Raw genomic sequence first — 55,358 nt, forward strand, 5'->3', positions numbered from 1 at the left:
TCGGCGAATTCCGGGCTTTCGGACAGAAGCCCGTAGCCCGGGTGGATGGCATCGGCGCCCGAAAGCCTGGCGACGCGGATCACCTCCTCGATCGACAGATAACTCTCGATCGGCCCCATATCCTTGGCCAGATGCGGGCCGCGCCCGACCTGGTAGCTTTCGTCGGCCTTGAAGCGGTGCAGCGAGTATTTGTCCTCCTCGGCCCAGATCGCCACGGTTTTGAGGCCCAGCTCGTTGGCCGCGCGAAAGACGCGGATGGCGATTTCTGACCGGTTGGCGACGAGGATCTTCGTGATGGCCAAGGACTGGGCTCCAGCAGCGGAAGGAACGGGAAATCGGAGCAATGATTAGCGTGAAAATGCTGCAGCGCAAACAAAATTGACAGATGATTCAATCGATTTAAATCGAATCTTTGCGACAAAGCCGGTCGCATTCATTCGAACGCGCATAAAAGCGCCGGAGCTGTCGTTCAAGGCGCGATCATTTTCCGGCTAAGCCGCATATCGTCCGGCCTAAAACCGGGGCCGCTTTTGGACGACATGCCGTGAAACGAAAAATGCCCGGCGCGAAGCGCCGGGCATTTCATAGTGATCGATGTCGACAGGCTTACATCTTCTGGATGTAGGTGTACTTGCCGTCGGCGCCCTTCTTCCACTCGTACATGACGTAGCCGGGCAGCGTCGGATCGCCCTTGGCGTCATAGGACAGGTCGCCGAGCACGGTCTTGAACGGGCCGTTCGCATGCAGCGCCTTGGCAACGGCCTGCGGATCGTTCGACTTGGCAGCAGTTGCTGCTTCCGCAAGCGCCTGCACGGCAGCGTAGGCGTAGAGCGTGTAAGCTTCCGGTTCGAAGCCCTGCGCACGGAACTTCTCGACGAGTTCCTTGTTGGCGGGGATCAGGCGCGGATCCGGGCCGAACGTGTTGAGCGTGCCCGCAACCGCGTCGCCCGCGATCGAAGCCAGTTCGTTCGACACGATGCCGTCGCCGGAAATCAGCGTCGCCTTGAGGCCCTGGTCAGCCGCCTGGCGGATGATCAGGCCGGCTTCGGTGTGCAAACCGCCCCAATAGATGATGGTAACGCCGGCTTCCTTCATCTTGGCGATCAGCGCCGAAAAGTCCTTGTCGCCGACATTGATGCCTTCATACATCACTTCCGTGACGCCGGCGGCGTTCATCGCCTTCTTGGTTTCGTCGGCAAGGCCCTGGCCGTAGGTGGTCTTGTCGTGCACGACGGCGATCTTGGCGTCCTTGAAGTTCGCGGCGAGATAGGCGCCGGCAATGCTGCCCTGCTGGTCATCGCGTCCGCAGGTGCGGAACACGTTCCACAGGCCACGCTCGGTGAACTTCGGGTTGGTCGCGGCCGGCGTGATCTCGACGATGTTGTTTTCAGCGTAGACTTCCGAGGCCGGGATCGACACGCCCGAGTTGAAGTGGCCGACCACGAACTTGACGCCGTCGCCGACGAACTTGTTGGCAACCGAGATACCTTGCTTCGGGTCGGAGACGTCGTCGCCGATTTCGAGCTTGATCTGCTCGCCGTTGATGCCGCCCTTGGCATTGATCTCGGCGACGGCCGCTTCGGCGCCCTTCTGCAGCTGTGCGCCGAAGGCCGCATTCGGACCGGTGATCGGACCGGCAACGCCGAACATTACATCAGCCCACGCGCTGCCACCGAACGCGACCAGCGCGGTCAGGGCGACGGCGGACAAAAGTGTCTTTTTCATTTAAACGCTCCCATTAACGGAGTGGGCGTGGATGAAGCTTTCATGCGATGCCCACCCTTATCGCAGAAAGCATAGTTTGCCGATTTTCAGGCACTTGTCACGCCGATTCATCCCTGACGCGGCGTTAATGATGAACGTCAACCCTTTGGTTTCCAGCTCAAGATTGAAGCTCTTTCGTAGAGCCAATTATACTGTGTGACCATCTGGTTTGTTCGTGTGTATTGATAGCCGACGAAGCCCAATATCATCAGCACGATGGTGTCGACGATATAGTAGTGCAGCGAAAACATCGTGCCGCCGAACAGGGCGTGATGGATGAAGCGGATGCCGATGCCGAGACCCAGCAGATAGGCGAACAGCTGGATGAAGCTGCGCCACGTCTGGGCGCTGGCCTTGCCGGTCATCCAGGCCGCCCAGCCGCCGAGCAGGCAGGTGACGAACAAGAACTGCCAGATCGAGGGTTCCTCATAGAGAATGCCCTGCATGATGAAGTCTCCCTAGCATGATCCCGAAAAGGTGCAGACTTTTCGGACAAAGGTCATGCGACAAACAAACAACTTGGAGCGGAATACCGGATGCACACATTCCGCTCCAAACTCAGTGGTGTCCGCCTTCGAGATAGGCGGCGCGCACTTCCGGATTGGCGAGCAGCTCCTTGCCGGTGCCGCTCATCGTCACATTGCCGTTGACCATGACATAACCGCGCGTGGCGAGCTTCAGCGCGCCGAACGCGTTCTGCTCGACCAGGAACACGGTCAGCCCTTGGGTGCGGTTCAACTCGCGGATGGCATCGAATATCTGCTTGACGATCAGTGGCGCAAGGCCCAGCGATGGTTCGTCGAGCAGAAGCAGCTTCGGCCGCGCCATCAGTGCGCGTCCGATCGACAGCATCTGCTGCTCGCCGCCCGACAGCGTGCCGCCGCGCTGGGCGATGCGCTCCTTGAGCCGCGGGAACAGCGCGAACACCTTCTCGACGTCCTCGTCATAGTGCTTGAGGTTGTCCAGGCTGGCGCCCATCTGCAGGTTTTCCATCACCGTCATGCGCGGGAAGATACGGCGACCTTCCGGCGACTGGGCGATGCGCATGCGTGCGATCTCGTGCGTCGGCAACTGGGTAATGTCGGTGCCGGCGAAGGTGATGGTGCCCGCGCGGGCGCGCGGTGCCCCGAAAATGGTCATCATCAGCGTCGATTTGCCGGCGCCGTTGGCGCCGATCAGCGCCACGATCTCACCCTCCTTGACGGTGACATCGACTCCGTTCAGCGCCCGGATGTTGCCGTAGTAGGTTTGCACGCCCTTGATGTCGAGCAGCGTTGTCCCGGCCATTATTTACGCCCTCCACGCGGCTTGGCTGTCGAGGCTTTTCCGGTCGGCTTGGCCGTGGCCCGCTCGGAGGGCTTTCTTGGCAAGTTGGCCTTTGCATCGACCTGCGCCGCCTTCGAAGCACCCTTCGACACGGTGACACGCTCGCCCTCGCTGTGCCCGACGGTGTCGCTCACCGGTCCGGCCAGGTATGACGACGATGTCCCCGGGCCATGCGCGGCATCCGGCCCTATGTCGAGCTGCTCGATGACGTCTTCGTCGCCGACTTCGGTCAGCACGGTCTCGACCTCCTCGTCGTCGACGCCGAGATAGGCGGCGATGACGCGCGGATCGGTGCGCACCGACTGCGGGCTGCCGTCGGAGATCTTGCGGCCATATTCCAGAACCACGACATGGTCGGAAATCTGCATGACCACGGACATGTCGTGCTCGATCAGCAGGATTGAGGTGCCCGATGTCTTCTTGATGTCGATCAGCAGTTCATTGAGCGCCGCTGATTCCTTCGGATTGAGGCCGGCTGCCGGCTCGTCGAGGCACAGAAGCTCTGGCCCGGTGCACATTGCGCGTGCGATTTCGAGACGCCGCTGTGCGCCATAGGGCAGGTCGCCGGCCGGATCGTCGGCGCGATCGATAAGATCGGCCTTCTCCAGCCAGTGCCTGGCAAGCTCGATCGATTCGGCCGAAGCCTTGCGGTAGCCGCTGAAGCCGAACAGGCCCAGGATCGTATAGCCCGATGCCTTCATCAGCTTGTTGTGTTGAGCGACCAGCAGGTTCTCCAGCAGCGTCATGCCGGAGAACAGGCGGATGTTCTGGAAGGTGCGCGCCACCTTGGCACGCGCCGGGATCTCATGGTTGGGCAACCGCTCGAGCAGGTAGCTCGTGCCATCGTTCCGGTTGAGCGTGATCATGCCTTCCGACGGCTTGTAGAAGCCGGTGATGCAGTTGAACACGGTGGTCTTGCCGGCGCCATTGGGGCCGATCAGCGCCGTGATCTCACCGCGCTTGGCGGCGAAGGACAGATCGCCGATGGCGACCAGGCCGCCGAACTTCATCGACAGATGTTGGACCTGGAGGATGGCGTCGTTCATGCCCGGATTGGCTTTCTGAATCGAGTTCGCATTCATCAGCCGTGTCCTTCCTTGGTAAAGGAACCGGAGACGGCCCTTCGCTCTTTCAGGAAAGCGGTCGGTTCGCGACTGCCGACGAAGCCACGCGGCTTCCACAGCATGACGATGACCATGGCCATGCCGAAGAGAAGCATGCGGTAGAGTTCTGGCGTGAAGTCCGGCCCGAAGATCTCCTTGAGGAAGTCGAGTTCGCGCAGCGCCTCGGTGCCGCCGATCATCACCATCGCGGCAACTGCAATGCCGACCAGCGAGCCCATGCCGCCAAGAACGACGATCGCCAGGATGATGGCCGATTCCAGGAAGACGAAGGATTCCGGACTGACGAAGCCTTGCCGCGCGGCGAAGAACGAGCCGGCGAAGCCACCGAACATGGCGCCGGTGGCAAAGGCGGTCAGTTTGGTGGTGGTGGTGTTGATGCCGAGCGAGCGACAGGCGATCTCGTCCTCGCGTAAGGCTTCCCATGCACGGCCGACCGGCAGACGGCGCAGCCTGATGGTGACGAAGGCGGTGAGCAGGCACAGGCCCAGGATCAGGTAGTAGAGGAAGATCTTGTAGTAGGCGCCCGACTGGGCGATGCCCAGCACCTTAGCGATGTAGTTGGGGTCCGACACGTTGAACGACATCAGGCCGAAGAAGCTGACCTTGGGAATGCCGGAAATGCCGGCCGAGCCGTTGGTGACCTCACGCCAGTTGATCAACACCAGGCGGATGATCTCGCCGAAAGCCAGTGTCACGATCGCCAGATAGTCGCCGCGCAGGCGTAGCACGGGGAAGCCGAGCAGCACGCCCCAGAGAGCAGCCATGGCGCCGGCGGCCGGCAACAGGATCCAGAACGACAGGCCGTATTGCGTGGCAAGAAGCGCATAGGCATAGGCGCCAAGCGCATAGAAGGCGACATAGCCGAGGTCGAGCAGGCCGGCGAGGCCGACGACGATGTTCAGGCCCCAGGCCAGCATCACATAGATCAGGATCTGGATGCCGAAATTGTCGACCCATTTCAGCGACCCCTGGAGCCCGCCGGTGATGGACCAGGCGTTCAGCGACAGCACCGCGACCACGAGGATCGGGTACAGCACAAGCGCCGTTATGCCCAATCTGGTGAAGTTGGCATGGATGAAGGCGCGGAAGTAGTAAATCACGCAAGCCAGCAGATAGATGATCGCCAGGGCGCGCAGGAATTGCAGATAGCCGGCCGGTTCTGCTCCCACCCATCCGGCGAGCGAGCTGTTGAACACGAACAGCAGCACCGCTACGACAACGGCCGCGACGAACCACGGCAACTGGAAGAATCGTGACGCGACGCTGGCCGGCAACAGGCCGGTGGCAACATTGGTTATCTTCTGGCTGGCCATGAAGGGCTGGCCATAGGCGACATAGAGGAAGCGCCCGACGGCCGTGGCGATCACCACGGCGGCGAGCAGGCCCCAGCGCGTCGTCACGACCAGTTCATTGGACATGTTCTGACCGGTCTTCAGACCGATGAACAGCACGAACAGGCCAAGCGAGATGGCGCCGGCATAGAGCCCTTCCTTGAGGGCGCGTTGGACAGGGGTGGCGACGGTGTCGCGCTCGGGAGATACGGTGACGGCCATGATCTCAGACCTTTTCGACTTCTGGCCGGCCCAGAATGCCGGAAGGCAGGAAGATCAGCACGATCGCCAGGATCGAGAACGCCGCGACGTCCTTGTAGTCGATCGAGAAATACGCCGACCACATGCTCTCGATGAAGCCGATCATCAGCCCGCCGAGCACGGCACCCGGCAGTGAGCCGATGCCGCCGAGCACCGCCGCCGTGAAGGCTTTCACACCAGGTGTGAAGCCGTCGGAGAAGGCAACGACGCCGTAATACATCAGGAACAGCGTGCCGGCGACGGCGGCAAGGGCGGCGCCCATGATGAAGGTGATCGAGATGGTGCGGTCGACATCGATGCCGAGCAGCGCCGCCATCTTGCGGTCCTGTTCGCAGGCGCGCTGGGCGCGGCCAAGCGAGGTCCTGTTGACCAGGTACCAGAACAGCGCCAGGAGCAGCGCGGTGACGATGACGATGATGATCTGCTTCAGCGACACGCTGACGCCGTTGATGCTGTAGACTTGGCTGACCATTGGCGGGATCGGCTTGTTACGCGGGCCTTGCGTCACCTGGACGAAATTCGACAGCGCGATCGACATGCCGATGGCGGTGATCAGCGGCGCCAGCCGGAACGAACCGCGCAGCGGCCGGTAGGCCACCTTCTCGATCGTCCAATTGTAGAGGCTGGTCAGCAGCATCGCCACGATCATCATGATCAGCAGCGCGATGACCACGGGCACCGAATAAAACAGCGCCGTAAGGATGAGGAAAACGATCAGCGCCGAGAAGGCGCCCACCATAAAGATATCGCCATGGGCGAAGTTGATCATGCCGATGATGCCGTAGACCATCGTGTAGCCGATTGCGATCAGCCCATAGATCGATCCCAGCGTCAGCCCATTGATAAGCTGCTGGACAAAGTACTGCATGTGTACATGGCTCCCCTGGAATGTCGCCCATGCAGACGCATTCCTTTTCGTATTTCCCCTAGTCGTAAAGTTTCGAGCCCGGATTGCAACGTGATTTTTTTGACCGCCCCGCGTGTTTCCGATTCACGTCGTTTCGACCGCCCGTTTTTTGCACCCGACCCCTGGACTATCGCGGACCCTATCATTGGCATAACGCAATGTCTTTGACGATTCGGCCGTATCATGCGCCGCGTTTCGAAGAAATCGCCGTCAAAATTAGGTGATAAGAAGAATCGTTGCGTTCCTGACGCGGTTCGTTTTTTCGCCACACTCCTTTCCCCAAGGTCAGGATTCCTCCTGACCGACCTCAAAGCCATGCTCGAATGGATCGCGGTCGTCGGCGCGCATCGCATTCAAGCGACTGTGCCTGCCTGGCCGCCGATCAAGGAAAATTGCCCTCTCCGGATCAGTACGCCGATCCCCCGTCCTCGCTCAGCGCATGCCGTTCCGTGCCCTGAAGGGGAGGATTGAAGACACTCACCAGGATCATGTCGCCGGAGGCGTCGGCACGCAGATAGTGGTCGTCATGTTCGTCGAGCACATAGATCGTGCCAGGCTCGATACGATGCACCGCACCGGACATGTCTTCGACCTCACCAGCGCCGGCGATGCAGTAGCAGGCCTCGAAATGCCGCCGATACTGCAGTCGCGATTCGCTGCCGGCGCGCACGACCGTGTGGCAGACGGTGAAGCCCATGCCGTCCCGCTGCGTCAGCAGGCGGTGGCTGGTGCCATTGCCCCAATCCACGAAGAAGTCAGATTTTTCTACATCAGCCAATTGTCTGGTGAACATGCTTTCTTTCCCTGCAGATCGTGGCCCGGACCAGGAATGCCAACAGGCCGTTGAATGGATGCAGGAGTGCCGCAATGTGCATGGATATTCAAATGATTGCTTCTCACCCGATGTGTTAGTAAATTTTACAGATGGACTATATCCCGCTGAATGCCATCCGCGCTTTCGAGGCCGCCGCCCGCCGCTTGAGCTTTTCGGCGGCCGCCGAAGAGCTTCACGTCACGCATCCGGCCATCAGCCACCAGATAAGGCGGCTGGAGGCGTGGCTGGGCGTGCCTCTGTTCCATCGGGACGCGCGCAAGGTACGGCTGACGGATGCCGGCGTGATCCTGCAGGCGTCGGCGAGCGGCGCCCTTGCCGAACTCGGCGCCACATGCCGGCGCATCCGCCGCAATGCGGGGTCGGCGACACTGTCCGTAGGTTGCATACCGTCTATCGCCAGCCGCTGGTTGGTGCCCCGCCTGCCGGACTTTACCGCCAGCCATCCCGACATCGGCATGCGGGTCGCTTATGCCAAGGCCGAGGACAGGCTCGGAGATGACGAGAACGATGTGCTGATCACGCTCGGAGCCGATCCGACGCCTGGCGTCACCAGCCTCAAGCTGTTTTCACGCCTCAACCGACCGGTGTGCAGTCCGCATTACCTCGCTGGCAGGCAGCAGCTGCGAACAGCTTCGGGTATCGCTGCCGCGGACCTTTTGCATGACGAGAACCGCCAGGGCTGGCGCGAATGGTTCTCCGAGGCCGGCCTTCCCGATGTCGATGTCGGCAACGGCCCCGTCTTCGCCGACTTCAACATTCTCGCAACGGCGGTCATTGCCGGCCACGGCGTCGCGCTTTGTCCGGTCGACGTCTTTCGTGACGAACTGAAGCGCGGCGACCTGGTGGTTCTGTCCGATGTCTCGACCAACCGCGACAAGAGCTATTTTCTGACGATGTCGGTGGATGCCTCATCAGCCGCGCGCACCTTCGCCGACTGGTTTCGCCGGGCGGTCTCGGTCGATGCTGATGATCAGCAGCCTGCCAGGATCACTTGACCACGAAACCATGCGCGAACGGATCGCGGTCGTCGATGAAGATCGTGTTCAGTCCGGTCATGCGCGCCCAGCCGCCGATCGAGGGGATGATCGCCGGTTTGTCAGCCACCGTGACCTCTTTTTCGACCTTGCCCTTGAACAGCGAACCGATGATCGATTCATGCACGAAGGCGTCGCCGGCCTTGAGCTTGCCCTTGGCGTGAAGCTGAGCCATGCGCGCCGAGGTGCCGGTGCCGCACGGTGAGCGGTCGATGGCCTTGTCGCCGTAGAAGACGGCATTGCGGGCGTCGGCTCCTTCCACCGTCGGCTTGCCGGTCCACAGCATGTGCGACAGCTTGTTGATGCCGGGATTTTCCGGATGCACGAAGGAATATTTCTCGTTGAGCCGCTGCCGCACCACCGGGCTCCAGGCGATGAAATCTCCGGCGGAATGGTCAGCCATGTCGCGATAGTTCTTCTGCGGCTCGACGATGGCGTAGAAATTGCCGCCATAGGCGACATCGACGGTGATCTGGCCGAGCCCGGGGCATTCGACCGTCAGACCTTCTGCATAGAGGAAGGACGGCACGTTGGTGATGCGCACCTCCTCGACATAGTCGCCGACCTGTTTGTACTCGGCGATGACCAGGCCGGCCGGCGTGTCGAGCCTCAGCACACCTGGCGTCTTCGGCTTGATCAGCCCGTGCTCGATGGCCATCGTCACCGTGCCGATAGTGCCGTGGCCGCACATCGGCAGGCAGCCCGAGGTTTCGATGAACAGGATGGCGATGTCGCAATCCTCGCGCGTCGGCGGGTAGAGGATCGAACCCGACATCACGTCATGGCCGCGCGGCTCGAACATCAGGCCGGTGCGGATCCAGTCATATTCGGCGAGGAAATGCGCGCGCCTTTCCATCATCGTCGAGCCCTCAAGCAGCGGGCCGCCGCCGGCGACCAGCCGCACCGGATTGCCGCATGTGTGGCCGTCGATGCAGAAGAAGGATTTCTTGGCCATGTCGTTCCTCAAAAAATTCAAAACCGTTGTGGACTGAAGGGGGCGAGATCAACAGACGCAACCTGCCCCAGGACGATTTCCCGGATCAACCGTCCGGTCGCCGCGGCCTGGGTCAGGCCGAGATGGCCATGACCGAAAGCATAGATCACCGGCAGGCTTCCCGACGCCCTGCCGATGACAGGCACCGAATCCGGCAGCGAGGGCCGGTAGCCCATCCATTCGCGACCGCCCGAAGGATCGAGCCCCGGCAGGAATTGCCGCGCCTTCTGCAGTAGCGCCTTCGAGCGGGCAAAATTGGGCGGCCGCTCTATGCCGCCGAGTTCGACGGCACCGCCAACGCGCAGGCCCGTCTCCAGCGGCGTGATGACGAAGCCATGGCCGGAGAAGATCAGCTGCCGCTTCACGTCGAACGCGCTCTTGGGCAAGGTCGTGTTGTAGCCGCGCTCGGTCTCCAGCGGAATGCGGTCGCCAAGCTGCCGCGCCAAAAGGTGCGACCATGCACCGGCGGCGATGACGAGGTGACTCGCCTGCCTGGTCGTGCCGTCGGCCAGCGTCAGCGTCGCGCCATCCTGGTCCGCCGCGACCCGGTCGATCCTGGCCATTTCAAAGCGGGCGCCCTTGGCCTCAGCGTAAGCCCACACCGCCTTGCCGAGCAGCTTTGGATCGGCGACCGTCTTCCAGCCCGGCACGAAGGTGCCCTTGATGAAGCGCGGAGAAAGTCCCGGCTGCAAGCCCGCCAGGCTCTCGCCCTCGACGTGGCGAAAGCCGATGCCGAAACGCTCGCGCGCCGCCCAGCCCGGCAGGGCGGCGCGGAACTCGGCCTCGCTTTCGTAGAGTTCGAGAGAACCATCCTCGCGCAGCATCGGCCTTGTGCCCGAGCGATCGAGCAGGCCCATCCACTCCGCTTCGGCGAGCTTCATCATGCCGGCCTGGGCGGCGAGGCTGGTCTCGTATTTCGCCGCCGCGCCGGCACGCCAGAAGCGGATCAGCCAGGGCAGCAGCTTCGGCAGGTAGGCGGGCGGAATGCTGAGCGGGCCGAGAGGATCGGCCAGCCATTTCGGCAGGTTCTTGATCATGCCCTTATGCGCCAGCGGCAGCACATCCGAGAAGGCGAAGGCCGCCGCATTGCCGGAGCTCGTCTCCTCGCAGATACCGGTGCGGTCGAAAACCGTAACGTTCCGCCCTGCCTCGGCAAGGAAGGCCGCCGCGCAGATGCCGATGATGCCGCCGCCGATGATGGCGATGTCCTCGCCTTCCCCCGCGAACGAGGAGAAGGTGCCCCAGTGGCGGAGCGTCGCTCCCGTTCCGGGGAGTTGGAATTTCCTGGCACGTTGGTGCTGTCCCTTATTCGGCTGCCACCAGTTTGTCCGCCGATCGAGGAGACGTCTGCAGTGACGGCAGCTTCGGCCGCACCGCCAGCGCATCCCCTATGATCTTCTCCACCGCCTTGCGGCGCTCGCCCGACAGCGGCTGGCGCGGCATGCGCACGCGGTCATTGGTACCAATCGCCAGCACTTCGGCAAGCTTGATATTTTGGACCAGATAGGTCGAGACATCGAGGTCGAGCAACGGTCGGAACCAGCGGTAGATAGCCAGCGCCTCTTCGCGGCGGCCCTCTCTCATCAGCTGGAAGATGGCGACGGTCTCGCGCGGGAAGGCGGTGACCAGGCCGGCCACCCAGCCGATGGCGCCGACCGACAGCGCCTCGAAGGCTAGGTTGTCGACACCGGTGAACAGGTCGTAGCGGCTGCCCAGGCGGTTGATGATCTCGGTCGAGCGCCTGATGTCGTCGGAGGATTCCTTGATGGCGACGAAGCGCTTGTCCGACGCCAGCTCCTCCATCTGGTCGACGGTGACGTCGACGCGATAGGCGAGCCGGTTGGAGTAGATCATGACCGGCAGGTCGCCGGCCTCGGCGACTGCGCGCAGCGCCGCGACCGTTTCTTCCGCATTGGTGTGGTAGATCGGGCTCGGCACCACCATCAGGCCATTGGCGCCTTCCTTGGCGGCGCGCCTGGCGATGCTGGCCGCCTCGCGGGTGCCCGCCTCGTTGATCGTCAGCAGCACCGGCTTCTTGCCGGCGACTTTCTGAGCGGTCTTCAGCACCTCGATCTTCTCGTCAGGCGACAGCATCGGCCCTTCGCCGAGCGAGCCGCAGACGATGATGCCGTCGCAACCGGCCTCCATCTGCAGGCTGAAGCAGCGCTCCATCTCGGCATGGTCGAGCCGATCGTCGGCGGTGAATTTGGTCGTGACGGCGGGGAAAACTCCAGTCCACATAATCGTGTCTCCATCTGATATATCAGTCGTATATCTGTTAAGAAACCCACTGTCAATGCGGAATCTGTTATGATATATCTAAAATATATCAGGAGATCGCCTTTGATATCCATAGAAGCAACCATGACGTCCGAGCCGGCAGCGGCCAAGGCTTATCGCGTGCTCGAGCATATGATCGTCACGCTGGAACTGGTGCCGGCGAGCTTCGTCACCGAAGGCGCCCTCATCGAAAAGCTGGCGCTCGGCCGCACGCCGGTGCGCGAGGCGATCCAGCGGCTGGCCTGGGAAGGGCTGCTGGATGTCCGGCCACGCGCTGGCATCGCGATCGCGCCGCTGCATCCGGGCGACTGGCTGCGCGTGCTCGACGCCCGGCGCGGCGTCGAAGTGGTGCTGGCCCGTTCGGCCGCCCGCTTCGTCACCCGCGAGGCCGCCGACCTGTTTCACGAGGCGGCCCTTGCCATGCAGAAGGCGGTCATCTCGGGCAATGTGCTTGCCTTCATCCAGGCCGACAAGGCGCTCGACGAGGCCCTGGCGCTGGCCGCCGACAACCCGTTCGCCGCCCGGCTGGCCGCCCCCTTGCAGACCCACAGCCGCCGATTCTGGTTCCGCTACAAGGCGGATACGGGCCTGGCCGAGTCAGCCGAGCATCACGTCGCGCTGATCCGCTCGATCCTCGACGGCGACGAGGAGGCAGCCGCCAAGGACGCCAAGCGGCTGATGGCACTGCTGCGCGGCCATGCCGAGGTCGCCGCGACGCGCTGACCGGCGATCAAATCCCTTGCGCCGCGGTGACGGCGGTATTCTCCCACCCGTCACCGGTCGCGAAAATGCAGCTCCGGCCCTGCACGTCAGTCACCAGCATCGACCAAGTCCCACTTGCCGAAACATAGACCTCGACAATGGCGGCCTGGCCAACCACACCGTAGCCGATCTGTTTTTGTTGCAAAGCCTTTGCCAATGCCGCGACGAGGTCACTGTGGCCGCCGCAGATGAATTGCGCCTGTGCCGATAGCGTCGACAGCGCCAGCGCGATGCCGGTCGCGGCTATCCTGATCCATCGAAACGAAAATTTGTGTGCCATCTGGCACCTCCTTCGCCTTCGCGTTCCGGCAAAGGGAGGCACATGAGGCAGCCTCAATATACCGAAACGCTCCAGGCCGGGTTCGACGTCTTCATCACGTCACTCCTTCTGGTTTCCGGTCTGTCGTCAGGGGAACTTTATCATTCCCTGGAATCGATATGGTGAGGCCCCGATCCGAAAACAAGCGGCATTTCGGAGCGCGCGGCGCGTTGCAGGACGACGACCCGCGTCAAGCTTCCGCGGGTTCGCGAAGTGCCGCCCATTTCAGCAAGGCATCGAGAGCCGGGCACAGTGCCTGGCCCCAATCGGTCAGGCAGTATTCGACCTTCGGCGGCACCTGGTGGTGCACGATACGGCGAACGATCCCGTCGGCCTCCATCTGTCGCAACTGCTGGATCAGCATTTTCTGCGAGATCGCCGGGATCGCCCGTTCGAGGTCGGAAAAGCGCAGCACCTTGCCGCCGAACAGGTGAAACAGGATCACCAGCTTCCAGCGGCCTTCGAGGATACGCAGCACATTCTCGACGCCGCTTGCCGCCGACAATGGCGTCAGCGTCTCGGGCTTACTTTCGGGCCGAGCCTTACCTTCAGGTAAGTACCTTACTTTTTCGTCGGTTCTTGTCATTTTCCCAGCATATCTCATTTTAGAAGCCGGACAAGCGCCGCCAGCCTCGGCTGGAGGCGGCAACCCGCACCGGAGACGACACCATGACCGCAACCCTTCCGCAGCCGCTGGCCGATTATTTCGCCGCCAAGAACAGGCATGACATCGACGCCATGCTCATTCCTTTCGCGTCGGACGCCACGGTCAAGGACGAAGGCAAAACCTATCACGGATCGGCCGCCATCCGCGGCTGGATGGCCGAGACGACACGCAAATACCGGGTGACCGTCGAGGTAGCCGAGGCGACCGCCAATGGCGACGCATGGCGGGTTGCCGGCATCGTGTCGGGGAATTTCCCAGGCAGCCCTGCGACGCTCCACTACGTCTTCACGCTGGCCGACAACCGGATCGCCCGGCTGGAGATTGGCGCATGACCATCGTTCAGAAATTTGCAATCGACGACCGAGAATTCGCCGGCAAGCGCGTTCTGGTCACCGGCGGTACCAAGGGTGCCGGCGAAGCCATCGTGCGCAGGCTTTCCGCGGCAGGCGCGATTGTTCTCACGACCGCCCGCTCAGCGACCGAAGCATACCAGCCGAAGCTGTTCGTGCAGGCCGATGTGAGTACTTTGGCGGGTACCGAAACAGTTGCCGCGGCCATCATGGCACAGCTTGGTGGCATCGACATCATCGTGCACAGCGTCGGCGGGTCGAAGAGCCCGGGTGGCGGGTTTGCCGGACTGACCGATCAACTCTGGCAGGACGAGCTCAGCCTCAATCTGCTGGCGGCGGTGCGGCTCGATCGCCTGCTTGTCCCGCATATGATCGAGCAAGGCGCAGGCGCGATCGTCCACATATCGTCGATCCAGCGCCGCCTGCCGCTGCACGAATCCACCATCGCCTACGCGGCGGCCAAGGCAGCCCTTTCGACCTACAGCAAGGCGCTGTCGAAGGAGCTCGGACCGAAAGGCGTCCGCGTCAACTCAGTGGCGCCGGGCTGGATCCACACCACCGCTTCGGAAGCCATGGTGAAGCGACTGGCATCCCACTCGGGTTCAGACGAGGAAACCGCCCGTCAGGGCATCATGGATGCGCTGGGCGGCATCCCGATCGGCCGGCCGGCATGGCCGCAAGAGGTTGCCGAACTCGTGGCATTCCTTGTCTCGGACCGTGCGGCATCGATCCACGGCGCCGAATACGTCGTCGATGGCGGCACGATACCGACGGTCTGACGGAGGCAAGCGACCGACAAAAACGAAAAGAGGCGGGATGACCCGCCTCTCTCTTATCGTGGAACGTTTCCAATCAGTTCATCGTCGGGATGACGAATTCGGCACCGTCCTTGATGCCGGACGGCCAGCGCGAGGTCACCGTCTTGGTCTTGGTATAGAAGCGGAAGGCGTCCGGACCGTGCTGGTTGAGGTCGCCGAAGGACGACGCCTTCCAGCCGCCGAACGTGTAATAGGCGATCGGCACCGGGATCGGCACGTTGACGCCGACCATGCCGACCTGGACACGGCTTGCGAAGTCACGCGCGGCGTCGCCGTCGCGGGTGAAGATGGCGACGCCATTGCCCATCTCGTGGTCGTTGGCGAGCTTGATCGCGCTCTCATAGGTCGGTGCGCGCACCACCGAAAGCACCGGCCCAAAGATCTCTTCCTTGTAGATGCGCATGTCTGCCGTCACATTGTCGAACAGGCAGCCGCCCATATAGTAGCCGTCCTCATAGCCCTGCATCTTGAAGCCGCGGCCGTCGACGACGAGCGTGGCGCCTTCCTTGACGCCGGTGTCGACATAGCCCTTCACGCGCTCCAGTGCCTGCGCCGTCACCAGCGGGCCGAAATCGGCGCCCGAATCCGTTGACGGACCGACCTTGAGGCTCTCGACGCGCGGCACCAGCTTTTCCATCAGCCGGTTGGCGGTGTCGTTGCCGACCGGTACAGCCACCGAGATAGCCATGCAGCGCTCGCCAGCCGAGCCGTAGCCGGCGCCGATCAGCGCGTCGACGGTCTGGTCCATGTCGGCGTCGGGCATGATGATCATGTGGTTCTTGGCGCCGCCGAAGCACTGCACGCGCTTGCCGGCGGCCGTGCCGCGCGAATAGATGTAGTGGGCGATCGGCGTCGAGCCGACAAAGCCGACGGCCTTGATGTCGGGATCGTCGAGGATGGCGTCTACGACTTCCTTGTCGCCATTGACGACGTTGAGGATGCCTGCCGGCAGGCCAGCCTCGAGGAACAGCTCGGCGATGCGGATCGGCACGCCCGGGTCACGTTCCGACGGCTTCAGGATGAAGGCATTGCCACAGGCGATTGCCGGCGCGATCTTCCACAGCGGGATCATTGCCGGGAAGTTGAACGGGGTGATGCCGGCGACGACGCCGAGCGGCTGGCGCATCGAATAGACGTCGATGCCGGGGCCGGCACCATCGGTGAACTCGCCCTTCATCATATGCGGCGCACCGATGCAGACTTCGACCACTTCGAGGCCGCGCTGGATGTCGCCCTTGGCGTCGGCGATGGTCTTGCCGTGCTCGCGCGCCAGTATGTCGGCGAGTTCGTCATAGTCACGGGCGACCAGTTCGAGGAATTTCATCAGCACGCGCACGCGGCGCTGCGGGTTGGTGGCGGCCCATTTCGGCTGCGCCGCCTTGGCGTTCTCGACCGCCGCGCGCAGTTCGGCCTGCGAGGCCAGCGCCACCGTGCCGCGCACGGAACCATCCATCGGCTGCATGACGTCCTGCCTGCGGCCGCTGGTGCCGGCGACACGCTTGCCGCCGATGAAATGACCGTATTCGATCATGATATCTCTCCCTTGTTTGTGATGGGTGCATTCTCCGCCTTTGTGGTGGCGAAGGCAACGCGAGGGAGAACGCAACCGTTGTGCGCAGAATAGACAACAGCCATCGACTGTGCATTAATTGTCGCAAATGCCATCCCAGGAACGCTCAACGTTGAGCTTCGTCACGCCTGTCCTGCCGGACCCAGCCTTCACCCTCCCCCTTGTGGGGAGGGTCGGCGAGCGGTCGGAGCGAAGCGGAGATCGTTCGACGGGGTGGGGGTCTGGCGCCAGCGTCACCCCCACCCCGCTCCGCTACGCGGATCGACCCTCCCCACAAGGGGGAGGGTAAGATGAACTGGGATGACGTCCGCATCTTTCTCGCCGTGGCGCGCGCCGGCCAGATCCTTGGCGCCGCCAGGCGGCTGGAGCTCAACCATGCCACCGTCTCGCGCCGCATCGCCGCACTCGAGGACGCGCTGCGCACGAAACTCTTTCGCCGGCTGACCACCGGCAGCGAGTTGACGCCCGCCGGCGAGCGCTTCCTCGACATTGCCGAGCGCATGGAGGGTGACATGATCGCCGCGCGCTCGACCATATCGGGCGAAGGTGACGATATCTCCGGCACCGTGCGCATCGGCGCGCCGGACGGGTTTGGCGTCGCCTTCCTGGCCAGGCGCCTCGGCGAACTGACCGCGCTGCATCGCGAGCTGACGATCCAGCTCGTGCCGGTGCCGCGTTCCTTCTCGCTGTCCCGGCGCGAGGCCGACATCGCCATCACCGTCGAGCGGCCGACCGAAGGCCGGCTGGTGGCGGGAAAGCTGGTCGACTATTCGCTCGGCCTGTTTGCCTCGCGCGCCTACGCCGATGCCAATGGTCTGCCCAAAACCGCCGCCGAACTCGGCCAGCACACCCTGATCGGCTATGTGCCTGACCTGATCGTCAGCCCTTCGCTCGACTATGCCTCTGAATTCAGCGCCGACTGGCGCACCAGCTTCGCCATTTCCTCGGCACTTGGCCAGGCCGAAGCGGTGCGCTCGGGCGCCGGCATCGGCATCCTGCACACCTTCGTCGCCCGCTCGATGCCGGAACTGGTCGCCGTCGATGTGGTGGCACCCATCCGCCGCGCCTACTGGCTGGTCTATCACGAATCGGTCAGGCCGCTGCGCCGCATCCAGATCGTCGCCGGCTTCATCACCAAGGCGGTGGAGCGGGAACGGGGCTTGTTCTTGTGAATTCAGGCTGGATCGAGAGCAAAGGAACGTACAATTCTCTCGATCGGGCCGGCGACCCCTATCCACCTCGCCAGCACTTCGTCCGCGCTTCCCATCAACATGCAGTTGACATAGCCAAAGCGTGAGCCGCGTATGGATAAGGCGATCCTGGAATGGCCGTGCAGGCCGAGTTTCTTGTCGCCAAGTGTAAAGGCTATATCGGCTAAGCGAACAGCATAGCCGGACGACCGTTGCTCAAGTCGTTCATTGCTGAATTCGGCGTTGCTGTAGGTCGGACCGATCACCTGCCTCCAGTCCTCAGCAGACCAGTCCTTTTCAATGAATTTTTTCGGGTCGGAGAGCCTTATTGGTGCAGATGTGTTGGAGACGGAGGTTGATACCTGACAGATCAGCTCACCGCCTCCTATCTGCAGCTGCGTTGCCCCGCTGGAAGGCCGTTCAATCGGAAAGTTCCCCGGAAAGGTCAGCGAAAAGCCGTTGTCGGCGTCATGTACGGTCTTTTCAGGAAGCATTAAGACATTGAGCAGAATTCCGCCGACCATTGCCGGAAATAGAGTATGCATCGCCGCCGCCACCTCGCCTAAAACCTACATCGGACAGCTCTTGCGGGCCGATGCATATCGAGGCAGATGATAGCACATGCATGCTGTGATCGTGCCGCCTTTTCCTTGCCACAAAATCAGCGAGGGTGGAAGCAAGCGCGATGTCGCCGATCACGTAGGGGCTGGCTGCGACGGGTGGGACATTTTTTGCATAGCTGGCGCGGATAAACATGCGAGCCGTTCTTGCCATCCTGCCGCTGCTTTTCGTCTCGGCTTGCGCCAACCCGTGGACGAAAGTGCCGGAAGCCGAATTGCCTAAGCCGATCCGCTACGCCATGGCGCGCCCCTCGCCTTTCGTCATTGGCAATTATTGCGGTCCGGGCACTCGCACCGGCGATCTGTCGGCCCGACCGGTCGACCGGCTTGACGCGGTCTGCCAGACCCATGACGCCTGTTACATCGCCCGCCACAATCATTGCGACTGCGACGGTGCCCTCGTCGCCTCGGCCAGGGCCATCCGCGACGACAAGACGGCGCCCCGCAAGATGCGCGACGAGGCGGAATTGCTGATCGCTACATTCGCCATTCCCGTCTGCAAGGTATTTCCACAGGGCTTCATGCCGCCGCGCGACCCGGCACAGTTGAGCGCCATGAAGGCCGGAGCCGCCGGGTGAACCGACGCGCCTCCATCATCCTTGCCCTCATCGGGCTGGCCGCCCTTGCCGGTTGTACCGGCACAGGCCGTAATACCTGCGATCTCCTGCCGGGACAGGAGGCCTGCGCGCGGCCCTCTCTGTCGGCAGGCACGCCCGGGCCGCGGGTCGCGGCGTCGCAGTTTTTCGGCGATGCCGGCAGCAGCGACTACGAAAGACGCTTCCTGGCGCTGCTTGCCCACAATCAGCTCGACGCCATGGACCGCGCCAACGGCACCGGCCCGTTCGGGCGCAACCGGCGCGACGTGCAGAACAATGACTTCCAGGCAACCTATTCGACGCTGCTGCAACTGGCCGGACCAGTCGCCAAGGCGCATCTGCCGCCGGCCAGTGGCGGCAGCGGCGAGGGCTATTTCGACGGCCGCTGGCGGGTGTCGCGACAGACGCTTTACATCGACGCGGCAGCGCGGCCCTTGGCTCCCAAGACTTTCGATTTCTCCGGCCTACAGGCACGCAGCACCGAGATCGTCCTGCGCCAAGCGGGCAAGCAGCCTGCCGACATCGAGGGCACCTGCGACGGTCCTCTGGCGATCCGCGCCGCCGGCGCCTCGCGCACCATCGCCGCCGGCGCGGCGTTTCGCTTTCGCCTGTCCGGCGAAGACGACACGGTCAGCCTGTTTCCAAGCGACAGCCTGAACCGCTGCACGGTAAGAATCCGCTCCAGCCTTGCGCCGGCCGGCGCGCCGCTCACCATCCGGCGCGAAGAGACCGCCGATCCGACACTCGCCAGCATCGACAGCCGCTATGAGCGTTGCCCGGTCCCCGACAGCGCCGGCCTCGACGCGCTCGAGCGCGCCTTCTATGCCAGCCGCTGGCTGTCGCAGACCTGCGCCCTGCCGATCGGCCAGCCCAAGCTGCTGCGCAAGTCGCGCGACGGCTTCAACGCCAAGGTCGAGGCGCTGATGGGCGCGCCGCTGTCGGATGCGGCAATAGACAAGGGCGATCCGGAGCTGCCGCTCGATTTCTCCAGGGCGCCAAGGCTGAAGCTGATCTATCTGTCCTCGCTCGAATTCAAGGCCGACTTTTCCGGCTGCATCATGGAACGGCTGATCCGTCATCATGCCGCCCTTGGCACCAAGGTGCGCATCATGGTCACCGACGTGCTGGAGCGCGAGAAGGACGACGCCATGCTGCACCGGCTGGCGGCCGAGTTCCCCAATGTCGAACTGCAGGAATACCGCTGGCGCGCCGATCATGGCGCGCCGATCGACGAGCAGATCTCACAACTGCACAAGACCCATCATATCAAGATGCTGGCGACGCTGGCTGAGGTCCCCGCGCGCTCGCGCGTCATCATCGGCGGCCGCAACATCCATGACGGATTCCTGTTCCACAGCCCGATCGACCTGTCGCGTTATCCGGACCTGCAGCAATACGGCAAGACCGACGGGCTTTCGCTGAACTACTATTCGAACTGGAGCGACTTCGACATCGAGTTCGCCGACAAGGCGACGGTCGAGACGCTTGCCGCGCATCTGTCGACGATATGGTTGCGCGACGCCGACACCAATCTGGCGCGCCCCTTCTCCATCCCGGTTCGCGGCGATGGCCGCCCCCGAGGCAACGCCCGGCATTTCATTTCGGTGCCCTATGAGGACGACCATGCGCTGGAGGCCTATTTCGTCGAGCTGGTCGATGCCGCCCAACACCACATCCAGATCGTCAACCCCTACCTCAATCTGACGCCGAGCCTCGCCCAGGCCGTTGACCGGGCACTTGCCCGTGGCGTCAAGATCGACATTGTCGGCCGCATCGATCTCAAGGGCGATATTGGCGGCAGGTTCCTCACCGCGCTCAACAAGCTGTTCGTCGAGAAGTATGGCGACCGCATCAACATCCGCGAGTTCAAGGCGCCCGACGTGGTGCTGCATTCCAAGATCATGATGATCGACGAAAGGCTGGTCGCCATCTCCTCGGTCAATCTCAACAACCGCAGCTTCTTCCACGATTCAGAGAACGGCATGACGGTGCTCGATCCCGCCTTCTACGTCAGGATGAAGCCGATCTATGACGACTACCTCGCCCACTCGAACCCGGTCGCCACCAAGGTGACGATCCCCTGGGCCTACCGGCTGCTCTTTGACGAGGCTTGGGTCAGGCAGGCGTTCTGACCCCCATCGCCCCCTATTTCAGGTAACGTTCCTGCGCCAGCGCACGGGCATCGATGTCGGGCACCTTGTTCGACATGATGTCGGCCAGCACCTTGGCCGAGCCGCAGGCCATGGTCCAGCCGAGCGTGCCATGGCCGGTGTTGAGGAAGAGATTGGAAAGCTCGGTGCGGCCGATCAGCGGCGGGCCATCCGGCGTCATCGGCCGAAGTCCGCACCAGAAGGTCGCCTCGCGCATGGCGCCGGCGCCCGCAAAGAGATCGCCGACCGAATGTTCGAGCGTGCGGCGCCGCGATTCGTGCAGCCTGAGGTCGAAGCCGGAAATCTCGGCCGTGCCGCCGACGCGGATGCGGTCGCCCAGCCGGGTGATCGCCACCTTATAGGTCTCATCCATCACGGTCGACACCGGCGCCAGGGCGGCATCCTTGATCGGCACGGTGATCGAATAGCCCTTGACCGGATAGACCGGGATCGACCGTTTCATCCGGCGCATGAAGCCGGCCGAGTAGCTGCCCAGCGCCATCACATAGGCTTCTGAAGCCTTGAACCCCTTGCTGGTGCTGAGATTGGCGATGCGGTTGCGGCTGCGGATAACGCGCCAGATCGTCGTGTCGTATTCGAACGTGACGCCGCGCGCGACGCAGAGTTCGGCCAGTTTCTCGGTGAACATCTTGCAGTCGCCGGTCTCGTCATGCGGCAGCCGCAGCCCCCCGACGAACTTCTCGCGCACACCGGCCAGCGCCGGCTCCGCCGCGATGCAGCCGTCCTGGTCGAGGATCTCGTAGGGCACGCCATATTTCTTCAGCACCTCGACATCGCCGCCGGTGCCGTCGAGCTGCTTTTGCGTGCGAAACAGCTGCAGCGTGCCCTGGGTGCGCTCGTCATAAGTGATGCCGGTTGCTTCGCGCAGCGCCTTCAGCGTGTCGCGGCTGTATTCGGCGAGCGGCACCATGCGCGACTTGTTGATCGCATAGCGCTCGGCCGTGCAGTTGCGCAGCATCTTGACCAGCCAGGTCCACATATGCGGGTCGAAGGCCGGCCGCACCACCAATGGCCCATGCTTCATCAACAGCCATTTGATCGCCTTCAGCGGAATGCCGGGCCCGGCCCAGGGCGAGGCATAGCCGGGCGAAATCTCGCCGGCATTGGCGAAGCTGGTTTCCAGCGCCGGGCCTTTCTGGCGGTCGAGCACCGTCACCTCGTGACCAGCCCCGGCAAGATAATAGGCCGTGGTCACCCCGATGACGCCACCGCCCAGCACCATGATCTTCATCGCATCACGCTCCACGCCGCCACGGACACCGGGCATGCCATTCCCTGTCTGCCGGATTTTGCCGCGCCCGCCAAGAGGCTAGCCCAAAGGGCTATCCATTGACGTAATGCCTATGAAAGCGCGGGCCGAGGCTGGCCAGGATTTCATAGCCGATGGTGCCGGCATGGCCGGCGGCATCGTCGACGCTCTGCGAAGGACCGAGCAGCTCGACCAGATCGCCCTCGCGCAGTTTGCCGGGCAGCAAGGCGGAGACGTCGAGAATGATCGAATCCATCGACACACGGCCGAGGAAAGGCAGGCGCACCCCTTCGAACCACGCCGCCGAAGTGGAGCGACGCAGCCAGCCATCCGCATAGCCGAACGAGATCGTCGCCAGGCTCAGCGGGCCTTCCGCGTGATAGGTATGGCCGTAGCCGACGCCGGTGCCTTTTTCGACGCGGCGCGTCTGCGCCACCTTGGCCCGCAGCCGCACGACAGGCAGCATCGGATTGGGCTCGCCAGGCGTGGGATTGATGCCGTAGAGCGCCGCTCCCGGCCGGGCGAGGTGGTAATGGTAGGGCTGCCCGAGAAAAATGCCGGAAGAGTTGGCAAGCGAGGCGGGCGCCTCGGGCAGCATGGCGCGCAGCCGCTCGAAGGCCTGCCGCTGTTGTTCATTGGCCGAATGGCGCGGCTCGTCGGCGCAGGCCAGATGGCTCATCACATACCGGATGTCGATGCCTTCGAAAGCATCGGCATCTCCGGCCAGTGCCTCGACTTCGGACGGCGCCATACCGAGCCGCGACATGCCGCTGTCGACCTGAACCGCCGCCGGCAGCTTTCGGCCGGCAGCGCGTGCCGCAGCACTCCAGGCTTTCAACTGTCCGACACTGTTGACGACCGCGCAGAGGCCGGCTGCCACCGCTTCCGGTTCGGAACCCGGCGGCAGCCCGTTCAGCACGTAAATGTCGGGCCCGCCCCCGATCGCCTTGCGCAGCTTGACGCCTTCGGCCAGCAGCGCGACGAAGAAGATATCGCAACCATCCTTGATGAGTGCCGATGCCACTTGGGCGGCACCGAGGCCGTAGCCGTCGGCCTTGACCACGCCAGCGCAGCGCACGCCACCCAGCCGTGCCTTCAGCCGCCTGTAATTTTCACGGATCGCGCCGAGATCGATGGTCAGGATCGCGCCAGCCGCCGCTTCGCTGACCGGCCAATCGGTGACGGTTTTCGCTGCAGTCGGGTTGACGGCGTCGTTCATTGGCGACCCTCATTGCATCGGCCATCAATACGACCACCGCACGGGCGCGGCAACCTTGGCCAACGTTTTGCGGACTAGCGCGCCAGATGGCTGAACGCCGCCACCACGTCTTCATAGACCTTGCGCTTGAACGGCACGATCAGGTCGGGCAGATCCCGCATCGGCCGCCACGACCATTTGTCGAATTCGGCGGTGTGGCCGCCCGGCGGCGGATTGATCTGGATCTCGCTCACATCGCCATGGAAGCGGAAGGCGAACCATTTCTGCGTCTGGCCGCGATAGCGCCCCTTGAAGGCAATGCCGACGAGGTGGTCCGGCAGATCATAATTGATCCAGTCCGGCGCCTCGGCGAGCAGCGAGACGCTGCGCATGCCGGTCTCCTCGTAGAGCTCCCGCTCGGCCGCCTGCAGCGGCTCCTCGCCCTTGTCGATGCCGCCTTGCGGCATCTGCCAGAGCTGCGTCGTGCCCGCGAATTCGCTGTCGGGCTCGGCAATGCGATGCCCGACCCAGACCAGGCCATCGCCATTGAGGATCATCAGCCCGACACAGGGACGGTAGGGCAGCGTTTCACGGTCGACGATTTTCGTCTTCGGCATCAGTCAGTCTCTCCAGCCATCTTCCGATGGCTAACCCTTTGCGGATCGATGGCCACCGCCGAAATCGGCACGATCTCGATGCCGCGTTTCTTGGCCTCGGCAATCCAGGATGAGACCGTGTCGACCGTCAGGTCGAAGGCCGAGCCGATGCCGACGGCAGAGCCCTTGGCCCGCGCGGTGGCTTCGAGACTGTCCAGTTTCTTCAGGATGGCACCGCGATCCTGCACCGCGTCGATCGCCATGTCGCCGGCGACGAAGGGCACGCCGTCCTTCAGCGCCAGGTCGGGCGCCAGGCTGCGCGCCGACGAGCCATCGTCGATATAGGCGAGACCCCGTTTGCCGAGTTCGGCCATGAACGGCTCCATCGCCGCCGTGTCGGCGGAAAAGCGTGCGCCCATATAGTTCATGACACCGGTATAGTTCGTCGTCCGCGACAGCGCCCAGTGCAGGTTTTTCAGGTTTTCTTCGGCGCTCGCCGCCACCGTCAGCGTGTTGCGGCCGGGGTTGACGTTGGGATAGTCGAACGGTTCGAGCGGCACCTGCATGACGATCTCATGGCCGCTCTGCCGGGCGGCCTGCATCCAGCGGCCGATGCTGTTGCCTTGCGGCGCGAAAGCCAGCGTCACTTCCGCCGGCAGCTTGGCGATGGCCGCCTGGGTGCCGGTCTGCGACACGGCAAGTCCACCGATGACGATTGCCACCCGCGCACCGCGCGCGCCGGACCACGGCCGTGCATAGACATCGAACGGCCGCCTGCCATCGGCGGAGCGTATCGGCAAGGGTCCGGCGTCGCTGGTTTCGATCAGCGCCTTGTCGGGAAGATGCGCAATCTTCAGGTTCTGCCCAATGCTCGACGGATCGCGAATGACGATAGCCGCCTGCGGCGGACCATCGCCCTCCTCCTTCTGCACATGGATGATCTGCGGACCACCGGTCTTGGTTGGCGTTTCAACCTTTGGTGCCGCGACCGGGGCCAAAGCGGATGGCGCGGCAGCGGGCTCGGCCGCCGCCGTCACCTTCGGCGTCGAAACGGCGACCTCTTGCGGCTTGCGAAACGGCTTTTCCCGGAGCGCGATCGCGGCGGACACGCCAACCACCGCCAGCACGACAATTGTCGACACGATCACGCCCGCACTGACCTTGCCGGCGGCGCGCGGCGCCTGGACGGTCTGTCCAAGCGGGCGTTCGATGTCCTTGCCGATATCAGCCAAGCGCTGTCCCCGGAGCGCATGGTTCCGAAGGCGACCCCCTTCGGCGACATGCGCGAATTCATCAACCCTGGCGCGCCACTGGCGCCGAATCTGGAGGCCTTGTCTTGCCTCCCCGAATCAAACTGCCGGAACCTTTCGGTCCCGGCAGCATCGCATTGCTTCGTTCAGCCGGCCAGACCTGGCCGGCCAAGCCGTTACTGGTTGAGCACGGCCTTTTCCGGATTGGGCGGGAAGGCCGGATCGGTCTTCTGACCGCGCAGCAGCTGCTCTGCATAGATGAGCTGCAGATCGTCCTTCGGATCCGGCGGCACATAGGCGGCCGAGCCCGAGCCGGTCGAGCTCTCGTCGGCGCCCTTGATATGACCCTTGAGATCGGACTCGCCGCGCGTCAAATCCCTGCCCTGCAGTTCGGGCGGCAGCGGCTGGTCGACCTTGATGTCGGGCGTGATGCCCTTGCCCTGGATCGACTTGCCGGACGGCGTGTAATAGAGCGCCGTCGTCAGCCTGAGCGCACCATTCTCGCCGAGCGGAATGATGGTCTGCACCGAACCCTTGCCGAAGGACTGCGTGCCGACCACCGTGACGCGGCGCAGATCCTGCAGCGCGCCGGCGACGATTTCGGACGCACTGGCCGAGCCGCCATTGACGAGCACGATAATCGGCTTGCCGTTGACGTCGTCGACCTGCTTCGGCTTGGCGTCGAAGCGGGTGACGTCCTTCGGATCGCGGCCGCGCGTCGAGACGATCTCGCCGCGCTTCAGGAAGGCGTCGGACACGCTCACCGCCTGGTCGAGCAGGCCGCCCGGATTGAGGCGCAGGTCGAGCACATAGCCCTTGAGCTTGTCGTCCGGCACCTGCTTCTTGATGGTGTCGATGGCATTCTCGAGGTCGTCATAGGTCTTTTCGGTGAAGGAGGTGATCTTCATGTAGCCGATGTCGTTCTCGACCCGGAACTTGACCGCCTTGACCTTGATGATGTCGCGCACCACCGTCAGCTCGATCGGCTTGTCGGCGCCCTGGCGCAGGATGGTGAGCTTGATCGGCGTGTTGACCAGGCCGCGCATCTTGTCGACCGCGTCGTTGAGCGTCAGGCCGCGAACCTCTTCGCCGTCGATCTTGGCGATGTAGTCGCCGGCCAGCACGCCAGCCTTGGCGGCAGGCGTGTCGTCGATCGGCGTGATCACCTTGACCAGGTCGTTCTCCATGGTGACCTCGATGCCGAGGCCGCCGAATTCGCCCTTGGTCTGCACGCGCATGTCCTGCGCCTGTTCGGCGTTCATGTAGGAGGAGTGCGGGTCAAGCGACGAAAGCATGCCGTTGATGGCGTTCTCGACCAGCGACTTGTCGTCGGGCGGCGTGACATATTGTGCCCGCACCCGCTCGAAGATGTCGCCGAAGATCGCCAGCTGCTTGTAGGTCTCCGATCCCGCAGCGTTCGCCGACGAGCCAGGAGCACCATAGACAAGGCTCATGGCGGAGGCGCCCATCAGCGCACCGGCAAACAGAAGCGACAGTTTCCGCATCATTTCACGTCCTTCCAGAAAAACGGTCCGCCCACCATGGGGCCGGATCGACGGGTTTTCCATCCTTGCGGAACTCGACATAAAGTTCCGGCGTGGCATTTCCATTCTTCGAAACCGAGGTGCTTGCCACCCGGGCCTCTCCCATCGCGCCGACCGGCTCTCCTGCGAGCACCGACTGGCCAGTCACGACGCTGATTCTGCTCATCCCCGCCAGAACGACATGATAGCCGTCCCCGGCATTGAGGATCAAGAGTTGACCATAGGAGCGAAACGGCCCCGCATAAAGCACATTCCCATCCGCCGGCGCGGTGACGATGGCTCCCGATTGTGTCGCAAGCATGTCTCCAAGCATCACTGCGCCGTTACCGTCATCGGCGCCAAAGCGGCGTTTGATGCGGCCGGTGACCGGCAGCGCGATCTGCCCCTGCAGCGCCGAAAAGGGAGCTGCTGCGGTGAGCCGGTTGCCTTCGGGGACCGGCAGTGCTGCCAGCGATGCCGTCTTGTCGCCCGTCTGATCGTCAGCCGGCTGGCCCGCGGCGGCTGCCTTTGCGGCTTCCGCGGCCTTGCGGGTCTTGTCGGCCTGCGCTTCGAGCGAGGAGATCAGGTCCTTCAGGCTGGAAGCCTTGGCCGCCAACTGCTCGGAGCGCTGCTGCTCGGCCGTCATTTGCGCCTGCGTATCGGCCTCGAGCTTCTGCTTGGCTTCGAGCAGCATGCCGAGCCGCTTCTTTTCCGCCACCTGCTCGCCGACCGCTTCCGTCAGCCGCGCCCGTTCGGCCTCGATCGAGGCCGTCACCCGGGTCTGCTCCTTGAGGTCGGCCAGCAGGCTATCGGTCTGCTGGCGCAATTCCGGCACCACGGCGCCGAGCAGGATGGCGCTGCGCACCGACGACAGCGCGTCCTCCGGCTTGACCAGGATCGCCGGCGGCGGGTTGAGGCCCATGCGCTGCAGCGCGCCCAGCACTTCGGCCAGCACGTCGCGCCGCGCCACAAGAGAGGTGCGGATCTTCTGTTGCTGGCCCTTGAGCCCTTCCAGCTTGGCGCCGATGTCCTCGATGTCCTGGCCAAGTTTCTGCTCGGTCATCGCCGACTGGATCAGCGCCGCGGTGATAGAGGCATGGTCCTTCTTGACCGCGGCGATATCGGCGGCGAGCTTGGCCAGCCGTTCCGACGACAGCGTTATTTCCTTGGAAACCTGTTCGTACTCGGCGCGGCTCTGGTCCGGATCGGGCGCCATGTCGAGCGCGTTCTCGGCCCGGGTGGCATGCAACGACAAAAGCACCGCCACCGCCGCGATGCCGCAGCGCGCGCGCCCAAAGCGCCCGGTTGATGAGCCCGCTGTTGGGCCCAGTGTCGATTTCCAGCCTTCAGACATTCGCGATCTATACTATCCGCGGCTTCGTTAACGAATCATCAACCATATTCGAAGAGCCCGTCCCCGACTGCATGTTGCCCAAAAGTGGTCCCCTTTTTGGGAAAACGACATGCATAAAACTAGAGATTTTCGATCTTGCGCGGCATTGGGGCGGAAATCCGGGCAATGGGCGACGAATCACCGCTGGCGGCAACTGTAGCGGCAGGCTCAGGAGCGATGATAGGGGTGGCCGGAAAGGATCGTCGCTACCCTGTAGAGCTGCTCGCCCAGCATCACCCGCACCAGCTGATGCGGCCAGGTCAGCGCACCGAACGACAGCACCAGCTCGGCCTGGTCGCGCAGCGACGGATCGTGGCCGTCGGCGCCACCGATAGCCAGCACCAGCGCCTTGCGCCCGCCGTCGCGCAACTGTCCGATACGATTGGCGAAATCCTGCGAGGAAAGGCTCTTGCCGCGCTCATCGAGCAGGATCAGTGCCGTGCCCGGCTGCAGCTGCGCCTGCAGCCTCGAGCCCTCGTCACGCTGGCGCTCGGTAGCGCTCTGCGACCGGCCCTCGGCGATCTCGGTAATCCCGGCGAATTCGAGCCCGACCGCGGGCCCGCTCTTGGCGAAGCGTTCGAAATAGCGGTCGGCCAACTCCCGCTCGGGACCGGTTTTCATTCGGCCCACGGCATGAACTGAAATCTTCATCCTGCCTCTATAAGCCGCTAGTGCATGTCACCCAAAGGAGAAATCCAATTCTGGGCAACGACACGGAGCAGCTTAATGAAGGGTCTCTTCCTCGAGATCCGGCGCCTGCCACATCTTTTCGAGATTGTAGAATTCGCGGACTTCAGGGCGGAAGACATGGACAATGATATCGCCCGAATCGATCAGGACCCAGTCGGCACCGGACAGCCCCTCGACGCGCGCGGTGCCGAGGCCGGCATCTTTGAGCGCCTTGAGGAGATGGTCGGCGACAGCCGAGACATGACGGTGCGATCGACCCGACGCGACGACCATGTAGTCGCCGAGGCTCGATTTCCCCTGAATGTCGATTGAGACAATATTTTCGGCCTTGGAGTCTTCCAGACTGGCAAGGACTGTCTTGATGGCACGGGACACGGCGTCGTCTACGCTGATCCTGGCCGGCGAAGGCATGATATCGGCCTTCTTCCGCAGTGCTGTTCTCAGTGTATTTCCTTTCGCAGCAAGAACAACCAAATCACCCCCAAAAGCAGGTGACACCACTTAGATAGGCAGAGTTCCGTTGCAGTTTCAAGACGCAGCCGCAGAAGCAGGTTCGCCAGGCATCAGAAATGAAGCCCGTCGGCCAGGGGTCAGCCCGGTTTCCTGGCGGTATCATCCGGCGCATAGGCAAGTTCGACCGGCAGCGGCGCCTGCGCCGTCATCGGTGCGAAACTGCCGGTCTCGGTGGCCGGCACGGCCTGTGTTGTGAACACGCGCAACAGCACGAACAGGCAGAAGGCGCAGGCGATGACAACAGCCACATAGATGAACGCCTGCGTGCCGAACGCGGCCGAAAGGGCGGTGACGATGCCCGGCACGATGAAGCCCGACAGCGACCAGGCAAACAACAACGAGCTGGACAACGCCACCATGTCGTCCTTGCCTGCGCGGTCGGCGGCGTGCGCGCTGGACAGTGAATAGATCGATTCCGAGGCGCCGTCCCACAAGACGTAGATCACCAACAGCGCCGGCAGCGCGCCGCCGTCGAAACCGAGCGCGAACATGCCGGCAGCGGTGGCCAGTGCGGACGCCCCGATCAGCACGTAACGGCGATCGGTACGGTCGGAGATCCAGCCGAACGGAAGCTGCAGGATCAGCGTGCCGAGCGGCATCACCGAAAGCAGCAATGCCACATCGGCCTGGCTGTAGCCCTTGGCCGTGGCGTGGATCGGCGCGAAACCGGAAATCGACATGGACAGGCCGCCGACCGCCAGCATGCCGGCAACGCCGACCGGCGAAATCCGCCAGGCCCGGCGCAGCGCCACCGAGGCCGCCTGCGGCGCCGGCGGCTGCGCAAGCCGCGTCATGCCGACAGGCAGGATCGACAGAGCGGTAAAGACGATACCGATCAACGGCGCATCCGCCGTTCTGATGTCGACCAGCGCCAGCGTCGCATAACCGACGCCGAGCCCGGCGACATAAGCGACGTAGAAGAACGCCATCACCCGGCCGCGTATTGCGTTGGCGACCGCATCGTTCAGCCAGCTCTGCGCGACGATGAACAGGCCGCAAATGGCAAAGCCATAGAGGGCGCGCGCCCCGATCCACAGCAAGGGATGCGGTCCGGCGCCGATGGCCGCATTGGAAAGCGCGATCAGCGCCGACAGCACCATGAAGGCGCGGGCATGGCCGACCCTGCGTACCAGCGGTCCGGTCAGGATGCAGCCGGCGAGGCCGCCGGCCGACAGGCCGGTGACGATCAGCCCGGCCCAGGTCGGATCGAAGCCTTCGACGCCAAGCCGGACCGGGATGTAGGCAAACATCAGCCCGTTGCCGATGGCGATCAGCGCCATCGACACAATGACGCTGGCGATCGCGATCAGCGGCGTCGGCGCGTTGCCATGCTCCGGCTCGGTCGGGGTGCGGTTCTTCTCCAGCATTCACGCACCATCGCTTACCCCCCACGCGAAAAGCCGCCGCAAAAGCGACATCGGCGGGTCTTCCCTTCTCCCCCTGTGGGAGAAGGAAGATCCGTGCAAGCCCTACCCCTTCGCCATCTTCCGGATCGCGCTCGACGACAGCGATGAGCGTGGGCCATGGATGAAGGTCCAGGCCGGCGCCTGCATGCGGGCGAGCAGCGGCGCGTCGCCTTCATCGATGCGGGCATAGTCGAAGGTCTTGGCAACGACCGACGACAGGAACGACAGCGTCGCGCCCGGCCGGTCGATGACCGCGATGGGGAAGGTCAGCACGATTTCGCGCCAGCGCTGCCAGCGGTGGAAATCGCGCAAACTGTCCGCCCCCATGATCCAGACGAACTCGACTCCAGGATTGCGCGCCTTGACCAGCGCCAGCGTGTCGGCGGTGTAGCGCACATGATGCGCGGCTTCGAAGGCGGTGACCTTGATCTTCGGGTTCCTGGCGATCTTCTCCGACAGCTGCAGCCGTTCAGCCAGCGGCGCCAGCTCGCGCGTGCTCTTCAGCGGATTGCCCGGCGTCACCATCCACCAAAGCTGGTCAAGCGCCAGGCGCCGCAGCGCAATCTCGGCGACCAGCGCATGGCCGGCATGCGGCGGGTTGAACGAACCGCCGAACAGACCGACAGCCAGGCCTTTTTCGGCATGCGGCATTTTCAGGTAACGAGAGGGGACCGCCGGTTCGGAAGATGCCAGCATCGCCTCAGGCTCTAGCGACGAAAAGCGTCAAGGCCTCACCTGTCCCGACCCGCGCACGCGGTATTTGAACGAGGTCAGCTGCTCGACGCCGACCGGCCCGCGCGCATGCATCTTGCCGGTGGCGATGCCGATCTCGGCGCCCATGCCGAACTCGCCGCCATCGGCGAACTGCGTCGAGGCGTTGTGCAGCAGGATCGCCGAATCGATCTCGTTGAAGAACCGCTCCACGGCCTTCGCGTCCTCGGCGACGATCGCCTCGGTGTGATGCGAGGAGAAGGTTTCGATGTGTTCGATCGCACCGCCAATGCCGTCGACCAACTTCACCGCGATGATGGCGTCGAGATATTCGGTCACCCAGTCGGCATCGGTCGCCGGCTTGGCGTCGAAAAACACTTTCAGCACCTCGGCATCGGCATGGATCTCGCAGCCGGCGGCGCGCAGCGCATCAAGGATCGGCACCAGATGGGTTGATGCAACCGAGCGGTCGATCAGCAGCGTCTCGGCGGCACCACACACGCCGGTGCGCCGCATCTTGGCGTTGACGGCGATCTTCACCGCCATGTCGAGATCGGCGGAGCGGTCGATGTAGAGATGGCAGATGCCTTCGAGATGCGCGAAGACCGGCACCCGTGCCTCGCTCTGCACCCGCCCGACCAGGCTTTTGCCGCCGCGCGGAATGATGACGTCGAGCGCACCACCTAGCCCCTTCAGCATCTCGCCGACCGCGGCGCGGTCGGTGGTCGGCACCAGCTGGATGGCGTCCTCAGGCAGGCTGGCTTCCTTCAACCCCTCTACCAGGCAGGCATGAATAGCGGCGGATGAATTGAGCGAATCGGAGCCGCCGCGCAGGATCACCGGATTGCCGGCCTTAAGGCAGAGCGCGCCGGCATCGGCAGTGACGTTCGGCCGGCTTTCGTAGATGACACCGACGACGCCGAGCGGCGTGCGCACGCGCTCGATCTGCAAGCCATTCGGCCGTTCCCAGGCCGCGATCACGTCGCCGACCGGATCGCTGAGTTCGGCGATTTCGCGGATGCCGTCGGCCATGGCGCGGATACGTGCCGGATCGAGCTTCAGCCGGTCCATGAAGGACGCGGACAGCCCGGACTCCTCGCCATTCGAGACGTCGATGGCGTTGGCGTCGAGAATGTCCTGCTCGCGGGTGATTATGGCCTTGGCCATGGCGGCAAGAGCGGCGTTCTTGGCTGCGGTCGACGCGACGGCCAACGGTCGGGCAGCGGCGCGGGCGCGGCGGCCTATATCGGCCATCAGCGCCACTGTGTCGTCTCCGGATTGTTCATGCAGCTTCAGCATGGCTCATCCTCCGCTTATGTCGCCTCCGGCGTGACTCACCACGAGGTCGTTGCGGTGGATCATCGCCGAGCGCGCTTCGTAACCGAGCACGGTTTCGATCTCGGCCGTCTTCAGGCCTGCGATCCTTACGGCATCGGCGGCATCATAGGCAACCAGCCCGCGCGCGATCTCGCGGCCCTCGGGTGACAGGATCGCCACCGTATCGCCGCGCGAAAAATTGCCGCTGACCAGCTTGACGCCGGCCGGCAGCAGCGATTTGCCCGAGGTGAGCGCGCCAACGGCGCCGGCATCGACCGTCAGCCGGCCGGCCGGTTCGAGCTGGCCGGCGATCCAGGTCTTGTAGCCCTTGACCGGATTGGCGCTCGGCCGGAAGAAGGTGGCGCGTTCGCCGCGCTCGATCGCCATCAGCGGCGACAGCCGTGTGCCCGAGGTGATGATCATCGCGGTGCCGGCGGCGGTGGCGATCTTGCCGGCATCGAGTTTTGTCCGCATGCCGCCGCGCGACAGTTCGGACGCGGCAGCTCCCGCCATCGCCTCGATGTCAGGCGTGATGCGGTCGACCACCGGAATGAATTTGGCTTGCGGATCGCGCGCCGGCGGCGCCGTATAGAGCCCGTCGATATCGGACAGCAGAACCAGAAGATCGGCGCCCATCATCGTCGCGACACGCGCGGCCAGCCGGTCATTGTCGCCATAGCGGATTTCGGAAGTGGCGACCGTGTCGTTCTCGTTGATGACCGGCACCGCCTTCATCTTGAGCAGCGTCGAGATCGTCGCCCGCGCATTGAGATAACGCCGGCGTTCCTCGGTGTCGCCAAGGGTCAAAAGAATCTGGCCTGATTTCAGCGCGCCCTTGCCAAGCGCATCCGACCAGGCGCCGGCCAGCGCAATCTGTCCGACGGCCGCCGCCGCCTGGCTCTCCTCGAGCTTCAAGGCGCGCTTGCCCAACCCCAGAATGGTGCGGCCAAGCGCAATGGCGCCGGAGGACACGACGAGGATTTCGGCGCCGCCTTGAGCCAGCACGGCGATGTCGTCGGCGAGCGAAGCCAGCCAGTCACGCTTCAGGCCGCTCGCGCGGTCGACGAGCAATGCCGAGCCGATCTTGACGGTGATGCGCCGGTATTTTTTCAGCGACTGCATGGCCTTACTTTTCCCAGCGCGTCTCGACCACGGGCGCAGCCTCCGCGCGCGCCTCGGCAATCACTGTCATCAGCGCCCGCAGCACCGCCTCGACGCCTTCGCCGGTGACGGCGGACAGGAGCATCGGCGCACGCCCGGCGGCGCGCTTCAGCGAAGCGACCTTCTTCTTGCGCGCATCGGCATCGAGCGTGTCGACTTGCGAAAGGGCCAATATCTCGACCTTCTCGATCAGCCCATTGCCATAGGCATCGAGCTCGGCGCGCACGGTCTTGTAGGCCTTGCCCGGATTTTCCTCCTGCGCCGAAACCAGATGCAGCAGCACGCGTGTGCGCTCGACATGGCCGAGGAACCGGTCGCCGATGCCCACCCCCTCATGCGCGCCTTCGATGAGACCTGGAATGTCGGCGATGACGAATTCGCGCGCATCGATACGGGCGACGCCGAGGCCGGGATGCAGCGTCGTGAACGGATAGTCGGCGATCTTTGGCTTGGCTGCGGTGACGGCGGCGAGGAAAGTCGACTTGCCGGCATTGGGCAGCCCGACCAGCCCGGCATCGGCGATCAGCTTCAGCCGCAGCCAGATGTTGAGTTCTTCGCCGGGAAGGCCGGGATTGGCGCGGCGCGGTGCCTGGTTGGTCGAGGTCTTGAAATGCTGGTTGCCGAAGCCGCCATTGCCGCCCTTGGCGAGCAGGAAGCGCTGGCCGACCACGGTGAGGTCGCAGATCAGCGTCTCATTGTCTTCCTCGAACACCTGCGTTCCGGCCGGCACTTTCAGCGTGACATCGGCGCCTTTGGCGCCGGTCATGTTGCGGCCCATGCCGTGGACCCCGGTCTTGGCCTTGAAATGCTGCTGGTAGCGATAGTCGATCAGCGTGTTCAGCCCGTCGACCGCTTCCAGCCAGACATCGCCGCCACGCCCGCCATCGCCGCCATCCGGCCCGCCGAACTCGATGAATTTCTCGCGCCGGAACGACACCGAACCGGCGCCCCCGTCACCGGAGCGGACATAGACCTTGGCTTGATCGAGAAATTTCATGAGATTGCAGTTTCTTTATTGGCCTTGCGGCATTGCTCTAAACCTTGGGCCTTGCTCTAAACCAAGGCGCGGTCAAGGGCGAGACCGTTTTGTGACAATGGCCGCGTGGGGTCGGCCGGAGAAATGTTGCTATGAAGCTTGTAACCTACAACATCCAGTACGGCATCGGTCTTGATGGCCACTATGATGTCGCGCGCATTGCCGAGGCGGTGCGCGGCGCCGATGTGATCGCGCTGCAGGAGGTCACCCGCAACAATCCGAGAAACGGCGGGCGCGACATGGTCGCCGAGATCGGCGAGGCACTGCCCGACTATTTCGCCGTCTATGGCAGCAATTTCGAGGCCAATATCGGCTCGCGCATCGAGAACGGCCGTGCCATCACCACGACCTTCCAGCTCGGCAACATGATGCTGTCGAAAACGCCCATTCATCTGTCGCGCAACCTGCTTTTGCCGCGCAGCCGCAGCTTCGAGATGATGAACTTCCAGCGCGGCGCGCTGGAAGCGCTGATCGAGACGCCGCTTGGTTTCATCCGCTTCTATTCCATTCATCTCGATCACCGCAGTCCGGTCGAACGCACCAGCCAGATCCAGTTCCTGCGCCGGCGCCTGTTGAACTATGCGCTTGAAGGCGGCGCGCTGTCCGGCGTCGCCGAGATCGGCCTGCCGGAATTGCCGCATCCCGAGGCCTTTGTGGCGATGGGCGATTTCAACATGCTGGCCGGCTCGCCCGAATATGTCGAACTCGCCGGCCGGCCGGACCACCAATTCGGCATGCCGCTGACCGCCGACTTCGCCGTCGATGCCGCCGTGCGCCTCAATGCCACCGGCGAGGATCTCGCCAGCTGGGCCGACCCCAAGGACCCCGCTAACGCCAGCCGCCACAAGCGCATCGACTATGTCTTCACCAGCGCGTCGCTTGCCCGATCGCTGCAGCGCCTGTGGGTCGACCACCAGGCAACCGGTTCGGACCATCTGCCGGTGTGGGCCGAACTGGGCTGATGGCTCTTCATCCGGCTGCGTTTTCGCGCTGGACGATCGCCATCATGATCGTATCGCCGTATTGCCCGTCGATACAGATAGCGTCGCGCTGCACACCCTCCCTGACAAACCCGACCTTGTCGTAGAGAGCGATGGCGCGGGCATTGTCGGCATGCACGGACAGCTCGACGCGGACAAAGCCCACCTTGCGTGCCTGCGCCAAGGTCGCGTTGATAAGCCGCAGTCCGAGGCCACGCCCGCGATGGGAGGCAACAATCCCCATTCCGAGGCTGCCGCGATGGGCATGGATGAGCCGGTCATGGCGTGAGATATCGCACCAACCGACAACCCCGCCACGAACCACGGCGACGAAACCTGGATCGCCTGCCGCGATACGGTCCAATACGAATCGCCGGGTTTGATCCAGTGGTGGCGCCTCGAGGAAAGACAGGTACTTCCGCTCACGCGCAACGAGATCAAGCGCGCGATGAAAGCTTTCGATATGATCCGGCGTTATCGGCGCGATCGCGATCGTTTCAATATCGTTGCTGTCATCGACCATTGGCTTGACCGACGTCATCGATCAAAAATGCACCCAGTTGCGCAGGCTAATCCACGTCTTGCGATCCAGCCTGTAGCGCTCGACCGGCACCTGGCCGGCGACGATCGAATTCAGCATGCCCTGGCCGGCATACTGGAAGCCGCACTTGTGGATCACCCGGCGCGAGGCCGGATTGATGACCCGCGTCGAGGCATGCAGCACCTGGACCGACGTCTTCTGGAAGGCGAGGTCGACCAGCGCGTGGGCCGCTTCCGTCGCATAGCCGCGCTTCCAGTAGGGTTCGCCGATCCAGTAGCCGAGCTCCAGCCCGCGATCGGTGGTGTTGAGCCCGGCGCAGCCGACGAAAGTGTCGGTGCCGGCCAGCGTCAGCGCATAGGCGATGCCGGCGCGGCGCGACCTTGTCATGGCGAGGAAAGCCCGGGCCTCGGCCTCGCCATAGGGGTGCGGCATGCGCGCCAGCATTTCGGCGACATGACGGTTGTCGGCAAGCTCGACCAGTTGCGCGATGTCGCTCTCGCTCGGCGCCCGCATCACCAGCCGCTCGGTGACCAGCACCGGGCAGTCTATCGCGTAACTTTCGTCTTCTGAGTCTTCCGCTTCGGCAACCATTTCAAAGTCCTCCAGGCACAAGAAAAAGGGGAGATGGAAACCCATCTCCCCTGATCCTTTCCTGGCGTTGCCAGACACCGGTTCCCGAGATGGGCGCCGGTGTTCTAGTGCGGAACCGGCTACTCCGCGGCTTTGGTAATCGGGTTGACCGATACGTAGGTTCGGCCGTTGGCTTTTTTGTTGAACGTCACGGCGCCGGATTCGAGCGCGAAAAGGGTATGGTCCGTGCCCATGCCGACATTGACGCCGGGATGCCAGGTCGTGCCGCGTTGACGAATGATGATGTTGCCCGGGATGACGGCTTCGCCGCCGAACTTCTTCACGCCCAGACGCTTGGAATGCGAGTCGCGACCGTTGCGCGACGAGCCGCCAGCTTTCTTGTGTGCCATCTAACTAACTCCGTTGCGCCGCAAGGCGCCTAAAAGGCCTTATGAACGCGTTCGCGTTCCGTTTCAAGTCCGATCCGGCGGATGTTTCGCCGGAAAAATTACTTCTTCGCCAGTTCCTTGGCCTGTTCGCGCCAGTCCTTGATCTGGTCGGCGCTAAACGGCATGTGCTCGTCGATCTTGGCGACATCCTTGTCGGTCAGCTTGGCGAGCTGCACGAAGGTGATGATGCCCTGCTCGTTAAGATCCTTGGCGGCGACCGGGCCGATGCCCTTGATCACGGTCAGGTCGTCCGGCTCGCCCTTCGGCGCCTTGAACAGCGGCGCGGCGGCCGTCTCGGCCGTCACTTCTGCCTTGGGGGCAGCTTCCTTCTTGGCCTTGGCCTCCTTCGGCGCGGCCTCGGCCTTAGCCTCGGCAGCAACCTCAGCCTTGGCTTCCGCCTTCACGGCGGCCTTCTTGGCGGGCTTGGCGCCACCCAGCAGGATCTCGGCGATCCGCACGGTGGTCAGAAGCTGGCGATGGCCGATCTTGCGGCGCGAATTCTGGCGGCGGCGCTTCTTGAAAGCGATGACCGTGCGGTTCTTGCCCTGCTCGACGACTTCAGCGGTAACCAGAGCGCCATCGACGAACGGCGCGCCGAACGTGACATTCTCGCCCTCGCCATGCGCGAGCACGTGGCCGATCTCGACGATATCGCCGACATTGGCTTCGACTTTTTCGATCTTCAGGAGATCGTTGGCGGCAACGCGATACTGCTTACCGCCCGTTTTAATGACTGCGAACATTTTTTGCCTTTCGCTGTTCGGTCGGCCTCGATGAACCGCCTGAGGCGGTTCGGCCGTCTTTTTGTCAGTCTGCGGGTTCAAAAAACAAGCGGCGCGGAAGAACCCTCCACGCCGATTGCGCGCTGTCCCTAACCGAAGGTTGAGTTGGAGTCAAGGCAAACGGCCGTTGCCGGGTCTGGTGATTGGCGGGCAACCACTTGTCGTGTCAACATGACGACCCAGCGTTACCGTCGCCTGGAGATGGGAGGCATGGCTGGCCGTGAAACCGTATGGGCTCGACGGTAAACACCGCCTTGAATCCGCCACTTGTCCGGCAAGCCAAATATCGGCGGATTTGGCCTTGTAACCTGCCCGTTCAGCCGTTATCTAGTGCGCCGCGCCGGCAACGGCCGACCATGACCGCGGAGAGGTGGCAGAGTGGTCGAATGCACCGCACTCGAAATGCGGCATGGGTGCAAGCCCATCGGGGGTTCGAATCCCTCCCTCTCCGCCACCCTGCGCCCTGTGGGTTTCGGGTGGCAGGCCACCCGAAACCGCAATCGGGCGTAGGAGTGTCGCCCGAAGCTACGAAGTAGCGTAGGGGACCATGTGGTACGTCTATTTCCTGCAGCTCCGTAACGGCGATATCTATGTCGGATCGACAAACGATCCGTACCCCGCCGTGTGGCAGCGCACATGTCACGTGACAAAAATCCGACTATGATCGATAAATAAAAGGATCTCTAAGGGACCCAACCTGCGGAGGACCGTTTCGACATGCGTTCTGGGAAATCCAGCAGTGTCCGGCCGCTCCCTGGATCGGCTGTTTCACAACGGGTGATCAGATGATCGGGCGAACTATAGCGACTGCCTTTGCAATTGCGGCTTCCTTTTCGCCTTCGCATGCGCAAGCACAGCATCGTTTGCCGAGCGGTTATAAATGGGGCCGCTGCCTGCTTGTCGTTCAGGGTGAGACCCGCATATCCGGAAAATGCTCCTATCAAATCGAGAAGGGCGGCGATTTCAATATTCAGGGGCCTCATCAGGTTTTCGCAGGTATCGACTATCCCGACACCCATAGTGGGGCCGGTGAAATGTCCAAGGATTACTGGGCGGTTGTATACAAGGACCGAGATTCTTGGGCAGGCTATGCGAACGGGGATATTCGCGACACCCACGGCGACGGACAAGATTGGGGAGCACTTCACCGCGAAGGCGCGTGCTATATTGGAAATGACGTCCGGGTGTGCCTTTGGCGTTAGCCGACTCCGGGCGGCAGTCTTTGACCTGAGCCGACCTAGAGAATATCGCTCGCCCAATCCTCGTGTCCGTGTCGTATTCGGACAATGAGAATATCGCCATCTGCTTCGATCCGGTAGACGACAAGGTGGGCCTTGAACGGGTGGATGCGCATAGGCGGCGATATCTCATACCGCTCCCGGGCCATGCGAGGGTTCGCAGCGATCAGATCGAGCATCGCAAACAACTGCTCATGGTACAGTCTGGCCTGCGCTGCGCCGAACAGGCGCACGCCCTGTTCGGCAATGGCGATGATGTCGTCTTCCGCCGCCAGGGAAAGGCGGAATCCCACTACCCATTGCCGCGCGGCGCATTGGCACGCGTCAGCGCCTCCGCAAAAAGCGCGTCTTTGGAACGAGTGCCGATGCCGCTTTTCAGACCGTCATCGACAAAGCGCTGCATGGCCGCGATCTTGTCATTGCGCTCCTGATCCCGGCGGATCAAATCCCGCACATAGTCGCTGGCATTGGCATAGCGACCTGTCTTGGTTTGCGCCTCGACCCAGTCTTTCATGGGATCAGGCAAGGACACGTTCATCGTCGCCATAGCGGTCTCCAATCACCTACAATATGGCATATTTTGGCAAAGTTTGTCAAAGCTGGCTGCGCGTATCTCGCCGCCAGATGCCATTGCGGTCATCCTTTGCAGCGCCTCAGATGCTCGACCAGCGCGCGCAATTTCGGCGCGGCGTTGCGCCGGCTTGGATAATACAGATAGAAACCGGCAAAGCGCGGACAGTAGTCCTCCAGCAGCGGGACCAGTTCTCCCCGCTCGACAAACGGTCGAAAACTCTCCTCCATGCCGAAGGTGATGCCGGCGCCGGCCACGGCCAGCTTGATCATCAGCTCCATGTCGTTGGTGGTGATTTCGGGCGCGACCGCGACGCTGAAATCCTTGCCGTCCTCGGTGAATTCCCAGCGGTAGGGAACCGCCTTGGGTGATGGCCGCCAGCCGATGCAGCGATGCCCGGCAAGGTCGGGAATGCCGAAGCGGTCGCGATAGGCTGGTGAGCAGACCGTCAGTTGCCGCTCGTCACCCGCTACGGGCACCGCGATCATGTCCTGTTCGATGACCTCTCCCAGCCGCACGCCCGCATCATAGCCTTCGGCGACGATATCGAACTCCTCGTCGGTCACCGTGATGTCGAGCCGGATTTCGGGATTGGCCTCGGTGAAGCCGGCGAGAAACGGTCCCGACAGGAAGCGCTCGGCGATCGAGGAGACGGCCAGCCGCAAATGCCCGCGCGGCCGGTCGCGCCACTGTTCGGTCTGGCTGAGCGCCGCGCGCACATCGGCGATGGCCGGCGCGACGTCTTCGTACAATTGCTCTCCCGCCTCGGTCAGGCTCACGCTGCGCGTCGTCCGTGAAACCAGCGCGATGCCGAGGTTTTCCTCGAGCCGCCGGATCGTCTGGCTGACGGCCGACCGGGTGACACCGAGCCGCTCGCCCGCCGCGCGGAAACTGCGTTCCTCGGCAACGAGTGCGAACACCGAAAGCATATTGAAATCGGGTAGCATTGGTTAGCTCAGCTTTCCACGGCGACAACAATTGGATGTCTTATCGCGACAGTGGCGGAGACGTAAATCCTTGGCAATCTTGATCCCATTGAAGACGAAAGGATTTTTGCAATGGCTCTCGACAAGGTCGTTCTCATCACTGGAGCCTCCAGCGGGATCGGCTCCGGCATTGCCCGCGAACTCGGGGCTGCCGGCGCCAGGCTGATGCTGGGTGCACGCCGCATCGACAGGCTGCAAGACCTGGCGGGCGAGATCCGCGCGAAAGGTGGGGAGGTGATGACCCGCAGGCTCGACGTGACCGACCGGACCGATGTCGCCGCCTTCGCGGAAGCCGCGCGCCAGGCCTGGGGGCAGGTCGACGTCATCATCAACAATGCCGGCATCATGCCGCTGTCGCTGATGGCGTCGATGAAGGTCGACGAGTGGGACCGCATGATCGACGTCAACATCAAGGGCGTCCTGCACGGGATCGCCGCCGTGCTGCCGCAGATGACGGCGCGCTGAGCCGGCCACATCATCAACATAGCCTCCGTGGGTGCGCTCACCGTCTCGCCGACAGCGGCTATCTATTGCGCCACCAAATATGCGGTGCGGGCGATCTCCGACGGTCTTCGCCAGGAGAGGGATGACATCCGCGTCACCTGCATCCATCCCGGCGTTGTCGAAAGCGAACTGGCCGACACCATCACCGATACGATTGCCGCTGAAGCGATGAAAACGTACCGCGCGATCGCGCTGCAACCGGATGCCATCGGCAGGGCGGTGCGCTTCGCCATCGAGCAGCCCGATGACGTCGACGTCAACGAGATCGTCGTGCGTCCGACACGGGCGGCGCACTGAGCATGGCGCCGCTCGGCGTCACAACCACAGAGGACCAGATGAACAACCATCCCTATGTCGGCATGTGGGTCACGGCCGACCGCACCATCCGCCACGAACTTTTAGCCGACGGCCGCTATGTCGAGGCCAGGGGCAAACGCGAGCGTGCTTATCTGGGACGCTATCTCGTCACGGGGAATCACATCGATTATTGGGACGACACCGGCTTCACAGCGGACGGCGAGTTCATCGACGGGATCCTGCACCACGCCGGCATGATCCTCTACCGGGATAGATGACGAGCCGTGCAGGCCGTCCGAACCGATTGGCGCGAACGGATTTCTAAGCCTCTGTTGCTATCGGTTTGCCGACGGACGGAGCTTCCAGGCAGTGACCCAGCGCGCCTTCATCATCTTGCTCATCCTGCTGGCGGTGGCGGTCGCGCTGTCGGCGACAGCGTTTCCGGGCTCGATGATCGGCTTCCTGTTTGCGATCGCCGGAGCCTTCTTCGTCGCAGTACCGGGAGCAGCCATCGGCGACGCGCTCAGACAGGGCGGCGTTCCGGTGACCGGCGAGCAACTCCTGTGGGCTCTGGCCGGCCTCTACGCCCTGCTCCCGCTTGGCGCCGCCGTGCAGGCATGGCTGCGGCTGAGACGAGGTGATTTCGACAAAGCTCGATCGGCAGCGCTACGCCTGGCGCTCCTGCTGGCGCTGCCGCTGATGGCCTGGCTGTCGGTCAATTCAATGCAACACGCCTGGCCGTGAGGCTTGGCCTGGGCCGCTCATGGCGAACTCCGCAAATGCCGGGTTGCGGACGACCAGCTGATCCCGATGGCTACCAGTTGATCTCGATCGCTTACCAGTTGATCCCGATCTTTGCCTTGCCGGCATAGCTCTGGACATTGCCGGAGAATTCACCCTGGAAGCCGAGCGAAGCAAACAGGCCGGAGCTTGTTGTGTATGTCGCGCTGGTGTTGAGGAGAGCGGCGTTGGTGTCCGGCTCGGCCCCGTCGATGGTGAATGTTGCGCCGGGCAGGCCCTGGAACGTCGCCGTCACCCTGCGGTCGGTGCCGCCGTTGATCGCCCAGGCGGCGCGGCCCGACAGCGTCAGCTTCGCGCCATCCCGCAGCGGGATGTCCTTGTCGAGGTTGAGGCCCAGTTCGAAACGCGTCGCGGTGGTCGTCTGCGATCCGTAACCGAGCGCGAAGTCGCCGGAACCGGCGCTGGTCTCGGAATAAGCCGGCAAATGATAGGCCGTGGCCTGGAAGGCGGCGTAGGGTGTCAGCACCGCAACCGGCGTGGCGAAGCGATAGCCGCCCTCGACGCGTCCCGACCAGGTCTGCGCGTTGAAGGACGCCTCCAGCGTGTCGCCCGGCACCACCCGGCTGGTGTTGGTGTCGTTGAACCCGTAGGCCAGCACGCCGCCGATATAGGCATCGCCAAAACCCTGCCGGCCGAACACGCCGACATTGAAAGTGTCGGCATGGCCGGAGCCGAGATCATCCGACAATGAGAAGCTGGACGAACCGCCGCCGATGGCGACGCCAAGGCGCGTGTCGCCCCAGTTCCTGACGATGCCGCCGGCGATGCCAAAGATATCCGAATTCGTGTCGTGCGAGCCGACGCCGGCATCTCCGCCGATCTTCTGCGAACCACCATAGACGGCGCCCCATGCCTGCCAGCGGCTGGCGAAGACAGACCCCACCAGGTCGGCATTGTGGCTGGCCTTGATGCCGAGCGAGGCAAACTGGTCCTTGTCGCCGGCTGCCCTGTCTTCCGCATAGGCCGTCGCCCCGCCGCCACCGGCCGGACCCGCCGCGCCCTGGCCTGCCTGGGCATCGAGCGCATTGATGAACTGGTCGGCGCTGTCGATGCCGGCATTGGCGGCACCGGCCGCCACCTCGCCCGACACCTGGGAAAGCCCGTTCGCGTCAAGCCCGGCAAACGCGCCGGGCAATGAGCCGGTCCGGTCGAAGTAATCGAGGAGTGCCGTATCGACGCTCTTCTGGTTCTCGTTGAGCCCGGCGCCCATGGTCGGCACGGCGGTCGTCTGCAGATAGACGTCGTTCGCGGTGTAGTCATAGACGAGGCTGCTTGTAAGGCCCGGCAGCGTCGGGGCGTCGATACCCGCGAATGCAGTGCCGCCCAGTCCCCCGTCGGCATGGAGGATGGTATAGCTCTTGGCCACGAAAGTGCCCGGCAGGTAGGTCACCGCCACCGTGCCGCCCGAGAGGTCGGCCGTGCCGGTAACGTTGGTGCGGTCGGCCGTAACAGGCGAAACCTCGACGCTGTATGTGGAGCCCGCGCCGAACACGAGGTTCCCGGCGACCGTGATGGTGCCGATCGAATTGCCTGGCGCCAGAACGCCGCCCACGATCGTTGTGTTGCCAACCGTGCCGGTACCCCCAGCGTGCCGCCACTGTTGACCGTCGTCAGCACGGACGATGCAATCGACCCGTTCACCGACAGGACGCCACCATTCACCGTCGTCGCGCCGGTGTAGGTGTTGGCACCATCAAGAACGGTGCCGCCGCTGTTCTGGGTCACCGTGCCGTCGCCGCTTATGGCGGGTGAGAACGTGACGGCGTTCGATTGGTTGAAATTGATCGCGCCGTTATTGGTCAGGCTGGACAGGCCCGAAATCGTCCCGGCGACAGTCCCATTCGCAACCGCATTGCCGAGATTGAACGTGCCTGTGGCATTGATGGTAAAGCTGCCGCCGCTCTGGAAATTCAACGCACCCGCGAGGTTCAGCGTGCCTGCGCCACCGGCGCCACTGGGTCCAAGATACGAACCGACGAGAACTCCCGGAACTCCGGTGCCACCCAGGATAATTGCGCCCCCACTGCCGATGGCGATGGATGAGGTGGAGTCGACCGTAACGGCACCGCTGCCGCCCGCTCCGCCCCCGGCTACCGCAGTGTACCATGAGGCGCCGCTGCCGCCCATCCCGCCGACCAGCAGCGTTTCGCCTACAGAAAGGCTGGCGCCGTCCTCCAGCAAAACCGTGCCGGCACCACCAACCCCGCCGACACCGAAGGCGCCCGCGCCGCCGCCGCCGCCGCCAACCAGAATCGAGCGGTTCACGGTCAGCGTGACACCAAAGACGGTAAGGTCACCCGCGGATCCGTCACCGCCAGTGCGGTCCCAGCTACCGCCGCCGCCGCCGCCGCCCACGCCGACGAATTCGTAGCTTCCGCTGTTGGTCAGAATAAGCGAAGAGGGGCCACTCGCACCGGCATCCGGCGTCTTGCCCGAAATGTCGTTGCCGTCACCATCGACCACTTTGCCGCCGCCGCCGCCGCCGCTGCTATTTGCACCACCGCCGCCACCCAAGAGACCGCCAAGGCCGCCGCCAGCACCGTTGGCTCCCGATCCATCCGGGTTGACGCCAGCAGCGCCACCGGGGTTGACGATAGCAGGGCCCGCGCCGCCGGCAGGGTGCCCGCCGGTACCGCCGGCGCCGCCAAGCGCACCGCCGCCGCCGCCCGCGGCAGCCGTTGCACCACCGCCTCCGACGCCGCTGATACCGCCGCCAGTGCCTCCGGAAAATTGTGCCCCAATGCCGCCGCCGCCGCCGCCGATGCCGCCACCGCCGCCATTGCCCCAGCCGCTAGTGCCGCCGTCGCCGCCACTGCCGACCAGCAGACTATCGGCTGCCGCTGGCAGCGTGGCCAGCAGCAGAGCCGCTACGGACGTTGTGGCAAGAAGAACTTTTACACGGCCCGATCGACGAGCCGCCCCCGGAAATGTCACGCCAGACATGCCTTGCCCTCAAAAAACCGTCGCGCGCCCTACCGGCACAACAACATCGGCCAGGTGCGCCGACTGCAACGACCCAAGGCATGTCTCATCATGATTATGAAGGCTTTGAACGAGAATCCGTGCGCCTCTTGCAGTAGAGAGCCCAGACATCTGGGAGAGCAAGAGCGGCATTCGCGCCGCGGGCTTTTCATCTTGGGTTGTTGCTTGCCGGCAACAGGATCATAGAAGTAACCGACCAGATGAACCAAGTAGTGCATAAAAAAGTGGCACAGTCTGCAAAAAATAGTGCCGTCGAGCTTCGGATTCATGCGCCGCGATCGCGCCCGGAAAAACCTCGCCCAACGCCTTAAGCGTGGCGACACGAACGCCATTGACGTCGGGTGGTTCAGCCATGTCGATCAGCGCGCGATCGGAGACCATCACATGGGACCAGAACTCCCTTGCGAAACGCATTCGCCCGCGCATTAAGTTCATTTGACCGGCTTCGATTGAACGATAGGCTGACAACAAGCCGCCGATTGCCGCATGGGATCGGCACCCGTCCCATGTGCGCAGAGGCCGCCTGTTTTGAGCATTTTCGATCGATTTTCCCTGGAGGGGCGTGTGGCCCTGATCACCGGCGGCGGACGCGGCCTCGGCTTCGAGATCGCGCGCGCCTTTGCTGAAGCCGGAGCCCATGTCGTGGTGAGCGGACGCACCGAAGCGACGCTCGACGGCGCCGTCGCCGCCATCACCGGAAATGGCGGCAGTGCGCAGGCTGCGGTCTTCGACGTGGCCGACATCGGGGCGGGCCGCGCGATGATCGCAGAGATCAGTAAGACCCGAGGCCGGCTCGACATCCTCGTCAACAATGTCGGCGCCCGCGACAGGCGGCCGCTTGCCGCCTTCAACGACGACGACATCCTTGACCTGATCAGGACGGATCTTTTGTCGGCGATCTCGCTGTCGCGCGATGCGGCGGAGATCATGAAGGCCCAGGGCCATGGCCGGCTGATCGCGGTGACCTCGATCGTCGGCGAGATGGCGCGGCCCGGCGACGCCATCTACCCCGCCGCCAAGCAAGGACTGACCGGCTTGATGCGCAGCATCGCCGTCGAATATGGCGCCCACGGCGTGACCAGCAACGCCATCGCGCCGGGGATGTTCGCCACCGAGACCAATGCCGCGATGGCGGTAAACCCCGATCTGGTTGCCTTCGCGCGCCAGCGTGTTCCGCTACAGCGCTGGGGGCGGCCGCAGGAGATCGCCGGCGCCGCCCTTTTCCTCGCCAGCGACGCGGCTTCCTTCGTCAACGGCCATGTCCTGACCGTCGATGGCGGCATGTCGATACAGATGTGACTATAGCCTGCAGGATTTGGTGAGAGTCTTCAGACCGACCCGTCGGACCGGTGGGCAGCAATCGCCTTCAGAAAAATCGCCCCAAACTCCTTGAGCTTCGCCCCTCCCACGCCATTCACTTCGGCGAACGCATCGAGGTCCCGGGGACGCCGTTCGGCCATGTCGATCAGCGTGCGGTCGGAGAACACCACATAGGCCGGCACCTGGCGCTCCTTGGCCAGGCGCAGCCGCAGGGATTTCAGCGTGGCCAGCAGCGAAGCGTCGACGCCTTCGGCACCCGAACCCTCGGCCGCTCGCATCTTGCGCAAGGCGCGGCTGTGCATCTCGACACGGTAGTGGAACGGCACCTCGCCACGGCCAAGCGCATGGCCCTTTTCGGCGATGGCGAGGCCGCCATGGCCGCTCGGATCCGGCTCCAGGAAACCGTTGGCGACGAGCTGCCGGATCAGCGACAGCCAGAAATCCTTCTTGTGCGCCGCGCCGCTGCCGAAGCAGGCGAGCTTCTGGTGACCGCGGGCCAAAATCTTCTCGGTCTCATGGCCGAGCAGGATGTCGATGACATGGGCGGCGCCGAAGCGCTCGCCACTCTGCGCGACAGCCGCCAGGATGATGCGCGCCTCGGCAGCGCCATCGGCGCGCGGCACCTGGTCGACGCAATTGTCGCAATTACCGCAAGGCTCGGCTTCCTCGCCGAAATAGCCAAGCAGCACCTGGCGGCGGCACTGTGCCGTCTCGCAATAACCGATCAGCGTGTCGAGCCGGCGGTGCGCACGCCTCTTGTGCTCCACCGCTGCATCCTCGTCGTCGATGAACAGCCGCCGCATGCGGATGTCACCAAGGCCGTAAAGCATGTGCGCCTCGGCCTTGCGCCCATCACGGCCGGCGCGGCCGATCTCCTGATAATAGGCTTCCAGGCTGCCCGGCATATCGGTGTGGAAGACATAGGCGACGTCAGGTTTGTCGATGCCCATGCCGAAGGCGATGGTCGCCACCATGACGACGCCGGACAGCGTCATGAATGCGTTTTGGTTCGCCTCGCGCGCCTCCTTGCTCATGCCGGCGTGATAGGCGAGCGCGGTGACGCCGTTCTTCTCGAGGAAGGCCGCCATCTCTTCCGTCTTCTTGCGCGACAGGCAGTAGACGATGCCGCTCTTGCCCGAGTGGCGCTCGATGAAACGCAGCAATTGCCGCTTGCTGTCTTGCTTGGACTCGATCGCGAGCTTGATGTTGGGCCGGTCAAAACCCAGCACCAGCGTTTCCACCCGCTCCGCGAACAACCGCGCTTCGATATCGCTGCGCGTGCTTTCATCCGCCGTCGCCGTCACCGCGATGATCGGCACGTTGGGGAAGATGTGCCGCAAACGCGACAGGTCTTCATATTCGGGCCGAAACGCTGGCCCCCATTGCGAGATGCAATGTGCCTCGTCGATGGCGATCAGGCTGATTTCGAGCCTGGAAAGCGCCTCGAGCATGCGCTCGGTCATCAGCCGTTCCGGCGCCAAGTAGAGCAGCCGCGTCTGGCCTGATGCCACGCGTCGCCAGGCGGCGACATTGGCTTCGCGGTCGAGCGAGGAATTGATCGTATCGGCGCCGACGCCCGCCAGCCGCAAGGCGGCGACCTGATCCTGCATCAGCGCCACCAGCGGCGAAACGACGAGGGTGAGCCCGCCCATGACCAGCGCCGGAACCTGGTAGCAGAGTGACTTGCCGGCACCCGTCGGCATGACGGCCAGCACATGGCGCCCGCCGAGCAGCGCATCCATGACATCGGCCTGGCCGGGGCGGAAATCATCAAAGCCGAACACGTCCTTCAGGACGCGCCGCTTGGGATCCTCGGCCCGAATGCTGGCTGTCTGCGCCGACATCAGGATGACACCGGATCGGAAGCAAATTTTCGGGAATTGGAGAGAATATGGGAATCGATCAAGAGACTCTCCGCGCGATGCTTCGGAGTAGCGCAGCTGCCTTCGGAACACAACCGGAACGGTCCTCCCATGTTGACGGCGGACTGATTGGTCGTGGCTGGCGAAGGCACACCTTCCCCAGCGCCACCTCCACCCCCGCTGGATTCCTTCACGTCAGGATGTAAGCTTGGCCAGGCGAGCCAGGGAGGGTACGATGCTGCAGGTGAGACAGGATGTCCTCGGCGAACGGTTCCAGCTGCAGCGCACGGCCTTCGAGAAGCAGCCCTTTCCCGATCTGGGTGTGCGGAAAGACCGCCTGAAACGCTTGCTGGCGCTGACCGAGCAGCATGAGGCCGACATTTGCGCGGCGATCGGTGCCGACTTTGGCGGCCGCTCGGCGCATGAGACGCGCCTTGCCGAACTGTTCGTCGTGCGCGCCGGCATCCGCCACACGCTGTCTCATCTGAAAGGCTGGATGCGGGAGCGTCGTGTCGCCACCACCTTGCCGTTCTTGCCGGGCCGCAATCGCCTGCTGCCGCAGCCGCTTGGTCTCGTGGGCATCGTCTCGCCCTGGAACTACCCCTTCCAGCTTGCCGTCGCGCCGGTCACGGCAGCGCTCGCCGCTGGCAACCGCGTGCTGGTCAAGCCTTCCGAACTGACACCAGCTTTTTCCGAGCTGCTCGCCAGACTGGCCAGCGAGCATTTCGCCCCGGACGAGTTGAGCGTCATCACCGGCGATGCCGAGATGGGCAAGGCCTTCGTGGCGATGCCGTTCGATCATCTGCTGTTCACCGGCTCGACCGCGGTCGGCCGCCAAGTCGCGATCGCCGCTGCCGCCAACCTGACCCCGGTCACGCTCGAACTCGGCGGCAAGTCGCCGGCGATCTTCGACCCCTCCTGCGATCTCGATGCGGCGACAGCCAGCATTGCCTACGGCAAGCTGCTCAATGCCGGGCAGACCTGCATCGCGCCGGACTATCTGCTGGTGCCGAAGGGGCAGGCCGGCACGGTCGCGGCCAAGCTCGCAACCGCGGTGGCGCGGCTCTACCCAACGCTCCGCGACAACCCCGACTACACCGCCATCATCAGCGACCGCCACTTTCAGCGCCTGCGCGCCATGATCGCGGAAGCCCGTGACGCCGGCGCCGATGTCACCGAAATCAACCCGGCCGGCGAAGAATTCGGCGCCGCGAGCCGCAAGCTGCTGCCGACCCTGGTCAGCAACGCCGGCCCGGACCTGCGGTTGATGCGCGAGGAGATTTTCGGTCCGGTGCTGCCGATCGTCGAATACGCCACCGTCGACGAGGCAATCAGCCATGTGAACCAGGCCGACCGGCCGCTGGCGCTCTACTGGTTTGGCAACGACAGCACCAACCGCCAGCGCATCCTGCGCGAGACGATCGCCGGCGGCGTCACCATCAACGACTGCATGCTGCATCTGGTGCAGGAGAACCAGCCCTTCGGCGGTGTCGGCCCCAGCGGCATGGGCGCCTATCACGGCGAATGGGGGTTCCGCACCTTCAGCAAGGAGAAGCCGGTTTTCCTGCAGTCGCGCCTGAGCGCCGGCGCCCTGCTGCGCCCGCCCTATGGCAAGGCGTTCGAGCGGCTTTTCGGCCTGCTTCAGCGGATCACCTGACCAACCGCCGTGACCTCCGCGCATTAAGTTTATATTCACCATGATCCAGCAGGTTCCGATCCTGCGGTGATGTTTTGAGTACCGCGGCGCCACGGGCGCCCAGGCAACAAACCCGCGCCTCTTTGGAGGTGCGGGTTTTTCATTTCGAAAGAGAGCGCGAAGTCGGCCGCTGCTGCCCTCAGGCGAGAAAATCCGCCCGGTGCGGCGTAAAACTGTCGACCAGCCGCCCCGCTTCCAGCGCCTTGACGCCATGCACCAGACCGGACGGCACGATGAAGCTGCCCCCGGCCTCAAGAATCTCCGTCCGCCCGTCGATGGTCACCTCGAAGCGGCCTTCGGCGACATAGCTTGACTGCACATGCGGATGGGAATGTAGGGCACCGACGCCGCCCTTGTCGAAGCCGAATTCGACCAGCATCAACTCATCGATGGAGAGGAGAACGCGCCGCCTGTTGCCATCCGGCGTCGGCGTCCAAGCACCCTCGCCGGCATGCGCGAAGATCTTCGTCATCGTCATCTCCTCATCGCGGACGCATGCGTCAGAGCCGGTAGGCTTTCTTCGCCAGCGTATAGGCCAATTCCCCTGCCAGCTCATGCGCCTCGTCCTCGCGCAGCCGGTGTTCGGCGACGAGGCGTGCGAGGAAGGCGCAGTCGACGCGACGCGCCACATCGTGGCGAGCCGGGATCGAGGGAAAGGCGCGCGTGTCGTCGTTGAAGCCGACAGTGTTGTAGAAGCCGGCCGTCTCCGTCGTCATCTCGCGAAAGCGGCGCATGCCTTCCGGACTGTCGTGGAACCACCAGGCCGGCCCGAGCTTCAGCGCCGGGTAAACACCGGCCAGCGGCGCCAGTTCGCGCGCATAGCTGCTCTCGTCGAGCGTGAAGAGGATGACGGTCAGGTCACGCTCCAGCCCGATGCAATCGAGCAGCGGCTTCAGCGCCGTCACATAGTCGGTCCGCGTCGGGATATCGAACCCTTGTCGCGACCGAACTTTTGGAAAACGTCAGGCGAATGGTTGCGCCAGGAGCCGGGATGGATCTGCAGCACCAGCCCGTCATCCCGGCTCATCTTGGCCATCTCGGTCAGCATCTGGGCGCGGAACAGTTTATGCTCGCGCTCGTCCTCCGAGCCGCGGCGGATGCGGTTGAACAGCTCCTGCGCCGCCGCGTCGGAAAGGTTGGCGGTCTCGGCCGTCGGATGGCCATGGTCGGACGAGGTCGCGCCAAAACTCATGAAGAAAGCACGCCGCTGGCGATGCGCGTCGAGATAACCGGCCCAGCTGCCGGTGTCGCAGCCGGTGATCTCGCCGAGCCGATCGAGATTGGCCGAAAACCCCTCGAAATCGGGATCGACAACCGCGTCTGGACGATAGGCGGTGACAACGCGGCCCTCCCAGCCGCTGTCGCGGATCATCTTATGCCATTTGAGATCGTCGAGCGCGCCTTCGGTCGTGGCGATGACCTCGATGTTGAAGCGCTCGAACAAGGCGCGGGGACGGAAATTCTCCCACTGCAGCACCGTCGCGATCGTGTCGTAATGGCGGTCGGCTGTCGCGGCATTCAGCGGCTCTTCGATGCCGAACAGATGCGCCAGCACATGGTCGAGCCACAGCCGGGTCGGCGTGCCCCGAAACAGGTAATAGTGCTCGGCAAAGCGCCGCCAGATCGTCCTGCCGTCGGTCTCCACCGGAGCGCCATCCAGGTTCGCCACGCCGAGATCTTCCAGCCGCACGCCCTGGCTGAACAGCATGCGGAAGATGTAGTGGTCGGGCACGATGAGCAATTGCGCCGGATCCGGGAACGGCTCGTTCAGCGCATACCAGCGCGGATCGGTGTGACCATGCGGGCTGACGATGGGCAGGTTCTGGACGCCGGCGTAGAGGTCGCGGGCAAGCGAGCGCGAATGCGCTTCGGACGGAAACAGCAGGTCCGGATCGGTCAGCGCGACCATGGGAAAGCGGCTCCTTCCAGTCTGGATACCGGTACGTTCGGGCCAAGGCGAAGTCAATGTGTGCTGGCAAAGCGGCATCCTTGCGGCAGCCGCAAACAGGTGTTACGCCGCCTGTTATCCAAAGTCCCCAGTTCCCGGTATGGTGATGACCAGAAGCCATCTGTCCGACGCCACGCTTCAGAAGCTGCCCGCCGGGACCAAAATCCCCGTATATGACCGCGGCAAGGTTGCCCCCGGCATCGTGCATCTCGGCGTCGGCGCCTTCCATCGCGCCCATCAGGCCGCCTATGTTGACGAGTGCCTGGCGGCGGGCGAAACGGAGTGGGGCATCATCGGCGTCTCCTTGCGCAGCCCCGACACGCGCGATGCACTGGCGCCGCAGGACGGGCTCTACACGCTGGCGATCCGCAGCAGTGGCGAGGAGGAGCTGCGCGTCATCGGCTCGATTCAGTCGATGCTGGTGGCGCCGGAAGACCCGGGCGTGGTGCTTGCCGCGCTGACCGATCCACGCACCCGCATCGTCACGCTGACCATCACCGAAAAGGCCTATCTCAGGGCCGCGGGCGGCGGATTGGACGCCGCCCATCCCGACATCATCCACGATCTGGCAAATCCGCAAATGCCGAAAACCGCGCACGGTTTCCTCTCCGAGGCGCTTGCCCGGAGACGGACCGCCGGTACCCCTCCGTTCACCGTGCTCTGTTGCGACAACCTGCCCGCCAATGGCGCAACTTTGCATCGGCTGCTGACTGAATTCGCCGCATTGCGCGACGCCAGCCTTGGCTCGACCGGCGATGCCGCCCTCGTCGGTTACATCACCGACCAGGTCGCCTTTCCTTCCAGCATGGTCGACCGCATCGTGCCGGCAACCACGGACGTCGATCGGGCGCGCGTCGCCGGCGAACTCGGCATCGACGATGCCTGGCCTGTGATGACCGAGCCCTTCCGCCAATGGGTGGTCGAAGACAATTTTCCGGCGGGACGGCCGGCCTGGGAAAAATTTGGCGTCACAATGGTCGGCGATGTCGGCCCCTTCGAGGACATGAAGCTCAGGCTGCTCAACGGCGCGCATTCAGGCATCGCCTATCTCGGCCTGCTCAGCGGCCACGACACCGTGGACCGCGCTTTCGCCGATCCGGCGATCCGGCAATTTGTCGACGGGCTGTGGGCCGAGGCCATCCCGACATTGCCGGAGGATGCCGGGCTCGATACATCAACCTACACAGCCGAGCTTGCCGAGCGCTTTTCAAACACCGCACTCGCCCACCGCACCGCCCAGATCGCCAATGATGGCAGCCAGAAACTGCCACAGCGCATCATCGCGTCCGCTATCGAGTGCCTCGAAGCTGGCACCGAGTTCGTACATCTCACGCTGGTGGTGGCGGCCTGGATCGCTGCCTGCGCCGCGCGTGGAAAAACCTTGCCCGAAAGCCATTTCACCGATCCGCTCGATGTAGCGTTGACGGCGCTTTTGGACCAGCAGCTACCGGCGAACGAGACCGTGACGGCGGTGTTCGACCTTGCCGGCTTCGCTGGGGACCACGCCGAGCGCCAGACGCTGATTGAACTCACGGCGGTGCATCTGGTCCACCTGCGACGCGATGGTCCGACACTGGCCTTCGCAGCCTTGGGCATATAAACAAAAACCGGGGCAACCCCCGCTTTTCATCAAGTCATTTAGTGCGGATTTCAGGCCGGGATGATCGCGCCTTCCAGCGTGGTGAGCTGGCTAAGGAACTGCTCGGCCTTGCTGCGCGCCTGGTCGTCCTTGGCGTCGGCGGCGTCTTCCCTAGCTTCCTGGATGCGGCGGGCGAGATCGGCACGATCGACATCCTTCACCGCGACAGCCGATTCCGCCAGCAGCGTGCAGCCGGCCGGAACGATGTCGGCGAAGCCGCCAAACACGACATAGCGTTCTTCGCCGCCCGAGGCGGTCTTCACCGTGACGACACCCGGCTTGATGGTGGTCATGACCGGCGCGTGATGCGCCATCACGGTCATCTCGCCTTCGGCGCCGGGAATGACGACGGATTCGACCTGCTCGGAAACCAGCAGGCGCTCTGGCGAGACCAGTTCGAATTTGAAAGCTTCAGCCATGATCACTTTAGCGAGTAGGAAATAGTGAGTAGCGAGTAGGGAAGAAACTCGCTCGGCTCACCTTGCCCTATTCGCTACTCCCTATTCGCTATTCGCTTCTTATGCCGCTTCAGCCGCCAGGCGCTGTGCCTTCTCGACTGCTTCCTCGATGCCGCCGACCATGTAGAAGGCGGCTTCCGGCAGGTGATCGTAGTCGCCGTTGCAGAGGCCCTTGAAGCCCTTGATGGTGTCGGCGAGATCGACCAACTTGCCCGGCGCGCCGGTGAACACTTCGGCGACGAAGAAGGGCTGCGACAGGAAGCGCTCGATCTTGCGGGCGCGGGCGACCGTCTGCTTGTCCTCTTCCGACAGCTCGTCCATGCCCAGGATGGCGATGATGTCCTGCAGCGACTTGTAGCGCTGGAGGATCGACTGCACCTGGCGGGCGACGGCATAGTGCTCGTCGCCGACAACCAGCGGGTCAAGCATGCGCGAGGTCGAATCCAGCGGATCGACGGCCGGATAGATGCCCTTCTCGGCGATGGCGCGGTTCAGCGTCGTCGTCGCGTCAAGGTGGGCAAACGAGGTCGCCGGCGCCGGATCGGTCAAGTCGTCGGCCGGCACGTAAATGGCCTGCACCGAGGTGATCGACCCCTTGGTGGTGGTGGTGATGCGTTCCTGCAGCGCGCCCATGTCGGTGGCGAGCGTCGGCTGATAGCCGACGGCCGACGGGATACGGCCGAGCAGAGCCGACACTTCCGAACCCGCCTGCGTGAAGCGGAAGATGTTGTCGACGAAGAACAGCACGTCCTGGCCCTGGTCGCGGAAATAT

55 protein-coding genes, 1 tRNA gene and 3 pseudogenes (2 of these 59 running past the window's edge) are annotated in these 55,358 nt (G+C 63.7%); 16 read left to right on the forward strand and 43 right to left on the reverse strand.

Translation table 11 applies throughout. The features are described from left to right. The 8 genes from pyc to HB778_RS12010 form a co-directional block, all read right to left on the reverse strand. Nucleotides 1-302 carry the 5' end (the start) of a pyruvate carboxylase gene (gene pyc, locus HB778_RS11975; protein WP_183464037.1) on the reverse strand. The gene continues 3,157 nt to the left of window position 1, outside the view, so only the first 302 of its 3,459 coding nucleotides appear in the window; the start codon lies at nt 300-302; the stop codon falls past the left edge of the window. Nucleotides 303-606: 304 nt separating this feature from the next. Further along, nucleotides 607-1,725, reverse strand: a complete 1,119-nt coding sequence (locus HB778_RS11980; RefSeq protein ID WP_095201098.1) for a branched-chain amino acid ABC transporter substrate-binding protein — start codon at nt 1,723-1,725, stop codon at nt 607-609. A 137-nt stretch (nt 1,726-1,862) separates the two neighbouring features. Continuing rightward, a complete protein-coding gene (locus HB778_RS11985; protein ID WP_183464039.1) occupies nt 1,863-2,210 on the reverse strand; it encodes a DUF6867 family protein in 348 nt (115 codons plus the stop codon). Nucleotides 2,211-2,322: 112 nt separating this feature from the next. Further along, the gene (locus tag HB778_RS11990) at nt 2,323-3,051 is read right to left on the reverse strand and encodes an ABC transporter ATP-binding protein (protein WP_183464041.1); all 729 of its coding nucleotides are present in this window, start codon (nt 3,049-3,051) and stop codon (nt 2,323-2,325) included. Next, complete coding sequence (locus HB778_RS11995; protein WP_432421246.1) at nt 3,051-4,172, reverse strand: ABC transporter ATP-binding protein; 1,122 nt, start codon at nt 4,170-4,172, stop codon at nt 3,051-3,053. The genes HB778_RS11990 and HB778_RS11995 overlap by 1 nt, the downstream gene beginning before the upstream one ends. Next, nucleotides 4,172-5,767 carry a high-affinity branched-chain amino acid ABC transporter permease LivM gene (gene livM, locus HB778_RS12000; RefSeq protein ID WP_183464044.1) on the reverse strand — a complete coding sequence of 532 codons (1,596 nt, stop codon included), beginning with the start codon at nt 5,765-5,767 and terminating at the stop codon, nt 4,172-4,174. Before livM ends, HB778_RS11995 begins: the two co-directional genes overlap by 1 nt. A 4-nt stretch (nt 5,768-5,771) precedes the next feature. Next, nucleotides 5,772-6,674 (reverse strand): branched-chain amino acid ABC transporter permease, encoded by a 903-nt coding sequence (locus HB778_RS12005; protein WP_095201093.1) that lies wholly within the window; start codon nt 6,672-6,674, stop codon nt 5,772-5,774. 445 nt (nt 6,675-7,119) lie between these two features. Next, nucleotides 7,120-7,506, reverse strand: coding sequence for an ectoine synthase (locus tag HB778_RS12010; RefSeq protein ID WP_095201092.1), 387 nt, complete (start codon nt 7,504-7,506; stop codon nt 7,120-7,122). Between the two features lie 131 nt (nt 7,507-7,637). Between HB778_RS12010 and HB778_RS12015 the strand changes: the two genes are divergently transcribed. Next, on the forward strand, nt 7,638-8,543 hold the full coding sequence (locus HB778_RS12015; RefSeq protein ID WP_183464047.1) for a LysR substrate-binding domain-containing protein: 906 nt from the start codon (nt 7,638-7,640) through the stop codon (nt 8,541-8,543). Here HB778_RS12015 and HB778_RS12020 read toward each other — a convergent pair. The 3 genes and pseudogenes from HB778_RS12020 to HB778_RS12030 form a co-directional block, all read right to left on the reverse strand. After that, on the reverse strand, nt 8,536-9,537 hold the full coding sequence (locus tag HB778_RS12020) for a 4-hydroxyproline epimerase (protein WP_183464049.1): 1,002 nt from the start codon (nt 9,535-9,537) through the stop codon (nt 8,536-8,538). The two genes, HB778_RS12015 and HB778_RS12020, sit on opposite strands and share 8 nt — an antisense overlap. A 17-nt stretch (nt 9,538-9,554) precedes the next feature. After that, a pseudogene (locus HB778_RS12025) lies at nt 9,555-10,867 on the reverse strand (NAD(P)/FAD-dependent oxidoreductase). A 14-nt stretch (nt 10,868-10,881) separates the two neighbouring features. Next, nucleotides 10,882-11,817 (reverse strand): dihydrodipicolinate synthase family protein, encoded by a 936-nt coding sequence (locus HB778_RS12030; RefSeq protein ID WP_183464052.1) that lies wholly within the window; start codon nt 11,815-11,817, stop codon nt 10,882-10,884. 69 nt (nt 11,818-11,886) lie between these two features. Between HB778_RS12030 and HB778_RS12035 the strand changes: the two genes are divergently transcribed. Then, complete coding sequence (locus HB778_RS12035) at nt 11,887-12,579, forward strand: GntR family transcriptional regulator (protein WP_183464055.1); 693 nt, start codon at nt 11,887-11,889, stop codon at nt 12,577-12,579. Nucleotides 12,580-12,586: 7 nt separating this feature from the next. Here the strand turns inward: HB778_RS12035 and HB778_RS12040 are convergent, their stop codons facing one another. Further along, a complete protein-coding gene (locus HB778_RS12040) occupies nt 12,587-12,898 on the reverse strand; it encodes a hypothetical protein (protein ID WP_183464057.1) in 312 nt (103 codons plus the stop codon). A 229-nt stretch (nt 12,899-13,127) separates the two neighbouring features. Beyond that, nucleotides 13,128-13,451, reverse strand: coding sequence for a winged helix-turn-helix transcriptional regulator (locus tag HB778_RS12045; RefSeq protein WP_179298008.1), 324 nt, complete (start codon nt 13,449-13,451; stop codon nt 13,128-13,130). A 155-nt stretch (nt 13,452-13,606) separates the two neighbouring features. On the opposite strand from HB778_RS12045, the gene HB778_RS12050 reads away from it, so the two are divergent. Continuing rightward, on the forward strand, nt 13,607-13,936 hold the full coding sequence (locus HB778_RS12050) for a nuclear transport factor 2 family protein (protein WP_183464059.1): 330 nt from the start codon (nt 13,607-13,609) through the stop codon (nt 13,934-13,936). Continuing rightward, nucleotides 13,933-14,733, forward strand: coding sequence for an SDR family oxidoreductase (locus HB778_RS12055; RefSeq protein ID WP_183464062.1), 801 nt, complete (start codon nt 13,933-13,935; stop codon nt 14,731-14,733). The genes HB778_RS12050 and HB778_RS12055 overlap by 4 nt, the downstream gene beginning before the upstream one ends. A gap of 73 nt (nt 14,734-14,806) precedes the next feature. Here the strand turns inward: HB778_RS12055 and HB778_RS12060 are convergent, their stop codons facing one another. After that, complete coding sequence (locus tag HB778_RS12060; RefSeq protein ID WP_183464065.1) at nt 14,807-16,303, reverse strand: CoA-acylating methylmalonate-semialdehyde dehydrogenase; 1,497 nt, start codon at nt 16,301-16,303, stop codon at nt 14,807-14,809. A 329-nt stretch (nt 16,304-16,632) separates the two neighbouring features. Between HB778_RS12060 and HB778_RS12065 the strand changes: the two genes are divergently transcribed. Then, the gene (locus HB778_RS12065; RefSeq protein ID WP_183464067.1) at nt 16,633-17,514 is read left to right on the forward strand and encodes a LysR family transcriptional regulator; all 882 of its coding nucleotides are present in this window, start codon (nt 16,633-16,635) and stop codon (nt 17,512-17,514) included. Between the two features lie 2 nt (nt 17,515-17,516). On the opposite strand, the gene HB778_RS12070 is transcribed toward HB778_RS12065, so the two are convergent. After that, the gene (locus HB778_RS12070) at nt 17,517-18,077 is read right to left on the reverse strand and encodes a hypothetical protein (RefSeq protein WP_183464070.1); all 561 of its coding nucleotides are present in this window, start codon (nt 18,075-18,077) and stop codon (nt 17,517-17,519) included. Between the two features lie 209 nt (nt 18,078-18,286). On the opposite strand from HB778_RS12070, the gene HB778_RS12075 reads away from it, so the two are divergent. Both HB778_RS12075 and HB778_RS12080 read left to right on the forward strand, forming a co-directional pair. After that, complete coding sequence (locus HB778_RS12075) at nt 18,287-18,730, forward strand: hypothetical protein (RefSeq protein WP_183464072.1); 444 nt, start codon at nt 18,287-18,289, stop codon at nt 18,728-18,730. Continuing rightward, nucleotides 18,727-20,880 carry a phospholipase D-like domain-containing protein gene (locus tag HB778_RS12080; RefSeq protein ID WP_183464074.1) on the forward strand — a complete coding sequence of 718 codons (2,154 nt, stop codon included), beginning with the start codon at nt 18,727-18,729 and terminating at the stop codon, nt 20,878-20,880. Before HB778_RS12075 ends, HB778_RS12080 begins: the two co-directional genes overlap by 4 nt. 13 nt (nt 20,881-20,893) lie before the next feature. On the opposite strand, the gene HB778_RS12085 is transcribed toward HB778_RS12080, so the two are convergent. The 13 genes from HB778_RS12085 to obgE form a co-directional block, all read right to left on the reverse strand. Then, nucleotides 20,894-22,150, reverse strand: coding sequence for a D-amino acid dehydrogenase (locus tag HB778_RS12085; protein WP_183465064.1), 1,257 nt, complete (start codon nt 22,148-22,150; stop codon nt 20,894-20,896). A gap of 91 nt (nt 22,151-22,241) precedes the next feature. Then, nucleotides 22,242-23,387 (reverse strand): alanine racemase, encoded by a 1,146-nt coding sequence (gene alr / locus HB778_RS12090; protein ID WP_183464076.1) that lies wholly within the window; start codon nt 23,385-23,387, stop codon nt 22,242-22,244. 74 nt (nt 23,388-23,461) lie between these two features. Then, nucleotides 23,462-23,983: an RNA pyrophosphohydrolase gene (locus HB778_RS12095; RefSeq protein WP_183464078.1), complete on the reverse strand. Its 522-nt coding sequence runs from the start codon at nt 23,981-23,983 to the stop codon at nt 23,462-23,464. Continuing rightward, nucleotides 23,983-25,194 (reverse strand): divergent polysaccharide deacetylase family protein, encoded by a 1,212-nt coding sequence (locus tag HB778_RS12100; RefSeq protein WP_183464080.1) that lies wholly within the window; start codon nt 25,192-25,194, stop codon nt 23,983-23,985. The genes HB778_RS12095 and HB778_RS12100 overlap by 1 nt, the downstream gene beginning before the upstream one ends. A gap of 194 nt (nt 25,195-25,388) precedes the next feature. Further along, nucleotides 25,389-26,720, reverse strand: a complete 1,332-nt coding sequence (locus tag HB778_RS12105; RefSeq protein ID WP_183464082.1) for a S41 family peptidase — start codon at nt 26,718-26,720, stop codon at nt 25,389-25,391. Between the two features lies 1 nt (nt 26,721). After that, nucleotides 26,722-28,089, reverse strand: a complete 1,368-nt coding sequence (locus HB778_RS12110; protein ID WP_183464084.1) for a murein hydrolase activator EnvC family protein — start codon at nt 28,087-28,089, stop codon at nt 26,722-26,724. A gap of 207 nt (nt 28,090-28,296) precedes the next feature. Continuing rightward, entirely contained in the window at nt 28,297-28,779 is a 483-nt protein-coding gene (gene rlmH / locus HB778_RS12115; protein ID WP_183464086.1) for a 23S rRNA (pseudouridine(1915)-N(3))-methyltransferase RlmH, read from the reverse strand. Between the two features lie 72 nt (nt 28,780-28,851). Further along, nucleotides 28,852-29,229, reverse strand: a complete 378-nt coding sequence (gene rsfS, locus HB778_RS12120) for a ribosome silencing factor (protein ID WP_023777607.1) — start codon at nt 29,227-29,229, stop codon at nt 28,852-28,854. A gap of 179 nt (nt 29,230-29,408) precedes the next feature. Beyond that, the gene (locus HB778_RS12125; RefSeq protein WP_183464088.1) at nt 29,409-30,698 is read right to left on the reverse strand and encodes an MFS transporter; all 1,290 of its coding nucleotides are present in this window, start codon (nt 30,696-30,698) and stop codon (nt 29,409-29,411) included. A gap of 102 nt (nt 30,699-30,800) precedes the next feature. Then, the gene (locus HB778_RS12130) at nt 30,801-31,388 is read right to left on the reverse strand and encodes a nicotinate-nucleotide adenylyltransferase (protein WP_183465065.1); all 588 of its coding nucleotides are present in this window, start codon (nt 31,386-31,388) and stop codon (nt 30,801-30,803) included. A gap of 72 nt (nt 31,389-31,460) precedes the next feature. Further along, nucleotides 31,461-32,747, reverse strand: coding sequence for a glutamate-5-semialdehyde dehydrogenase (locus HB778_RS12135; protein ID WP_183464090.1), 1,287 nt, complete (start codon nt 32,745-32,747; stop codon nt 31,461-31,463). 3 nt (nt 32,748-32,750) lie between these two features. Continuing rightward, complete coding sequence (proB, locus tag HB778_RS12140; protein ID WP_183464092.1) at nt 32,751-33,887, reverse strand: glutamate 5-kinase; 1,137 nt, start codon at nt 33,885-33,887, stop codon at nt 32,751-32,753. A 4-nt stretch (nt 33,888-33,891) separates the two neighbouring features. Further along, nucleotides 33,892-34,923 (reverse strand): GTPase ObgE, encoded by a 1,032-nt coding sequence (gene obgE / locus HB778_RS12145; RefSeq protein ID WP_095201068.1) that lies wholly within the window; start codon nt 34,921-34,923, stop codon nt 33,892-33,894. A 131-nt stretch (nt 34,924-35,054) separates the two neighbouring features. On the opposite strand from obgE, the gene HB778_RS12150 reads away from it, so the two are divergent. After that, nucleotides 35,055-35,924 carry an endonuclease/exonuclease/phosphatase family protein gene (locus tag HB778_RS12150; RefSeq protein ID WP_183464094.1) on the forward strand — a complete coding sequence of 290 codons (870 nt, stop codon included), beginning with the start codon at nt 35,055-35,057 and terminating at the stop codon, nt 35,922-35,924. Between the two features lie 7 nt (nt 35,925-35,931). Here HB778_RS12150 and HB778_RS12155 read toward each other — a convergent pair whose 3' ends face one another. From HB778_RS12155 to HB778_RS12170, 4 genes are all read right to left on the reverse strand, one after another. After that, nucleotides 35,932-36,483, reverse strand: coding sequence for a GNAT family N-acetyltransferase (locus HB778_RS12155; protein WP_432421247.1), 552 nt, complete (start codon nt 36,481-36,483; stop codon nt 35,932-35,934). Between the two features lie 3 nt (nt 36,484-36,486). Continuing rightward, nucleotides 36,487-37,074: a GNAT family N-acetyltransferase gene (locus HB778_RS12160; protein ID WP_183464096.1), complete on the reverse strand. Its 588-nt coding sequence runs from the start codon at nt 37,072-37,074 to the stop codon at nt 36,487-36,489. A gap of 119 nt (nt 37,075-37,193) precedes the next feature. Continuing rightward, on the reverse strand, nt 37,194-37,463 hold the full coding sequence (rpmA, locus tag HB778_RS12165; protein ID WP_010912120.1) for a 50S ribosomal protein L27: 270 nt from the start codon (nt 37,461-37,463) through the stop codon (nt 37,194-37,196). A gap of 98 nt (nt 37,464-37,561) precedes the next feature. Then, nucleotides 37,562-38,245: a 50S ribosomal protein L21 gene (locus HB778_RS12170; protein WP_183464098.1), complete on the reverse strand. Its 684-nt coding sequence runs from the start codon at nt 38,243-38,245 to the stop codon at nt 37,562-37,564. Nucleotides 38,246-38,648: 403 nt separating this feature from the next. Here HB778_RS12170 and HB778_RS12175 point away from each other — a divergent pair. Together HB778_RS12175 and HB778_RS12180 are read left to right on the forward strand one after the other, a co-directional pair. Further along, nucleotides 38,649-38,738 (forward strand) — tRNA-Ser (locus HB778_RS12175). Between the two features lie 331 nt (nt 38,739-39,069). Further along, nucleotides 39,070-39,486: a hypothetical protein gene (locus HB778_RS12180; protein WP_183464100.1), complete on the forward strand. Its 417-nt coding sequence runs from the start codon at nt 39,070-39,072 to the stop codon at nt 39,484-39,486. 35 nt (nt 39,487-39,521) lie between these two features. Here the strand turns inward: HB778_RS12180 and HB778_RS12185 are convergent, their stop codons facing one another. The 3 genes from HB778_RS12185 to HB778_RS12195 all read right to left on the reverse strand — a co-directional run bounded on the left by HB778_RS12185 (nt 39,522) and on the right by HB778_RS12195 (nt 41,040). Further along, nucleotides 39,522-39,815, reverse strand: coding sequence for a type II toxin-antitoxin system RelE/ParE family toxin (locus tag HB778_RS12185; RefSeq protein ID WP_183464102.1), 294 nt, complete (start codon nt 39,813-39,815; stop codon nt 39,522-39,524). Next, entirely contained in the window at nt 39,815-40,069 is a 255-nt protein-coding gene (locus tag HB778_RS12190; RefSeq protein ID WP_183464104.1) for a type II toxin-antitoxin system ParD family antitoxin, read from the reverse strand. The genes HB778_RS12185 and HB778_RS12190 overlap by 1 nt, the downstream gene beginning before the upstream one ends. Nucleotides 40,070-40,158: 89 nt before the next feature. Continuing rightward, a complete protein-coding gene (locus HB778_RS12195) occupies nt 40,159-41,040 on the reverse strand; it encodes a LysR family transcriptional regulator (protein ID WP_183464106.1) in 882 nt (293 codons plus the stop codon). Between the two features lie 111 nt (nt 41,041-41,151). Between HB778_RS12195 and HB778_RS12200 the strand changes: the two are divergent. The 3 genes and pseudogenes from HB778_RS12200 (at nt 41,152) to HB778_RS12210 (ending at nt 42,624) form a co-directional block, all read left to right on the forward strand. After that, nucleotides 41,152-41,880: pseudogene (locus HB778_RS12200) on the forward strand (SDR family oxidoreductase). Nucleotides 41,881-41,882: 2 nt separating this feature from the next. Beyond that, nucleotides 41,883-42,158 carry an Atu4866 domain-containing protein gene (locus tag HB778_RS12205; RefSeq protein ID WP_183464108.1) on the forward strand — a complete coding sequence of 92 codons (276 nt, stop codon included), beginning with the start codon at nt 41,883-41,885 and terminating at the stop codon, nt 42,156-42,158. Nucleotides 42,159-42,249: 91 nt separating this feature from the next. Further along, nucleotides 42,250-42,624 carry a hypothetical protein gene (locus tag HB778_RS12210; RefSeq protein ID WP_183464110.1) on the forward strand — a complete coding sequence of 125 codons (375 nt, stop codon included), beginning with the start codon at nt 42,250-42,252 and terminating at the stop codon, nt 42,622-42,624. Between the two features lie 91 nt (nt 42,625-42,715). Here HB778_RS12210 and HB778_RS12215 read toward each other — a convergent pair whose 3' ends face one another. From HB778_RS12215 to HB778_RS12225, 3 genes are all read right to left on the reverse strand, one after another. Then, nucleotides 42,716-44,173 carry an autotransporter outer membrane beta-barrel domain-containing protein gene (locus tag HB778_RS12215; protein ID WP_183464112.1) on the reverse strand — a complete coding sequence of 486 codons (1,458 nt, stop codon included), beginning with the start codon at nt 44,171-44,173 and terminating at the stop codon, nt 42,716-42,718. Next, on the reverse strand, nt 44,068-45,624 hold the full coding sequence (locus HB778_RS12220) for a hypothetical protein (protein ID WP_183464114.1): 1,557 nt from the start codon (nt 45,622-45,624) through the stop codon (nt 44,068-44,070). Before HB778_RS12220 ends, HB778_RS12215 begins: the two co-directional genes overlap by 106 nt. A gap of 219 nt (nt 45,625-45,843) precedes the next feature. Further along, nucleotides 45,844-46,134 (reverse strand): hypothetical protein, encoded by a 291-nt coding sequence (locus tag HB778_RS12225; RefSeq protein WP_183464116.1) that lies wholly within the window; start codon nt 46,132-46,134, stop codon nt 45,844-45,846. A 57-nt stretch (nt 46,135-46,191) separates the two neighbouring features. Here HB778_RS12225 and HB778_RS12230 point away from each other — a divergent pair, with 57 nt between their 5' ends. Continuing rightward, on the forward strand, nt 46,192-46,962 hold the full coding sequence (locus HB778_RS12230; protein WP_183464118.1) for an SDR family oxidoreductase: 771 nt from the start codon (nt 46,192-46,194) through the stop codon (nt 46,960-46,962). A gap of 29 nt (nt 46,963-46,991) precedes the next feature. Here HB778_RS12230 and recQ read toward each other — a convergent pair whose 3' ends face one another. Beyond that, entirely contained in the window at nt 46,992-48,827 is a 1,836-nt protein-coding gene (gene recQ / locus HB778_RS12235; protein ID WP_183464120.1) for a DNA helicase RecQ, read from the reverse strand. 253 nt (nt 48,828-49,080) lie between these two features. On the opposite strand from recQ, the gene HB778_RS12240 reads away from it, so the two are divergent. Continuing rightward, complete coding sequence (locus HB778_RS12240; RefSeq protein ID WP_183464122.1) at nt 49,081-50,502, forward strand: coniferyl aldehyde dehydrogenase; 1,422 nt, start codon at nt 49,081-49,083, stop codon at nt 50,500-50,502. Between the two features lie 178 nt (nt 50,503-50,680). Here the strand turns inward: HB778_RS12240 and HB778_RS12245 are convergent, their stop codons facing one another. After that, nucleotides 50,681-51,019, reverse strand: a complete 339-nt coding sequence (locus HB778_RS12245) for a cupin domain-containing protein (RefSeq protein WP_183464124.1) — start codon at nt 51,017-51,019, stop codon at nt 50,681-50,683. A gap of 22 nt (nt 51,020-51,041) precedes the next feature. Next, nucleotides 51,042-52,450, reverse strand: a pseudogene (gene uxaC / locus HB778_RS12250) (glucuronate isomerase). Between the two features lie 139 nt (nt 52,451-52,589). Between uxaC and HB778_RS12255 the strand changes: the two are divergent. After that, complete coding sequence (locus HB778_RS12255) at nt 52,590-54,089, forward strand: mannitol dehydrogenase family protein (protein WP_183464126.1); 1,500 nt, start codon at nt 52,590-52,592, stop codon at nt 54,087-54,089. A 50-nt stretch (nt 54,090-54,139) separates the two neighbouring features. Here HB778_RS12255 and HB778_RS12260 read toward each other — a convergent pair whose 3' ends face one another. Together HB778_RS12260 and atpD are read right to left on the reverse strand one after the other, a co-directional pair. Then, nucleotides 54,140-54,547 carry a F0F1 ATP synthase subunit epsilon gene (locus HB778_RS12260; RefSeq protein WP_183464128.1) on the reverse strand — a complete coding sequence of 136 codons (408 nt, stop codon included), beginning with the start codon at nt 54,545-54,547 and terminating at the stop codon, nt 54,140-54,142. Nucleotides 54,548-54,646: 99 nt separating this feature from the next. Continuing rightward, on the reverse strand, nt 54,647-55,358 hold the final stretch of the coding sequence (gene atpD, locus HB778_RS12265; RefSeq protein ID WP_183464130.1) for a F0F1 ATP synthase subunit beta. It continues 884 nt past the right edge of the window; only the last 712 of its 1,596 coding nucleotides appear in the window; the start codon falls outside the window, past its right edge — the gene reads right to left on this strand; its stop codon occupies nt 54,647-54,649.

This window comes from Mesorhizobium huakuii, from assembly GCF_014189455.1.
GTDB lineage: Bacteria > Pseudomonadota > Alphaproteobacteria > Rhizobiales > Rhizobiaceae > Mesorhizobium > Mesorhizobium huakuii_A.

Bases quoted from the DNA above. Each gene is read 5' to 3' on its own strand.
- HB778_RS11980 (WP_095201098.1), bottom strand. From the start codon at position 1,725: ATGAAAAAGACACTTTTGTCCGCCGTCGCCCTGACCGCGCTGGTCGCG.
- HB778_RS11985 (WP_183464039.1), bottom strand. From the start codon at position 2,210: ATGCAGGGCATTCTCTATGAGGAACCCTCGATCTGGCAGTTCTTGTTC.
- HB778_RS11990 (WP_183464041.1), bottom strand. From the start codon at position 3,051: ATGGCCGGGACAACGCTGCTCGACATCAAGGGCGTGCAAACCTACTAC.
- HB778_RS11995 (WP_432421246.1), bottom strand. From the start codon at position 4,172: ATGAATGCGAACTCGATTCAGAAAGCCAATCCGGGCATGAACGACGCC.
- livM (WP_183464044.1), bottom strand. From the start codon at position 5,767: ATGGCCGTCACCGTATCTCCCGAGCGCGACACCGTCGCCACCCCTGTC.
- HB778_RS12005 (WP_095201093.1), bottom strand. From the start codon at position 6,674: ATGCAGTACTTTGTCCAGCAGCTTATCAATGGGCTGACGCTGGGATCG.
- HB778_RS12010 (WP_095201092.1), bottom strand. From the start codon at position 7,506: ATGTTCACCAGACAATTGGCTGATGTAGAAAAATCTGACTTCTTCGTG.
- HB778_RS12015 (WP_183464047.1), top strand. From the start codon at position 7,638: ATGGACTATATCCCGCTGAATGCCATCCGCGCTTTCGAGGCCGCCGCC.
- HB778_RS12020 (WP_183464049.1), bottom strand. From the start codon at position 9,537: ATGGCCAAGAAATCCTTCTTCTGCATCGACGGCCACACATGCGGCAAT.
- HB778_RS12030 (WP_183464052.1), bottom strand. From the start codon at position 11,817: ATGTGGACTGGAGTTTTCCCCGCCGTCACGACCAAATTCACCGCCGAC.
- HB778_RS12035 (WP_183464055.1), top strand. From the start codon at position 11,887: ATGATATATCTAAAATATATCAGGAGATCGCCTTTGATATCCATAGAA.
- HB778_RS12040 (WP_183464057.1), bottom strand. From the start codon at position 12,898: ATGGCACACAAATTTTCGTTTCGATGGATCAGGATAGCCGCGACCGGC.
- HB778_RS12050 (WP_183464059.1), top strand. From the start codon at position 13,607: ATGACCGCAACCCTTCCGCAGCCGCTGGCCGATTATTTCGCCGCCAAG.
- HB778_RS12055 (WP_183464062.1), top strand. From the start codon at position 13,933: ATGACCATCGTTCAGAAATTTGCAATCGACGACCGAGAATTCGCCGGC.
- HB778_RS12060 (WP_183464065.1), bottom strand. From the start codon at position 16,303: ATGATCGAATACGGTCATTTCATCGGCGGCAAGCGTGTCGCCGGCACC.
- HB778_RS12065 (WP_183464067.1), top strand. From the start codon at position 16,633: ATGAACTGGGATGACGTCCGCATCTTTCTCGCCGTGGCGCGCGCCGGC.
- HB778_RS12070 (WP_183464070.1), bottom strand. From the start codon at position 18,077: ATGCATACTCTATTTCCGGCAATGGTCGGCGGAATTCTGCTCAATGTC.
- HB778_RS12075 (WP_183464072.1), top strand. From the start codon at position 18,287: ATGCGAGCCGTTCTTGCCATCCTGCCGCTGCTTTTCGTCTCGGCTTGC.
- HB778_RS12085 (WP_183465064.1), bottom strand. From the start codon at position 22,150: ATGAAGATCATGGTGCTGGGCGGTGGCGTCATCGGGGTGACCACGGCC.
- alr (WP_183464076.1), bottom strand. From the start codon at position 23,387: ATGAACGACGCCGTCAACCCGACTGCAGCGAAAACCGTCACCGATTGG.
- HB778_RS12095 (WP_183464078.1), bottom strand. From the start codon at position 23,983: ATGCCGAAGACGAAAATCGTCGACCGTGAAACGCTGCCCTACCGTCCC.
- HB778_RS12105 (WP_183464082.1), bottom strand. From the start codon at position 26,720: ATGATGCGGAAACTGTCGCTTCTGTTTGCCGGTGCGCTGATGGGCGCC.
- HB778_RS12110 (WP_183464084.1), bottom strand. From the start codon at position 28,089: ATGTCTGAAGGCTGGAAATCGACACTGGGCCCAACAGCGGGCTCATCA.
- rlmH (WP_183464086.1), bottom strand. From the start codon at position 28,779: ATGAAGATTTCAGTTCATGCCGTGGGCCGAATGAAAACCGGTCCCGAG.
- rsfS (WP_023777607.1), bottom strand. From the start codon at position 29,229: ATGCCTTCGCCGGCCAGGATCAGCGTAGACGACGCCGTGTCCCGTGCC.
- HB778_RS12125 (WP_183464088.1), bottom strand. From the start codon at position 30,698: ATGCTGGAGAAGAACCGCACCCCGACCGAGCCGGAGCATGGCAACGCG.
- HB778_RS12130 (WP_183465065.1), bottom strand. From the start codon at position 31,388: ATGCCGCATGCCGAAAAAGGCCTGGCTGTCGGTCTGTTCGGCGGTTCG.
- HB778_RS12135 (WP_183464090.1), bottom strand. From the start codon at position 32,747: ATGCTGAAGCTGCATGAACAATCCGGAGACGACACAGTGGCGCTGATG.
- proB (WP_183464092.1), bottom strand. From the start codon at position 33,887: ATGCAGTCGCTGAAAAAATACCGGCGCATCACCGTCAAGATCGGCTCG.
- obgE (WP_095201068.1), bottom strand. From the start codon at position 34,923: ATGAAATTTCTCGATCAAGCCAAGGTCTATGTCCGCTCCGGTGACGGG.
- HB778_RS12150 (WP_183464094.1), top strand. From the start codon at position 35,055: ATGAAGCTTGTAACCTACAACATCCAGTACGGCATCGGTCTTGATGGC.
- HB778_RS12155 (WP_432421247.1), bottom strand. From the start codon at position 36,483: ATGACGTCGGTCAAGCCAATGGTCGATGACAGCAACGATATTGAAACG.
- HB778_RS12160 (WP_183464096.1), bottom strand. From the start codon at position 37,074: ATGGTTGCCGAAGCGGAAGACTCAGAAGACGAAAGTTACGCGATAGAC.
- rpmA (WP_010912120.1), bottom strand. From the start codon at position 37,463: ATGGCACACAAGAAAGCTGGCGGCTCGTCGCGCAACGGTCGCGACTCG.
- HB778_RS12170 (WP_183464098.1), bottom strand. From the start codon at position 38,245: ATGTTCGCAGTCATTAAAACGGGCGGTAAGCAGTATCGCGTTGCCGCC.
- HB778_RS12180 (WP_183464100.1), top strand. From the start codon at position 39,070: ATGATCGGGCGAACTATAGCGACTGCCTTTGCAATTGCGGCTTCCTTT.
- HB778_RS12190 (WP_183464104.1), bottom strand. From the start codon at position 40,069: ATGGCGACGATGAACGTGTCCTTGCCTGATCCCATGAAAGACTGGGTC.
- HB778_RS12195 (WP_183464106.1), bottom strand. From the start codon at position 41,040: ATGCTACCCGATTTCAATATGCTTTCGGTGTTCGCACTCGTTGCCGAG.
- HB778_RS12205 (WP_183464108.1), top strand. From the start codon at position 41,883: ATGGCGCCGCTCGGCGTCACAACCACAGAGGACCAGATGAACAACCAT.
- HB778_RS12220 (WP_183464114.1), bottom strand. From the start codon at position 45,624: ATGTCTGGCGTGACATTTCCGGGGGCGGCTCGTCGATCGGGCCGTGTA.
- recQ (WP_183464120.1), bottom strand. From the start codon at position 48,827: ATGTCGGCGCAGACAGCCAGCATTCGGGCCGAGGATCCCAAGCGGCGC.
- HB778_RS12240 (WP_183464122.1), top strand. From the start codon at position 49,081: ATGCTGCAGGTGAGACAGGATGTCCTCGGCGAACGGTTCCAGCTGCAG.
- HB778_RS12245 (WP_183464124.1), bottom strand. From the start codon at position 51,019: ATGACGATGACGAAGATCTTCGCGCATGCCGGCGAGGGTGCTTGGACG.
- HB778_RS12255 (WP_183464126.1), top strand. From the start codon at position 52,590: ATGGTGATGACCAGAAGCCATCTGTCCGACGCCACGCTTCAGAAGCTG.
- HB778_RS12260 (WP_183464128.1), bottom strand. From the start codon at position 54,547: ATGGCTGAAGCTTTCAAATTCGAACTGGTCTCGCCAGAGCGCCTGCTG.